We start from the raw sequence: 57,671 nt of genomic DNA, 5'->3' as shown, positions 1-57,671 counted from the left end.
TCAACCAAAGACATCCGAAATATGTAAAACCGACATTTTGGTTTCCGAGCTTATTTTTGTTGGGATATTTAGTAGGAATTATTCATTATTTCGTTTGGGGAAATGGTTTGTTACTTTTTCTATATGGATTTTATACTTTTTTAGTTTTCTGCCACGCCTTGATTTTGACAAAAAATATCAGCATCGCTTCAATGGCTGTGATTTCAACTTACATTCAAATGTTTTCTTACGGTTACGGTTTTCTGAAGTCTTGGTTCAAGCTCAATATTCTGAAACAAACGCCAAGAGAAGCTTTTCCGAAGCATTTTCATTGATTTAATTAACATTTAGTTATTAGTTTCAAATAGTTACTTGGAATATTTTTTGTAAATTTTGATTTAATCAAAATCATAAAACTATGGCAAAAAATATTGCAGATCAATTTGTTGAAATCCTTGTAAAAACAGGAGTTAAACGTATATACGCTGTCACTGGAGACAGCCTTAATTTTTTAAATGATGCTATAAAACGTGAAGGTTCTATCAAATGGATTCACGTAAGACACGAAGAAGTAGGAGCATTTGCAGCGGCGGCGGAAGCTGAATTAGAAGGATTAGCTGTTTGTGCCGGAAGCTCCGGACCAGGCCACGTCCACCTAATCAACGGTTTGTATGAAGCTAACAGAGGAAATGTTCCAGTTCTTGCAATAGCATCTACATGTGAAAGTTCGGAATTTGGAACATCTTATTTTCAAGAAACTAATACCATCAAATTATTTGACGATTGTTCTGTTTATAATCAAGTTGCCAATACACCAGAGCAAGCTCCAAGAATGTTACAAGCTGCTCTACAACACGCTATTTCTCAAAAAGGTGTTTCTGTTGTGGGCGTTCCTGGTGATCTCTTCGAAGCTAAATCAGAAAAAAATATAAGTTCCGATCTCGTATTCAAAACAAATCCAAGAATCATTCCTTCTGAAGAAGAAACCAATTGGATTGCAGATCATCTTAATTCAGGAAAAAAAGTAGCCATTTATTGTGGAATTGGAGCTTCTGAAGCTCATACAGAAGTTATTGCTATTGCAGAAAAGCTGAAAGCGCCGGTTGGATATTCTTTCCGTGGAAAAATGGGTATTCAGTACAATAATCCTTATGAAGTAGGAATGACAGGTCTTTTAGGTTTACCATCTGCTTTCAAAGCAATGCATGAAGCTGATGTAATTCTACTCCTTGGAACAGATTTCCCTTATGTGAAATTTATGCCTGTTAACAAAGTCATTATTCAGATTGATGACAAGCCAGAACGCTTGGGAAGACGAGCCCAATTGACAAGAGGATTTGCAGGAAAAATCAAAGATTCATTAATCAATCTTTTGCCATTAATTAAAATCAATGAGAACCGAGATTTCCTTGATAAGCAATTAGAATTTTATCAAAAAGTAAAAAATAACCTACGATCTTACGTTGAAGACAAAGGTAAAGAAAACCATATCTCTCCAGAATTTGTTGCAGAAACAATCAATCTAAAAGCTAATAAAGATACCATTTTTACAGTAGATACAGGGATGTGCTGTGTTTGGGGAGCAAGATATCTGGAAGCAACTGGTGAGAGAAAACTTTTAGGATCTTTCAGTCACGGTACTATGGCGAATGCAATGCCAATGGCAATTGGAGCACAATTATCCAATCCGGACAAACAAGTAATCGCACTCTGTGGCGATGGCGGACTTTCTATGCTATTAGGAGATATCGCAACAATCAAACAATACAATCTTCCCATCAAAATTATAGTTTTCAACAACCGCTCATTGGGTATGGTAAAATTGGAAATGGAAGTGAACGGAATTCCTGATAATGAAACCGATATGGTGAATCCTGATTTCGGGTTATTAGCTCAAGCTTTTGGTATCAAAGGAATCAATGTTACAGATCCTGAAAAAGTGGAAACAGCAATACAAGATGCTTTAAATATTGATGGTCCTGTTTTGGTTAATGTTTTCACGGATCCTAATGCTTTGGCAATGCCTCCAAAAGTTGGCTGGGAGCAGATGAAAGGAATGGGTGTCGCGATGACAAGGATGATGCTAGATGGTAATTTCAAAGAAGTAGCTGATACGATTAGTAGTAATTATAAACATATCAAAGAAGTTTTGTAATATCAAAACCCGCTTATAAAATAACAAAAAACGCTTCAGAAATCTGAAGCGTTTTTTGTTATTTTCTCTCTGCCAATTTGCTCCAAGTATGGAGAATGTAAACGACAATAATTCCTAAAATCGCTGACGAAATGGAGAATATGAATTTGGTATTTTCATCATCAAGAAATCCTGAACGCCAATCGATAGCGTAGAAATTGATTCCAATAAAGATGATGAATAGAACCAAAAATACTTTATAAAACGTCTTCATTTTTCATTTAATATTTAAAAGTGAATATAATTTTGAAACAGTTGTGCAAAGTTAGCGGTAAATAATTTAATAGAGATAGCTAAAAGAATAATTCCGAAAACTTTTTGCAAAACTTGTAAAGAACCTTCTCCCATTTTTCTTTCTATCCAAGGTGCAATCTTCAAAACAAGATATACAAACATTGTGTTGAGAATGATTCCGCAAATGATATTAATATCGTGATATTCTGCTCTTAGTGATAATGTAGTTGTCAAAGTTCCTGCTCCTGCAATTAGAGGAAACGCAATCGGAACAATAGAAGCTGCTTGTGGTTGATTGGTCTTATGAATCTCTATACCCAAAATCATTTCTATCGCAATAATAAAAATCACGAAAGCACCTGCAATCGCAAAAGAATTAACATCTACTCCAATAAACTTTAGGATTTTATCTCCAATAAAAAGAAAAGCAATCATCAATAGCCCAGCTACAATTGCAGCTTTCTCGGATTCGATTTTTCCGAATTTTTGACGAAGGGAAACAATTATGGGAACCGAACCCAAAATGTCGATTACAGCAAACAAAACCATAAAAGCCGTCATTGTTTCTTTGATTGAAAACTCTTCTAAAAATTCCATAAACTCGATTTTAAAGATTTCGCAAAAATATAAAATATTTTTGACAATTTCTTAAAGTATCTTATAAACATCTTCTATTTCGTTCAATATTTCAGTTTGTTTTTCTTTGGAAGAATATGGAGAGTACTTTTCGATATTGGTTTTTGCTATTAATTGATTATACTTCTCAAGTTCACTCAATCCAAAATTATTTCTTAGATAATCGGAAAAAGTAGAAGAATAATGAGCTAAACAATACTCATCGGCATCAGTTTTCAACTCTTCAAAAGCTTTGAAAAATTCGGAAGGTTGACTTTCGTTTATTTTTTTATTCAGATAATTGAAATAAGAATCCGCTTCAAATTTCTTTTTATTTCTCAAAAGAGCTTCAGTTTCTTCTATATTCACAATTGGTTGAGCAGAAGTAGTTTTCTTTTCAAGAAGAAGCTTCTTTTTGTCTTTGATTTTCTTGTTGAAATAAAGAAATAAAAATGCACCAATTCCTACAATGGAAAGGTTTCCAAAAATAACAAACCAGCGGATATCTTTATGTTCTTTTACTTTCAGTTTTTCTGTACTTATAACAGGAGAGTCTACTTTCTCCAAAACATTATTAGTATAATCATTTACTTTCTGCAAAGTCGTTTTTGCATTAGCAATATCTTGAGCATTAAGCGCTTTGAGTGTCAAAAATTTGGAACCTACTTCAACATATTTTTCTTCTTTTGGATCAAAGTAAGAAAAGCTTTTCGTAGCAATTTTCAAATCGCCTCGTTTTTTGGGAATAATAATGTATTGTGCTTCCACTTCTCCTTCAATGCCTTTGGTTGTCGGAACAGAATTGTTCAAAATTTTAGGCTCAAAGATTTCATAATCAGGAGAAGGTAAAATTTTCGGAACAATTGAAGGTGAAAGATTGCCACAACCTGATACTTTCACAGAAATATTAAAAGCTTTGTTAATTTCAAGATTTTCTTTGCTTTTATCAGTCATTTCAATTTTAACATTGTACTTCCCCACCGCATCTTTAAAATTGTCAGGAGCGCCTTCTGGTAATTTTTTAACATTAAGTTTTACCTTATTGGAAACCAAACTATTTTTATGGTTCGTAAAAGGCACTTCCACAGGAGGAACATCCATAACCCCAGCTACTTTTGGTACAATTACAAACATCCCGATAATCTGCGAAGAATAGTTATTCTCAGAATCCTCTATTGACTCATCAAAGTTAGCAATTGAACGAATCGTAAGGTTTCTTACAGGCTCAAATTTGGCAGGTTCTAGATTTCTGAAATTTGAAATATTTCTTGAAAAAGCTTTTAAAATAACTACTGCCGGTTCGTCCATATAAACCTCTTTTTCCTCCACCTGCATGCTCAAGTACATACTTTTCGCAGGATTATTAGCAACTGCAAGAGGTTTTTTCTCTGCTTCTTTTACAAAAATATCGAAAGGTTCTGTTTTGTATATCTTACCATTAACTCTTACCAGAGCAGAACCAATTTTAATATTTCCAGTTTGTTTTGGCACCAATGCAAATTGATAAGCCATTTGATTGATTCTAATCTTTTTTACAGGGTCAATCAACGTGTTCTGCTCAGATCCATAATCGGAATTGAATTTAGAGAGATCCGGCATTTTCACAGGAGTTTCCTGAACTAAGTCTTCACCAAAAATCTCCAAAACTACTGTAAACAAAATTGGAGTATTTACTTTGGCTTCTGTTGTATTAAGCTCAGAATAAAAATTAACCTGAGCAAGGGAAAACACCGATGCTAATGTGAATAATATGTATAAATTTTTTCTTATCATTTACCAATCTTTTTCGTTGCTTTGTGGCATCGAATTGGCTTTTTTGTTTAAAATTTTTCTTGCAGTTTCTTTTTCACGATTTTCTATATCTCGCAAAATCATTTTTTCTGCTTCTTCCGGGATTTTATTTTCCTTTTTCTTAGGCTGATTCGGTTTTCCTTGGTCATTTCCTTTTTGATTGTCACCTTTACCGTCCTGCTGTTCTTTTTTCTGGCTACCTTTCTCAGAATCATCTTTGTTTTTCTGATCTTGATCACCACCTTTTCCTTTGTTCTGTTTTTGTTTCTGCTTATCCTTTTTCTCTTTGTCTTTCAGCATAGCAATCTCATAATTTTTTCGGATTGCTTCGTTATAAGGATCTTGCTTCAAAGCTTTTTTATACAATTCAGCTGCTTTATCAGGATGATTAAATTGCATCTGCACATTACCTTGATTATAAATTGCTGCTGCTTTTTCGTATTTGCTTTTCGTCAACTTTGTAGCTTTTTCATATTCTGCAGTTGCCTCTTCGTACTTTTTGCTTTTGAACAAAGCATTTCCGAGATTATAATGCGCTGTGTAGTTTCCGTTTTTTTCAGCTATGGCTTCCAGATATTTACTAGAAGAAGCCTCATATTCTTTGGCATCAAATTTTTTATTACCTTCATAAACCAAAGCATTATAACTCTTCTGCGCCATTAAAATTTGCGAAGAGAAAAGCATACAGAATACAGTAATAATAAATCTAAAATCCATTAATACAAAATTATCCGTTTTATTGTTAAAATCAACAGTTTAAAAGTTAAAATTGGGTTAAAAAACCCTATAAAACAAGGAAATACTGTAGATAAAAATCTACAGTATGAATAACAAAAAACCACCAAAAATCATTTTGATGGCTAGATTCACAGACTAATCTTTGATATTATATAAATTACAAAAAACCTTAATTAAATTAACTTAAATCATTACTAACAAACAACTTGAACTACTTAATCAAAAGCAATTTCTACCAATCTTTTTTCTTTAGAATCCAATAACTCCCTGCTATAAAAATAATTGACCAAATAATACAAGCAATTACACTTCCCCAAGGATATTCAAATTTGAATTGCATTCCTAACAATTGCGCCATATTTGTTCTCACTAATGGATTTGGAATCAGATTCGACATACTTTCCAGAGGCAAATAATCTGTGTAATATGTTGTTGAATTAAGTGCTTGAGCTCTTTGCAACTCCGTAACATTATGTTGAATACTAAATGAGTCAATAAAAATCAAGATTTTCTCCGCAAACCAAAACATAAAGAATCCAAGAAATACAAAAATCGATTTTCTGAAAAGAATAGACAGAAACATCAAGAATGAAAAGAAACTAAACAACTTCAAAAAGTAATTGAATACAAAATAGATTTCTTTAAAAATCAAATCACTTTCTTGAGTCGAAGAATAACTTTTGCCTAGAATAAAAGCTAGAACAAAAACAATCAACGTAGAAAAACCAGTAAAAACCAAGATTGTCAAAAGTTTTGAAAAAATAAATTCTTCTCTACTCAGTCCATCAATTAGATTCTGCTTGAACATTCTATTGCTAAATTCCTGACATATAGAGAAAACAATAATACAACCAAGGAAAATTTTTAACAATCCCACAATATAAGTGGTGAAATTCCAAACTCCGGGAAAATTATACATTCCCTGCTCTTTCAAGTTTACTTTATTTCCGAAAATATCAAAATCTATCAGACCAATGAAAAGCAATGCAATCAAAACGATGAAATACAATCCGGCAAAAACCTTAAAAGGTCTGTAATTTAGATATTTAAGGTATTCTAATTTTAATAATCTTATCATGAGTTGGATTGTTTTACAAGTTCTAGGAATTGAGTTTCAAGGCTCTCTTTTTTCTTCTGAAGATGAGACAAAGAAATTCCTTTTTCGAATAGTTTTTTATTAAGTTCTGATGCAGAAATATCATTAGAAATTTGAGCAATAATAAGATTATCTCGTTCTTTTACAGAAGAGAAAATCCCGAAAGATTCTAAAGCAGAAACAAGCTCAGAAAGATTATCCGCTTTCAGTTCAAAGAATCCTTTTGTATTACTCATTGCATCCACAGAACCTGAATAAATTGCATTTCCCTGTTTCAAAACGATAACGTGGGAACAGATTTTCTCGATCTCGTCCAAAAGATGGCTCGCCACAATAATCGTAGTTCCTGATTTTGCAATCGAATTGATAATATCTCTGATTTGAATAATTCCTTCCGGGTCGAGTCCGTTTGTAGGCTCATCCAGAATCAAAACCTCAGGATTCGCAAGCAAAGCTGAAGCAATTGCCAAACGTTGCTTCATCCCCAAAGAATAAGTTCGGAAAGCATCTTTTTTCCTTGAAATCAGATTGACAACTTCTAGAACTTCATCAATTCTATTTTTAGAAACGCCTTTGATTTCAGCAACGATTTCAAGATTCTTTTCCGCACTCAGATAAGGATAGAAATTCGGTTGCTCGATAATTGCGCCGATTTTTTTGAGTGTATTTGTATCAGTTCCTTCTTTTCCAAACCACTTCCAGCTACCGGAAGTTGGATTGATTGTAGAAAGTAACATCCCGAAAGTGGTAGATTTTCCGCTTCCATTTGGTCCGAGAAGACCATAAACATTACCTTTTTCTACATCGAAGGAAATATTATTAACCGCAATGTGTTTAAACTTTTTGGTCAAATTTTTTACTTCCAGAATTTTTTCCATAAAAGATATTTATATACAAGTCTGATTCTTTACTTGATTGTTACTTTGATTTGTACAGTTTTTGTTTAAATTCATAAAAACATTTTAAAATGATTCAAAATATCACAGAATTTTCTAAAAAACTAGACGTTTCCGAAGAAAGCATCAAACAATTTATTCAGGATTTTAATTTGGAAATTTCTGATTGTCTTTCTCCGAATCTCAATATTACCCAAATTTTTGAAAAATTCGCTACAGAAAATCAAGAATTTTTGAAAAAATATGATGAAGATTTAAATAGTGAAAAAACAACTGATGATATTTCAAAAAAAATCAATCAACCCAAAGAAAAAGTTGAAGAAATCATTCAAAATCAATTTCCTAATATTTACGACAACGGAATTTATAAATCATCGATATCAACTTTTAATATAGATAATCAACTCGGTGGAAATTATCAGTTTGTTTATAATTATTTCGGAGATAAAACAGAACTCAAACAAAGGGATTTCATTGGTTATAGAGATTTGTTTTTCTACATTTCTGATATGTTGGAACCTTTTCTTAATCCGAAACAATCGGAGAATTGGGGAATACAGAAAGCTGTAGGAATTGTAGTTTATGGACCTCCGGGAAGTGGAAAAATATTCTGGGCAAAAAAAATTGCTGAAATGATTGATTTTGATTTTTTTGAAATTCGAAAATCTCAGTTGAAATCAATTTTAATTAATGATAAACAATCCAACTTCGAAGAATATCTTTCCCAAATGCTCAAAAAAGAAAAGACGATTCTGTTTCTTGAAAATTTTGATGAAATAATGATGCAAAGACAGGAAAATCAAATCATCAATACAGATTATGAAGACGTCAAAGAAAGTACGCTTCATAACATCGAAAAGTTTGAAAAAGAAAACATACTGATGATTGGTTCAGCAAAAGAACTGATTGGAATAGAATCCGAGATTTTGGCTCCGGGAAGATTTGATGTTTTGATTCCTGTTTTCCCTCCAAATAAGCAAGAACGAGCAGAAATGTAGCTTTTCAATATGAAAAAGAACCTCAATGAGAATGCAACTTTACTTAAAATATTAAAAAACAACAAAGCTGATGAAATCCCTTTTTGGAAAGAAACCGCTGAAAAAATGAAGGTATTTTCCAATACAATGCTTGTCGATTTCACACAAAGTCTCAAAAAGCGAATCCGAAGTCTTTATTTGAAAAACAAAACAGAAAACATCCAAATCAGCCACGGAATTTTGGAAGCCTGTTTAAGAGAATCCGCATCTAAATTAACCGAAGAATATCTCAATAATGTTCAGGAATTTTTATCTGAAGCTAAAGATAATTCTTATGATCGTTTTGCAGGAAGAATAGAAGATTTGAAGCAAGAACTCGAAGCTTACAAAGCGAAAGAAGAACCAGTAAGAACAATTGGATTCAATATTAACGATGAATAAAAAAAGCCTGAATAATTAGGCTTTCGTTTTATAAAAATTTTGGATTTTGTCGGTTCGGTTTTGGACTGTCAACGTTATCAATTTGTTTTGAAACCGCCATTGCTGCAACCAAATCATTCAACATAGAACTTGCTGCTGTTGGTGTATTAGGCAACAAAACAAGATTTGAACGATTGTTCGCACCAATGGATTGCAACGTATCATAATGCTGTGTCACAACAATAAGAGCTGATGCTTCGTGCGGTTCTATCTGAACACTGTTCAACATTTTCACAGATTCTTCCAGACCTTTCGCAATTTCTCGTCTTTGGTCTGCAATCCCTTGTCCTTGTAGTTTTTTGGATTCAGCTTCAGCTTTTGCAACCGCAACGATTCTGATTCTTTGTGCTTCAGATTCGTATTCTGCGGCTGTTTTTTCACGTTCAGCAGCATTGATTCTGTTCATTGCGTGTTTTACTTGTTCATCTGGATCAATATCAGTTACCAAAGCTTTGATTATATCATAACCATAACTATTCATCGCTTCCTGAAGTTCACCTTTTACAGCAACTGCAATGTCATCTTTTCTAACAAAAACATCATCCAGTTTCATTTTCGGGACTTCTGCTCTTACCACATCAAAAACAAATGATGTAATCTGTGCTTCCGGATTTTCCAATCTGTAATAAGCGTCTCCAACTTGAGTTCTGATGACCTGATACTGAACAGAAACTTTCATTTTGATAAAAACGTTATCCAAAGTTTTTGTATCAATCATTACATCCAACTGTTGGATTCTCAGATTCATTCTTTTGGAAATCTGATCAATAAAAGGAATTTTAAGATGTAATCCTGCGTGTCTCACGGAGTGGAATTTCCCCAAACGTTCAACAATCGCAGCAGTTTCCTGTTTGACAGTAAAGAAAGAAGCGAATAATGTAATCAGTCCAAAAAAGACGATAATCAATATAAATATCATAGTGTTCAATTTTTCTTAAAGATAGCTTTTTCTGAGGAGAAGTACAAGTTTAAATTTAACATTGAAGACTTGCAACTGATATTATTAAAACATCAACATAATCAATAAAAACAAAAATTAAACCCATAAAAATAATTAACCAAAAGCCATTATTGATAAAGATTTTCTAAATTTGTTATAATAATAATCTAATATGAAGAAAAAACTACTATTTGCTTTTGCAGGACTTGCGATAGCAACATTTTTTAAAGCTCAAAATGTATCAGTTTTCAATGATGTTCCTTTTTACAGTATGTATCATTATCTAGGAGAAGGGCAAACAATGCCACCAGAAGCCTATTCTCAAATTCCAGCAGGTGCAATACGTTTACATGCTTATGAACAAGATATCATTTCCAGAAAATTAACAGATACAGAAATTGCATCCATTGGAAGCAGCGTAAAAATGAATATTGTTTTGACAGCCGCCTGTGATAATTATGATAGACTTGCAGGTGTTAACTTAGTTTTAGTTCCAAAAGGAAGCACAACTTATACTTTTGACCAGGCTGATATTAAACGTATCGAGGTTGGACGTTTTATCACACCTTTCATGAATAAAAATGCTACAATAAAGCAAGTTCCTTATAGTTATCAGGTAGATAATATATCCAATATTTTACACGATACAGCCTTATCATCGATTTATGATTTTTGGATTGAGTTTCGCGCAGACGGTTATTCCGCAGCAGCTAACACCCAAGTTGCAGGTTGCGCAGATAGAACAGATGTTTTCCGTGGGAATTTAGAATTTGTTACAAGTGGAACTGTTAATCCAACACAAAACTTCTTATTACCTTTATCTTATCGTCAAAACTTAAACAATTACAATGCTACTGATGTTCCGGGAGAAACAACAAGATTGGTAACATTTACATTAGATCAAGCAGTTCCAAATGCTTCTTTACATTTAATCACTTCCAATCATGGTTCCAATTCTGGAGGCGAAGAGTATGTAAAAAGAATTCATAATGTTTATCTTGATGATCAATTAGTAAGTCAATATATGCCAGGCGGCAAAAACTGTGAAGATTACAGACAGTACAACACCCAAGGAAATGGAATCTACGGATCGACAGCAAAAACCTTAAGAGGTTGGATCTCTTGGAACAACTGGTGTCCTGGTGATGTAATCCCAAACCGCGAGGTTAATCTTGGAAACTTATCCGCTGGCACACACACTATCAAAATAGATGTTCCAGATGCCGTTTTTGCAGCACAACAAGGTTACTTTCCTATATCAATGTATATTCAGAATCAAAAGAACGGCGATGTAATATGTGCTGCTCCTTATGATTTTAAAATAGCAAGCCAAGTAAGTACAAAAGTTGACCTTGAATGGAAAGAATCTGGATCATCCAACCAATGGCAAACACTTTGGGGAAGGAAAAACATTTTCGCCGCATCGGGTCAAGAAACTTATCGCGATATTGAAAACGAACCCAAAGATTCTCGTAGCGATCTAAATTTGAACTGGTTTTATGAAACCTATGTAAAATCAAAATGTGCCGATGACAAAAGTAGTGTTTGGTATGGTCCCCTTTACACAAGTCAAATCAAATTGGGAACCGATGAAGTCAATACAAAAAAGTCTTCTGTCTATCCTAATCCAGTAAAAAATTTTATCAATATTAGCTCCACAGCGAAAGTGAATAAAGTTTCTGTTTATAATGTTGATGGTAAAATTTTGTTAGAAGACTCCTCTACCAAAATTAATCTTTCAAAGTTACAGTCAGGAGTTTACCTTGTAAAAATTGATTTCACTGACGGTAAATCAGAAACACAAAAGATTATCAAACAATAATCATTGTTTTAAAATATTGTATTCAAAATCCTGCAATCATGCAGGATTTTTTATGTCAAACCAAAATATTTAATTTTGATAAACGTTTATTAATAATGAAACATTTCGTTTTTCTATTTTTTATCTCTCTCATTTCTTGTAAGAGTTATACTTCGCAAGCAGATTTCTCCACTTATTCTAACAAAAATCAAGTTGAAATAAAAAAGATTAATAACTTCCGATATTTAGGGGGAATTAAAAATACTGAAGGAAAAATACTAAAAGACAGCTTAATTTACAGAAGCGGAAATCTTCATGAACTTAAAAAATCCTCTTTTGATGAATTTGAAAAACTGAAAATCAATAAAGTCATTGATCTGAGAACAAAAGAAGAAATCAATAAAGCACCAGATCAACTTCCAACTAACATCATTTATGAAAATCATCCTGCTTTTGAAGATGAAAATGGAGAGTTAAAGGATGCAAAAAACAAGTTCTGAAAGGACAATTCCATAAAGCGGATGCAGATAAGAGAATGACCGAATTCTACAAAGATTACGTTTCAGAAAATCCCGAAGTGATCAAGAAAATAATTACTGAAATTTTAGATTCGGAGCAACCGATTCTTTATCATTGTACTGCGGGTAAAGACAGAACAGGAATGATAACAGCATTGATTTTAAAAATTTTAAAGTTCGATAATGTTGTAATTTTTGAAGAATACCTTCAATCTAATAATCTCCGTCAATCTATCATTCAAAAAAGATTGAACCTTGCTAATAACTTACATTTTATTTATCCTAAATTAGATATTGGTGTTTTAGAAAAAACAGGTTGGATAGAACGGAATTATCTTCAATCTGCCTTTGACGAGATTGATGAAAAATATGGTTCCACGGACAATTACATTCATCAAGTTTTGGGAATTTCGGAAGAGAAAAGAGAGATTTACATTAAAAAATTTTTACAATAAAAAAAGCAATCCAATTGGACTGCTTATTTTTTATCTGTTGACTTGTTATCTGTTTTATTTTTTTTCCTCCCTGAATTGATTAGGCTTTGATTAATAATATATTCCAACTGCCCATTCACACTTCGGAATTCATCCGAAGCCCATTTCTCCAATAATTTATACATATCATCATCCAATCGTAAAACAAAACTCTTCTTCATCAATACTCAATTTTGATTAATTATAAAGTGTTCCCGCATTCAAGATTGGCTGAGCAGCTTTTTCACCACATAGAACCACCATTAGATTACTTACCATTGCTGCTTTTCTTTCGTCATCTAGCTCTACAATATTTTCCGCAGACAATTTCTTCAAAGCCATATCAACCATTCCCACGGCACCTTCAACAATTTTTGCTCTTGCTGCAACAATCGCTGTTGCTTGTTGTCTTTGCAACATTGCTCCGGCAATTTCCGATGCATAAGCCAAATGGCTGATTCTTGCTTCTTGAACAATAATTCCTGCTGTGGAAAGTCTATTTGTTAATTCTTTTTCTAGAATATGATTAACATTATCGCCACCATCACGCAATGTGATTTCCGCTTTTTCATCTTCCAAATTATCATAAGGAAAACTCACCGCCAAATGTCGAACAGCCGCTTCACTTTGTATTCTCACATATTCCATATATCGTTCTACATCAAATGCAGCTTTGTAAGTATCACCAACTTTCCAAACGATAACAGCCCCGATTTCTATAGGATTTCCCATTTTATCATTCACTTTCAATGTTTGTCCTTGAAGGTTTTCTGAACGAAGACTCATTCTCTGCGTTGAATATAAAGGATTAATAAAAAATAAACCATTAGCTTTTACAGTTCCAACATATTTACCAAAAAAGCTAAGAACTCTAGAATGATTTGGCTGAATAATCATCAAACCTTTCAAAAAGAAGATAAATGCAACAAAAGAAAGAACTCCAAAAATCACCGAAATAGGATTATTGTTACTAGCTCCGCTGATAACAAGATATATTCCCAATACAAAAAGAATAAGGCTAATTACTAATGCTAAGAAGCCAGACAAAGGTTTTACAATTTTTTCCATAGTATTTAATTTGATATTAATTTGATATCATAAATATACTATTTATTTTAATACAAAAAATAAAAAAACCGAACTTATTAAAAGTCCGGTTAATTAATTTTATCTAACCAAGTTTAAGGCTCTACTTGTGTTCTTTTCTCCTGTTTTTCGTTCAGTTTTTTATATTTAAACCAAGCGACTATAGACAATGCTAACATATAACCAATACTGATGTAAACCCAAAGTGGCAATGGAATTGGGTCTCCTTTTGCGTAAGAGTGCAATCCTGACAAATAGTAATTAACTCCAAAATAAGTCATTACCATTGAGCAGAACGCAAACATCGTCACCACGTGGAAAGTATATCTACCTCTCAATCCCGGAACTAATCTCATATGGATTACAAAAGCATAAATCATAATCGAGATAAAAGCCCAAGTTTCTTTCGGGTCCCAGCTCCAATAACGTCCCCAAGATTCATTCGCCCAGATTCCTCCTAAGAAGTTTCCGATGGTTAAGGCTAATAATCCGATATTAAGAGACATTTCACTTACAATGGCTAATTCCTTTAATGTTGTATCGTTATGTCTTTTGAAAGCCTCTTTGTTGGAAATTACATAGAAAATTAATGAAATCATTGCAATCAACATTGACAATGAGAAGAATCCATAACTCGAAGTAATAATCGCAACGTGAACAACCAACCAATAAGATTTAAGAACCGGAACTAATGGTGTAATCTGTGGATCCAACGCAGAACCACCGTGAGCAAATCCCATCATAATTACCGCAACCAAGAATCCGGCAGCGGGAATCAAAGTATTGGAGTTTCTGTACAAGGCATATCCAGCAGAAATCCCAACCCAAGAGATGAAAATAATTGCTTCATAACCATTACTCCACGGCGCGTGACCAGAGATATACCATCTTCCCACCAATCCTAAGAAATGGAAAATGTAACCAATCGCACCAATGTAAATCAATGTTTTGATAATGATGTTAATAATTTTATTAGGTTTAAACAATTGTACAAAACCTAAAATCAACAACAAACCTCCAATAATCGTATAGAAAATCAACAGTTTGAAGTTGATATCTAATTTATTCATCAAGACTTCAATTTTAACTTTGGTTTCAGAAGGTACTACATTCTTACCCCATTTTTGTTGATACTCCTCTACTTTTTTCAGTTCCGCATCCGCTTTCGCCCAACTTCCGCCTTGTGTTGCCAAAAGTACACTTGATAAATATGGTCCTAAAACAACCTGTGCATTTTCATCAGCTTCAAAATTTGGAGTCATTACAGAACTCCAAGTGTGATTCGGGTCATTTTTTACAGGAACAGTTCGGAAATATTGGTAAGACATAATCCCATTCAACACTTGAACTTTGTCATTTAATTTAATAACAGCTTCGTCATATCTTGTTCTTTCAGACGCTTTTTTACGGAAAGCATCATCATAATCATCTTCCAAAACAAAACGTAGATTTCCGTTTTTATCAGCCGGGAATAATTTAATCAAACTTGTATAACCTTCGTCCGTAGCTTTTGTTTTAGCTCTAAGGTCTTTTCCAACTTTACCAGCAGTTTCAATTTTAATGATATTCACCTGAGCCCAAAACATTGGGTCAATCGTAGCTGCCAAAAACCATTGGTTCGCATCCAAATCCTGGAATTTGGAACGTAAAGTCAATTTATGTAAAATATCAAGCGCCTGTGTGTTGGCAGGAACAATACGCCCTTCATAATTTTGAACCAATAAAGAACCGAATTTATCCGCGTGTTCTTTATTGATTGTAATATTCTTCACCATCTCGTCCGCATCCAAAACCATTGGATTTTTATTCGGAGAAGCTGGCTTTGCTTCGGTAGAATGAGAATGACCTTCGTGACTTCCGTCTGTTCCGTGCATATCAATTTCCTGAGCATTAAGCCCGAAACTTAATAAAATCAAAAGAACAGCTGTTGCTTTTTTCTTACTGATGGTTTTCAACATTTGATTCAAGCTCCAGAATCTAGAACCTTTCCAGAACATCGTCACAAACATTCCTAAAAACAAGAATGCATAACCAATATAACTAATCAAAGTTCCCCAGAAATCGTGATTCACAGAAAGAACTGTTCCTTTTCTGTCCGGGTCAAAACTCGCTTGGAAGAATCTATAACCTTTATAATTAAGAACGTGGTTCATATAAATATTGTAAGGCGTTTCTTTTCCTTCATCCACAATTCTAACGTGAGATTCGTAAGCTGACGGCGAAGAACTCCCCGGATAAGTTTCCATTACAAATTTTTCCAATTTAAGTGCAAAAGGCTGTGTGAAATAAATTTTCGGTCCAAAACCTAGCATTATATCAAGACCATCCACTTTGATTTGTTTATAATTATTCGGATTTCCTTTTTCTACTATAAGGTCAACAATTTGTTTTGATTTTGGTCCTGCCACTTCTACTTTCAGCATATCAGGAACATCTTTATCTTTTTGCTTGTCACCTTCGTAAGCCATCAATTTTCCACGTTTTGTTCCTTCCGGAATTACTAATTTCAATTGGTCAATTGTATAAAGACTTCTCAAAACCAAAGGCTGGAATTCATCTTTCTTAGTTGTTCCAGTTGCCTGAGTTGCCATCGTCATATAAGCTGCGTCAGTTGGAGTTTTGATGTAAAGTTGTCCGTCTTTTTTCTGGAATTCAACAGCGCCTTCGATAGCAGTTCTATTATAACTTACCAAAGTTCCATTGATATTCTGAACCTCGCCTTCGCCTAAATAAATATTCTGACGACCGCCCATATCGCTTGTAGAAACTAAATGAAGAAATTCTTTCCCATTATTATCAACAGTCAAACTATCTTTTTTTCTTTGAATATATTCCAAAGCTTTCACGACAATTTTCTCTTTTCCAAGGAAATCATAAGTAGCTTGAAAATCGTGATGAAGAGGCGACATCAAGTAAGGAACATCGTGATAATTCTGCTGTTCTCCTTTTTCTTCAATTTTGATTTTAAAGAAATGTTTGTCAGTTACAATCTCATTATTAGTTTCTCCTTCACGGATGTGCATTGTTCCTTCGAAACTAATATAACGAGTGATTGCTCCACCTATGAAAATCAGAATAAACGCCAAGTGAAAAACCAAAATCGGCCATTTTTCTCTTTTCCAAAGTCTATATCTTCCAATGTTTCCAATGAAGTTTAAAATCAATAAAAACATAATGGCTTCAAACCATTTAGCTTCATAAATCAATGCTTTTGCAGTAGGTGTTCCGTAATCGTTTTCGATAAAAGTTGCAACTGCCATAGAAATTGCGAAAGCCAGAAGCAAAACTGCCATCGTTCGCGTAGAAATGAGAATATCCTGAATCTTTTTCATAAGTTAGATATCTAATATTTTATTTGTCAGAGTCATCGCTCGGGCATTATTTACGGGCTTTGTAAATGGCGATTTTTATCTGAAAATTTAGAATCCACAAAAATAAGGATGATAAACCAGAAAGGCATCAAAAAAAACTGTTTTTTGTCATTGTTGAAAGGTGAAAACGTTATTTTGAAACGTTCTTAATAAGCCTTTTCAAACTGATAATTAGAGTGCTAAAAATTCATATAATTTTAAGAAAAATTAAAAATAACTCTCAACAATATATATGACTAATAAAAAACATTAAATTTGCATCTATTGACCTTTTTTTGAAAATGAACAACGAACAAAATACGACCTCAAACTCAAGCAAAATCATCTCAAAGCCAAGGATAATTTCGGGCGTTACGCTCATCATATTATCCATTGTTTTGACACTTTCTTTCGTCTCTTATCTGATGAACTGGAAAGCGGACCAAAGCCAAGCCGGAACAATGACTGACAAAACTGTACAATCTTCCAATCTTTTTGGGAAAATCGGTGATTGGCTGGGTAATCTTTTTATTTTTGAAAGTATTGGTGTAGCAGCGTTTGTTGTGGCATTTTTGTGTTTTGTTTTTGGAACCTTGGTTTTTAAGAAGAATTATTTCAAACCTTGGAAAACCATTTCGCACAGTTTGTTTTTCATTTGCTGGACTCCAATTTTCTTTGGTGCAGTTACTAATGGTGAAGGCGTTCTTGGCGGCGTTTATGGTTATCAGATTATGGATTATCTCAAATCTTACATCGGTTCTGTCGGACTTTGGCTGGTACTTTTAGTAAGTTTCACTTTATATTTTGTTTTGGAATTTAATCTAAGACCAAGTTCTATCAAAAATAAACTGAATGACATTAATGATAATACATTCGGGAAATTGAAAAGTCTAATGCCTGATTCTGAAGAAGAATTCGAAGCAGATGAGGAACTGGAAAAAGAAATTGTTCCAGAGAATATTTCTGTTAATACAAATCCTGTTAAAACTGACAATGATTTCAGTAATATTAAGGTCACTCAGGATTTTGAGCCCATCAAAACTCCAAATCAAACAAGCTTTAAAGAAGATATCAAAGAAACGATTAAAGAATCTGTTCCAGAACCAATTGTTTTGTCTTCTACTCCATCGGAACCTCAAAAACCGATTTTATCAACTCCACTTCCAAAAGTTGAAGATGATTTTTCCTTCAATGTGGAAATCAAAAAAGATGAAGATTTTGAAGTTGCGACACCTGAAAATAAATCTGACGATTTAGTTAGCAAACACGGTTTATATGACCACAAATTGGATTTAGCAAAATTCCAGATGCCTTCTGTTGAATTACTGAAAGATTATGGAAACGAGGAAATCACTATTAATAAAGACGAACTTGAAGAAAATAAAAACAGAATTGTTGGTTTATTAAAAACTTTCAACGTAGGAATTTCTGAAATTAAAGCTACGATTGGTCCAACAGTTACACTTTACGAAATTGTACCCGAAGCAGGAATCCGAGTTGCGGCGATTAAAAAATTACAAGACGATATTGCGTTAAATCTTTCCGCACTTGGAATCAGAATCATTGCACCAATGCCAGGAAAAGGAACAATTGGAATCGAGGTTCCAAGAAAAAATCCGACAATGGTTTCGATGCGTTCGGTTGTTGCTTCTCCAAAATTTCAATCTGCTGATATGGATTTACCAATCGTTTTTGGTAGAACAATTTCTAATGAAGTTTTCGTAGCAGATTTAGCCAAAATGCCTCACTTATTAATGGCCGGAGCAACTGGACAAGGTAAATCGGTTGGTATTAATGCAATTCTGACTTCATTAATTTACAAAAAGCATCCAAGCGAATTGAAATTCGTAATGGTTGACCCGAAGAAAGTAGAATTGTCACTTTATTCAAAAATTGAAAGACATTATTTGGCAAAACTACCTGATACGGAAGATGCAATCATTACAGATAATGCAAAAGTAATCAACACACTGAATTCGCTTTGTATAGAGATGGATGACCGTTACGAATTGCTAAAAAATGCGTTCTGTAAAAACATCAAAGAATACAATGCGAAGTTTGCTCAAAGAAAACTGAATCCAGAAAATGGACACAGATATTTGCCTTACATTGTTCTAGTTGTGGACGAATTTGCAGACCTTATTATGACTGCAGGAAAAGAAGTGGAACATCCGATTGCACGTTTAGCGCAGTTAGCGAGAGCCATTGGAATCCATTTAATCGTTGCAACTCAAAGACCTTCCGTTAACGTAATTACCGGTATGATTAAAGCCAACTTCCCTGCGAGAGTTGCTTTCCGTGTAATTTCCGGAGTAGATTCCAAAACTATTTTGGATTCGCCTGGAGCGGAACAATTGGTTGGAAAGGGAGATATGCTTTATTTCAACGGAAATGATTTGACTCGTTTACAATGTGCATTTGTAGATACGCCGGAAGTGGAAAGAATTGCAGAATTTGTCGGTGAGCAAAAAGGTTATTCTGACGCTTATCTTCTACCAGAATATTCCGGAGAAGATGCAACTTCAACAGTTGGTGCTTTTGACCCGAATGAGAAGGATGCTTTGTTTGAAGAAGGCGCAAGAATCGTGGTTTCTACACAACAGGGTTCAACATCAATGTTACAAAGACAACTGAAATTAGGATACAACAGAGCCGGAAGGATTATGGATCAATTAGAAGCTGCTGGTGTTGTTGGAGGTTTCAATGGTGCGAAAGCGAGAGAAGTTTTGATTTCTGATTTGAATTCGCTTGAGAGATTGTTGGATGAGTTGAAAGGAAGGTAATTTTAAGAATTTAATATAACTAAAGCGCTAAATATTTTTTTAGTGCTTTTTTATTTGATATTGTTTTATTTCGGATATTTGATTTCATTCTAATCAATAAAAAGTATGATATTAAAAAAAATATATGTATTAATCTTTTCAACATATTTATTTTTGTTATCGCACAAGATAAAAGCTTTAGACCAACTTATGTTTTTAAAGGAAATTTAAAGAACCAATCAAAAGAATATTCTATTAAAATGAATTTTTTAGTTCTTATAGATTCTTCAATTGTTGGATCTTACTATTACAAAGCCCAAAATGGAAGTTTAAACTTAGCTGGAAAATTAAATAGTGACAATTCCTTTATTTTATCAGAATGGTTTGAAAATAAAAACACAGGAACATTCAAAGGAAATTTTTCTAAAAATAAAATGAAAATATATGGAGTTTGGAAATCAGAAAAAGGCGAATCCTATACCTTTAAGTTAAATCAAATCAAAGATGAATCTTATTGGAATATTATTAAAAAGAATAGAAGTTTATTTGAATATACAGATTTAGCTTCAATAGAAACTATAAATAAAAAAAAGGTTTTAAGCGTTGATTTAGCCAATCAAAAACTAACAAAATTACCAAGCTATTTTAATTACCTTTCTAAGATTGAATCAATAAATTTACTAGGAAATAAATTTGAAAAATTTCCAATTATTTTGACCGAATTAACTACTCTAGATGAGATTTCTTTGAGTACTAACCAATTAAAAGAAATCCCCTCAAATATCAAAAATCTTAAAAATTTAAAAATATTAATATTAAACAATAACAGATTAACAAAATTACCAAAAGAAATTGGTCAATTAAGAGAGTTAAAATATTTAGAGTTAGGAAATAATTATTTAACAGAACTTCCTATTGAAATAAAATCATTAACAAGACTTGAAGAAATTCATTTAGAAAAAAATGATTTCTCGGAAATTGAAAAAAAGAAAATTAAAAATTTAATTCCCAATTGTGTAATTCATTTCTAATACAAAATGATTAAATACTATTTTAAATCTTCATTTCTTTTCATAATTTCGTTCTAAATTTTTTAGAAATCAATGTCCACACACGAATTATTATACAAAGCCATAAAAATCGCTACCAAAGCCCACAAAAAACAAACCGACAAATACGATGCACCCTACCTTGGGCACGTTTTCCGAGTGATGAATGCCGGAAAAACAATCGATGAAAAGATTGTCGGAATCCTTCATGATGTTGTGGAAGACAATCCAGATTACCCTATAGAATATCTGAGAGAAAAAGGTTTTCCAGAACACATCCTTGAAGCTATCGAATGTCTTACAAAAAGAGAAGAAGAACATCTGGATTATGATGCCTTCATTGCAAGAATTGAAAAAAGTCCACTGGCAATTGCTGTAAAGCTGAATGACCTCAGAGATAATATGGATTTAACAAGATGTACAGAACTTTTACACGAAAGAGACCTAAAACGTTTCAACAAATATCTTAAAGCTTATCTTTATCTTTCTGAGAAATATTAGTATAAAAATTTTCTCTTGCAGATTTAGCAGATAACGCAAATTTACAATCTGCACAATTAGCTAAATCTGCAAGAGTTTTTTTAATCCACCATTGGAATCACAAAATCCTTCTCATCATCCGAAGAATCCAACGTGAAATTCAATGAGAAATAAAGGAAGTGGAAATTATCATTCCCTTTTGCAGAAAACTCCCTTTGGAACATATAACCAGTTGTGGCGGAAACGGTATTATTGAACTGATAACCAAATCCCGCAAAACTTCTGTTTCTTTTTAAATTCGGAACTTTTGAACCAAAAAACAACTCCTCAAAAGCATTCACAAAGAAGGTTTTCTCCTGCACTTTATCATTATTAATAGGAATTGTGGTACTCAATCTATATCGGAAACGGTTTGCTTCGGTATGTTCTCCGGTTTGGCTGGCGTAGAAAAATCGGTGTTCCGCTCGTCCTCTGTGGTCAAACTTCACCCTACCCCATTTCTGCGTAAACGTATATTGCAACCACATCCTGAATTCTTCCTGAGAAATCTTCATTTTCTCATATGTTCCATATCTTCCAATACCTACAAAAATCTGATGATTCTTGATATAGTTATAACCAATTCCACCCTTGGTTTCGTAGTAATCAATTACCGTATAATCTCGTCTAGCTCTGGTTTGTAGCTCTACATAAGCCATCCATTTGGGGTCCATCTTATACGTAAAAGACATCATATTAAAACCAGAAAGATGGTCTTGCGCCAATGCAAAAACACCTAAAAACAGAAATACAAAACCGAACTTTTTCACGTTGCAAAGATAATCAAATACAACATTCGCAATGATAATTTTTTGGGCGAAACCCTTTGTTTTTGCTCACGAGCTTTAATTACTAAATTCCCATTTCCAATTCAGCAAAAACAAGCGGGTCGGGCTGTCCGTTTATATCTTTTTGTCTTAGAAAGTTTCTCCATTTGAAACACGTCTTCAGAAAAGACAAAAAGGATAACCACTACCATCCCTTACGCAACAATTGTACAATCCAAACAAACTTTAAACACAGAATCTTATGCAGTCCGACTTATCTCAATTTTTTATTTATTTTTATTTGAATCGAAGAACCACATCGTTAGGTTTGGGAGCCCTTCGACAAGCTCAGGATAAACTACAGACGGATTAAGCAGCCCAAATTAAATTACAAAAAAAACCTTTCAACAGAATTGAAAGGTTTTATAAATATTTCGAATATATTATTCTATCCTAATAAAAGCGTCAAAGGACTTTCTAGATAAGTTCTCAACGTTTGCAAGAACTGAGCTCCTGTTGCACCATCGATTACTCTGTGGTCACAAGCAAGAGACAATTTCATAGTATTTCCAACCACGATTTGTCCGTTCTTAACGATTGGTTTCTCGATGATTGCTCCTACAGATAAGATTGCAGAATTCGGCTGATTGATAATTGATGTAAATGTTTCAATTCCGAACATTCCAAGATTAGAAACAGAGAAAGTAGAACCTTCCATTTCGTTAGCTTTAAGAGCCTTAGTTTTTGCTCTTCCAGCCATATCTTTAACTGCAGCAGAGATTTCGTTATAGTTCATATAATCTGTATTTTTCAATACAGGAACTACCAATCCATCTGGAACTGCCACTGCTACACCAACGTTGATGTTACCGTGGTGAACGATTTTATCGCCAGCCCAAGAAGAATTAACTTGTGGATGCTTTCTTAGCGCTACAGCAACCGCTTTGATTACCATATCGTTGAAAGAAACTTTCGTATCTGGAACAGAGTTCATCTCTTTTCTAGCTTCGATCGCTTTATCCATATTGATTTCTACTGTCAAGTAGTAATGTGGTGCAGTGAATTTGCTTTCTGCCAATCTCTTCGCAATGATATTTCTCATTTGAGAGTTTGGAGTCTCGCTGTCCTCACCTGGTGTAAATGCTACACTTGGTTGAGCAGGAGCAGCTTTTGAAGCAGACGTAGCAGCAGGTTGTGCAGATGGCTGATAGTTTTCAACATCTTTTTTCACAATTCTACCATTCTCGCCAGAACCTTTGATGGTTGAGAAATCAACACCTTTATCTTCAGCAATTTTTTTAGCCAAAGGCGAAATTGCAATTCTTCCACCGGTAGAAGATGCAGCAACTGGTGCAGCTTCTTTTTTATCTTCAGTTTTAGCCTCAGCTTTTGCTTCAGTTTTTGGAGCAGCAGCTTTTTTGCCACCTCCAGAAACTACTGCAGAAACATCAGTTCCAGCAGGGCCAATGATTGCTAAAATCTTATCAACTTCAGCAGCTTCTGTTTCAGCAACACCTTGGTACAGCAATGTTCCATCAAATTCTGATTCAAAATCCTGAACCGCTTTATCTGTTTCGATTTCTGCAAGGATGTCGCCTTCTTTTACAGCATCGCCAACATTTTTGTGCCATTTAGCCACTTTTCCTTCCGTCATTGTATCAGAAAGACGAGGCATTGTAATTACCTCGACACCTTCTGGTAACTCAGCAGAAGATGAATTATCGCTAGGAGTTTCTACATCTGTAGATTCTCCTTGAGTTTTAGATTCTTCTTCGGATTTGCTTTCTGCATCAGCTTCTGGTTTTGCAGTTCCACCGCTAGTTAAAGAAGAAATATCCTCACCTTCTTCTCCAATGATTGCTAAAACCGAATCTACTGGAGCAGCAGAGCCTTCTTCAACTCCTACGTATAACAATGTTCCATTAAGCTCCGATTCAAAATCCTGGACTGCTTTATCTGTTTCGATTTCTGCAAGGATGTCGCCTTCTTTTACAGCGTCGCCCACTTTTTTGTGCCATTTTGAAACTTTACCTTCCGTCATCGTATCCGATAAACGGGGCATTGTAATTACTTCTGCCATAATTTTTTTATTGTTTTGAAATTTGAGACTTGAGATTTGAGATATTATATTCTCAAACTAAAATATCAAAAAGTATAATTATTAATTATTTTCTAATTTGTTGATGAATGGATAATCTGGAGTAGAATATACATAATCATAAAGTTTAGAAGAATCTGGATATGGAGAGTTTTCCATAAACTCGATGCATTCTTCTACAAACTCTCTAGATTTCTCATCGATAGCTTCCAACTCTTGCTCTGTAGCCCAGTTATTTTCTAAAAGTCTGCTTTTCACAATCTCGATTGGATCTTCCAATTTGTATTGCGCTACTTCTTCTTTCGTTCTATAAGGCTCAGCATCTGACATAGAGTGACCTCTGTAACGGTAAGTTCTAGCCTCGATGAAAGTTGGTCCATCGCCTCTTCTTGCTCTTTCGATAGCTTCGTAAGCAACTTCGGCAACTTTTTCTGGGTCCATTGCATCTACAGGAAGACAAGGCATCTCATATCCTAATCCTAGTTTATAAATATCTTCGTGATTGGCAGTTCTTTTAACCGAAGTTCCCATTGCATAACCGTTGTTCTCACAAACGAAAACTACAGGAAGTTTCCAGTTCATTGCCATATTGAAAGTCTCATGAAGTGAACCTTGACGTACTGCACCATCTCCCATAAAACAGATGTTAACAGCTTTTCTGTCAAAATATTTGTCTGCAAAAGCGATACCTGCTCCCAAAGGAATTTGTCCACCTACAATACCATGTCCACCATAAAAACGATGCTCTTTGCTGAAAATATGCATAGATCCTCCCATACCTTGAGAAGTTCCAGTAGCTTTTCCACAAAGTTCCGCCATAATTCTTTTTGGATCTACTCCCATTGCCATTGGATGGATGTGGCATCTGTATGCCGTAATCATACTGTCTTTTGACAGATCCATTGCATGGGCAAAACCAGCCGGAATTGCTTCCTGACCGTTATATAGATGTAAAAAACCTCTGATTTTTTGTTTTAGATAAAGAGAACGGCATTTGTCTTCAAACCTTCTCCACATTGTCATTTCTTCATACCATTTAAGGTAAACTTCTTTAGAAAATTCTTTCATTGTAATTTCGAAATATGTAGCAAAAATAAGAAAAAAAATCGTTCTCTATTGTATGCATATTATCATATTTTTTAATGAATAAAATCATTTAAAAAAAACGTCTAAATTTAAATACAATCGATTGCGTGAAAATCAAATACCAGAAACCAAAAATTAATCTGATATTTTGTATATTGACCTCAGAAATTTTTCTGAATGGAAATCAAAAACCCTATTCTTACCAATCTATCGAAAGTTATTTCGAATTTTTTCAATCCATTGGTTTCGCTTGTCATTTACTTTTTTTATTATAGTTATAAAAATTATACGTGGGAAGAAGCATCCAAGAAGTTTTTACCTATTCTCCTTTTATTGATTATTCCTATTGCAATTTGGATATATAGAAACGTAAAAAAAGGAAATTACACGAATATGGATGTCTCCAATAGAAAACAAAGACATTCTCTTTACATCTTCATCATTATTGCAACAATTATCTTTTTAACGGTTGATTATTTCCTCCATAAAGAAATCGATTGGACTGTTTTGATGCTTTGTATCTTATTAATATTAATGCAGATAAGTAATTTTTTCATCAAAAGCTCGATGCATACAAGTCTTAACATCTATGTTTCGGCTTTATTCTTTACCATTGAGCCAATCATTGGTATTTTTTGGTTTTTATTATCAATATTAATAGGAATTACTCGGGTTATCTTGAAAAGACATACACCAAAAGAAGTTTTAAGCGGTGGTACCATTGCAATTTTTGTATCTTTAATCTATCTCATAATGGTAAAGTCCATTATATTTTAAAAAAAATAACTTTTATGATTCTACAAACTTTAACATCTTCTGAGGAAGAAATAATGCAGTTGATCTGGAGCAGAGAAAAAATCTATTTCCGAGAACTGATGGACGTTTTTCCAGAACCCAAACCACATCAAAACACGGTCTCTACGTTCCTCAAAATATTAGTTGAAAAACATTATTTAACTACAGAAAAGCAAGGTAGAATCTATCTTTACTCCCCTAATATAAGCTCTGATGAGTATAAAAAATTTGTACTGAAAAGATTTGTTGAAAATTACTTTAACAATTCTGGAAGCGACTTATTACAACTCCTGATTGATGAAAAATTTCTTACTCCCAAAGATTTGAATCTATATCTTGATGGAAAAACTAATGAAACCTCTTTGAAAGAAAACAAAGAAACAAATCACATTCAGGATTTCATAGAAGAATTGACTAGCAACAAAAAGACTAAGAAAAAAGACAAAGACAAAAAGAAGAAAAAGAAGAAATAAAAAAAGCGATCTAAAATTAGATCGCTTCATTATTTTGTTTGGGATATTACCAACGGTTTCCACCGCCTCCACGGTTTTCTCCACCTCCGTAACCGCCTCCACGATTACCTCCTCCGTAACCACCTCCACGGTTGTTATCGAAAGATCTTCTTGGTTTTTCCTCTCTTGGTCTAGCTTCAGTTACGTTAAGAGTTTTACCGTTAAAATCTTTTTGGTTCAATGCTTCAACAGCTTGTTTCCCTTCAGCATCTCCCATTTCTACGAAACCAAATCCTTTTGATCTACCAGTTTCTCTGTCTGTGATGATCTTTGCAGAAGATACTTCTCCAAATTCTTCGAATAATTCTTGCAACTGATAATCCTTAGTTGCGTAATTGATGTTTGAAACAAAAATGTTCATTTTAAAAAAAATTAAGTTAAAAATGTTGTTTTAAAATTATAGATAAGGAAAAACAACAAAATGAAGATTATTGATTTCAAATATAATTTGCTGCAAGATACAATTATTTTTGACTAATCGGTATTTTAATTTTAAAATTATTAAAATATTAATCTACCTCTTTTCCTTTGATTGCTTCAAGGATTTTGAACCAATCTATTGCTTCCAAATTAATCATTAAAGATTTGTTTAATTTTCGGATTGTTTCTTCCTTGGAACTTCCAATGACAGGAATAATTCTTGATGGATGTTTTAAAATAAAAGCCAACAAAATCTGATTTTCTTCTGCATTATATTTCTTGCAAAGATTATCGATTATGGATTTGATTCTGATATTCTGTTCAGATTCTTCAGAGAAATAAGTTCCCATTACCGACCATGCAGTTGGTCTTAGGTTTTTCATCATCAGTTGGTCCAAAGTTCCATTATCAAAAGCTGAAGTTTCATTCACAGAAACCTCAATTTGATTTGTAATCAATGGAAAATATTGATCCATCAATTCAAATTGTGAAACAGAAAAATTACTCACTCCAAAATTCTTTACTTTTCCATGATCTTTTAAACTTTGGAATGTATTAGCGATTTCTTCAGGATTCATCAACGGTGATGGACGATGTAACAGCAGAACATCCAGATAATCGGTTTTGAGGTTTTTCAGACTTTCATCAACACAATTCAAAATATAATTAGAATCATAATTGTAATATTTGAGACCCGAAGGTTTCTTTTCAGAATTCATTACAATTCCGCATTTGGAAATGAACTGTACTTTTTCTCTATCAATGTTCATCTCTTTCCAAGCATTACCGAAAAGTTGTTCTGTTGTGTGACCTCCGTAGATATCTGCGTGATCAAACGTGGTGATGCTTTCTTCGAGACAAACTTCTATTAATTTTTGTACTTTTTTAGGAGAATGATTCGCGCCCCAAACTCCCCAACGCATTGTTCCCGCAATGATTTCTGAAAACATAATTAAAATTTTTAACAAAGATATTATGTTAAAAATAAAAATACATTAATACATTTGATATTAGAAAAATTTTATGCTTATGAAAAAAATGACACTTTTTTTTGTGGCTTGTAGTGCTTTTTTAAGTGCTCAATTCACAACTCCAAACAATGGAACAACCTATACTTTGGCAAGTTTATCTGCAGCTGCACCAACTGTTTTGCAGGATAAAGGCACATTTTATATGATGATGGATGACATTACCATTTCTGCTACAGATAAACTTATCATTGATCAAAACACGACTTTAAGTGTTTATTCTGACAAAACACTATATATATATGGCGAATACAAAACAACAGCGACTAACTTTTTAATTAATGCAGTGGATTCTGGATTCCCATTTAAAGGAATCCGTTTTGAGGATGGTTCAATCGGCGAGATGAGAAACACTAGAATAGATTATGGTGGTGGAATCAGAGTTTTAACTGCCAATTTTTTAATGGATAACTGCATTGTTTACAAAAATTATGGTGGCGTATCTACAAGTGGCGCCCTTGGTTTTTCAAAAGGGAGTCCTATTGTAACTAACTCTCAGTTTTTAGAAAATTCAAAAGCTGCTTTTGGCTCTGCTGCTAATGCCACTGTTTCTGCAACTTTTTCTAATAATTATCTCTTCGGCAACGTAACAGACAATAGCAATACACCTCAAATTAATATGGGACCAGGAGGAACGGATTCTCTGAAAATAATTAATAATACAATCATTGGTGATCGCACTAAAATTATGGTTGGAGGAATTTCTGCTTCTGCACTGGCAGGTGGAACCAATAGATTCCGAATCGAAGGCAATACAATCAGAGATAATCGTTACGGAATCACTTCCTACGCTTCAACCTCAACAGGTATTATCAAAAATAATATTATAGAGAATAACAACACCCAAAACAATCCTGATCAAGGAGGAAGCGGAATTTCTATCTATGGTGCAAAAGATGTTGTGATTACGGGTAATCAAATCAGGGGTAACCTTTGGGGAATTACAATTCTAAGTAATGGAACTGCAATCCTAGGAACAGAAGAAAATCATGGAAACAACATCTTCAAAAACAATGGAAATAGAGGCACTACAACTGCTTTATTCAACAATACTACTTTGCCTGTTTCAGCTCTCTATAACTGTTGGAGAGAAGATGAACTCTCTACAGATGCAATAGTAGAAGCAGTTTTGGGAAGTTTGAATCCAAATACAATCTCTTATAAGCCTTACAATTGTGCTTTACCATTATCGGTTTCTGATGTTTCTAAATCTAAACTAAATATTTATCCAAATCCAAGCAAAAACCATTTCTTCCTAGAAGCTGAAAATGCTGGAAACATTGTAATTCAAGATCTTAGTGGAAAAGTTGTTTTCTCTTCTATCGTAAGTAAAGGGAAAAACGAAATCAATACTAATTTACAATCAGGTGTTTATATCATCACGCAACAATCTGAAGGTAAAAAATCTAATACAAAATTGATTATTAAATAATTAATCAAAAATAATTCTTAGAAAGCATCACAAATCATGTTTTTTTATCAATAAGATTATAAATATTATTTAAATCTAAACTCAAAAAGAATCCTCTCAAGCAATTGAAAGGATTCTTTTTGTTTTATAAAGTTTAAGCAGAGTTTCTACTCGCATTGATATTTCCAAAGAGAGATCGCATCACTAGTTTCTCATAAGTATCTCTGTCACCTTCATTCTTCTGAAGTTTGATTAACGCATATTGCTGAATACTCAACAATGGTAGTACAATCTTTTCACGGATTCTGATAGACTTTCTATTGATTGGTTCTTCTTGCATCAGGATGTTGTATCCGGCTAGCTCAAGCATCATTTCTTTAGACAACTCAAATTCTGCAAAAAGCACATTCCAAAACTCCCCGAATTTTTTATTATTTCTCATATAATAAGTCAGTGGGAAATAAGTCTTATTCATACTCATCATAGAGTTCAACGCCAATGTTCTGAAGAAATCCGAACCTTTGTAAAGTTGCTTAACCTCATCAAATCGTCCCGCAGCTTTCAAAGCTTTCAAAGCAGAACCAAAACCAAAGAATCCTGGAACATTCTGTCTCAACTGTGCCCAAGATCCTACAAAAGGAATCGCTCTCAAGTCTTCAAACTTCAATTCAGAACCGGCTCCACGTTTACTTGGTCGACTTCCAATATTGGTTCTTCCATAATATTCCAACGTACTCATCTCTTGCAGATAAGGAACAAACATTGGATTAGCTTTCAAGTCAGAATATTTTTTATAACTGATTTCTGCCAATTCAGAAATCAAATTTCTATCTTTCTCAGTAAGGTCTTTTTTATCACTTTTGAAAACATCATTTTCCAATCCGGCTGTCAACAACTGTTCAAAGTTGAATTTTGCCTGATCCTTGTTCCCAAATACACTAGTAATCGTCTGTCCTTGAATTGTTAATTCAATTTGATTATTGGCGATTGTATTACCTTGAGATGCATAGAAATCGTGGGTCTTTCCACCACCTCTTGCTGGAGGTCCTCCTCTACCATCAAAGAACACAACCTTGATATCATTCTCTTCAGAAACTTTTGTCAAGTTTTCTTTCGAAGTATAGATTTGCCAGTTGGCTTTCAGATAACCACCATCTTTGGTTCCGTCGGAGAAACCAAGCATAATGTATTGTTTGTTATTTCTTTTTACTAAATGCTTTTGATAAACAGAATCCGAATAAAGTTTTCTCATCACTTCTTCAGACTTGTCAAGACCTTCCATTGTTTCAAAAAGCGGAACGATATCGATGTTCATTTCCTCTTCTTTGTATCCGCAAAGCTTCATCATGACAAAGACATTCATTACATCTTTCACTTCATCAGAGTTAGAAATGATATAACGATGCATTCCTCTCTCCCCATTATTTTTCTGAATAATTCTAATGTTAAAGATACTTTTTAAAGTCTCTTTTGTTATTTCATCTTCAAAATCATTAGGATCAAGAATCGCATCAGATTTTAATAGATACTGGATCTTCTCGTCCGGTGTTTTGGAATCAGCATCTTCTCCTGAGATTTTTAAATAAATATCATCCATCACTTTTTGATGAATCCTACTATCCTGACGAATATCAAGCGTAGCAAAGTGAGTTCCGAAGATTTTCACACGATCTCTAAAGTCATCGAGAACTTCACGGAAAAGTCCATTATGTTCTTCAACCAAGATCTTTTCTGCACGATTGATTTCTGTAATAATTTCTTCAGCAGAAATCTTCACATCAGTTTGGAAAATCGCATCATAGATATGTTTGCTCACATCTCTCAGAACATCAGACACGCCACGGAAACTTAATCTTCTTCGTACGTTTTTAAGATGTCCGTAATAATCTTTCAAGATTGAGATCCTAAGTTCCTCAGCTACTTTCATTGTAATATCAGCTGTCACAAACGGATTTCCATCTCTATCTCCACCTGGCCAAAATCCTAATTGAATGATGTCCGGATTCGGTGTAAAATTCGAGTTACCGAAAGTGTTCTTTATCTTTTTATAAAGTTCACCGATACTTTGATAATAAACATATCTCAGATAATAGATAATGCTCATCGCTTCGTCTAGAGGTGTTGGTCTTTCTTTGTTAACGAAAGGCGTTTTCCCCAATTGTTGAAGCAACATATCAATCTGCGTTACCGAATCATTTATAATGGCATCTCTCAAATCGTGAATAATTCTTTGAACAGAATTCGGGTAAAACTGAGTCGGGTGCGCAGTGAAAACAATCTTAATCGCAAAATCATCTATCTTCTTACGAATGGCAGTCAAGTGATGTTCCTGAGTTGCTCTCTCATAAAGATTAAGAACCGTCCCGGGATCACTCTCCGAATGCAATTGCTGGAATGCCGCATCTTCTATACTGTCAAACAAAACGACTTGTCTTTCTATATATTGGATGATTTTGAAAAGCAATTCGGTTTTTTGCTCTTCGGTCTCAAGCTCTGTGTGTTTCTGAAAAAACTCTTCTACAATCTCTTCCGGCGATTTGCCTTCCTGATAACCATCTTTACTTTCTTCGTAAAGAAAAGGAAGCAACATTCCGATGTTTGTCATTTTATCGTAAGGCAAACTCATGAAGAGTGAATTGTATATTTGAAACTTATTCTCTACAATTTGCCTGAATTTTTCAATTTTCTGATCGTTTAGCATTTAACAAATGTAAGAGATAAACTTAGAATTTCAATGTCTGTAAATGTTATTTTATCTTAAAATTTCAACTTTAGGCATTTTCCAAAACTTCTATTATTTCAATTCCATATCTTTTGATTTTGGATTCTCCCAAACCACTTATTTGTTCGAGGTCTTGCAAATTGCATGGTTTGAATTTCGCAATTGACATCAAGTGTGTATTATGAAAAATAATATAAGGAGGATGATTAAGTTCTTTAGACTTTTCATATCTCCAATCTTTCAGTTTATTGTAAATGATTTTCTCTTCATCAGAAAGGTCTTCTTCCGAGCTTATATTCATCTTGCTAGAACCTGACTGTTTGGATTTTTCTTGATAATAGATCAAAACTGACCAATAATTAATCTCATCTTGAACCAATTTTGAATTCATGTTCACGATTTCAAATCTGGAGAGAAAATCATTAACTACGGCTTCATCCATATTCTGAAATTTATCCGAAACTCTTATTTTCAAAACTTTAACTTTCATAATCATAATTTTAAAATGAAAAACCTTGACAAACTTTTGAAGCTTGCCAAGATTTATTAAAAATTATTTTGAACCAAGAAGAATTAATTCTTCAATTCTAATCTCTGTGACAAATCGTTTTGTTCCGTCTTTATCATCATAAGATCGGTAAGTCAACTTTCCTTCGATCGCGATTTCTTTTCCTTTAGAAACGTATTTTTCCATAATCTCTGCAGTTTTACCATATGCGACCAAATTGTGCCATTGCGTTTCTTCCACTTTTTCGCCATTGGCTTTGGTGTAATAATCATTAGTTGCAATAGAAACTGTTGCTTGTTTGTTTCCATTTTCGAAGTTGAAAATTTCTACTTCTTTTCCTGTGTGCCCAATAAGAGTCACTTTGTTTCTTAACGACATAGTTATAATATTTAAAAATTAGACATTTGAAATCGGGTCGTGTTGTCGTATTTCCCGATTTCCTTGATGCAAATTTTCAACAAAACGGAAACTCGATTCGGTTAAAAAGTATTTATATCCGTTTGTAATCGTTTGTAAATGGAAAGGTTTTTATAATTTTGATTGATATCATTTATAAATGAGAATTCAATTAAAACTATTAATCATTTTTATTACAATGGGATTTTTAAATAATCTATTCGGTCAAAAAAAATATCCTGAAGAATGGAATTTCTACTTGACATCTATCGAAGATAAACCCGCATCGATTTATCTGAATTTAGCTCTTCAACAATTAGCACCCATCAAAGAAAAATCTAATTTATGCTGGGTTTCTTTAAAGCTTAAATCTCCAACCGAAAATGGACTTACAACAAATGAAGAAAGTGAAATATTGTTTAAAATTGAAGATAAAATCTTAGAAACAATTAATCCTAAAAATTCATTATATATAGGAAGATTGACTAATAACGGCTATAGAGATTTTTATTTTTATTCTAAAGATTCAAAGGTTTTTAAATCTGAGACCGAAAAAACTTTAAAACAATATTCCAATTATGAAATCTCTGTATTCTCAAAAGAAGATAAAAATTGGGATAGTTATTTCGAACTTTATCCCAACGAAATGGATTTACAAAGTATTTCGAATCGAAGTGTTTTGGAAAACCTTGAGAAAAACGGAGACAACTTGACAAAACCAAGAGAAGTTTTTCATTGGATATATTTCAAAAATGAAAATGACCTAAAAAATTACATTCAAATTGTTACTAAAGAAAATTTTGAAATAGTAAATAATGATTTAATTAAAGAAAATAAATTACCATATAGTCTTCAAATCAAAAGAATCGATAAAGTTGGATATGATGATATTGACGATTACACTTTATACTTATGGAGATTGGCAAAAGAAAACAATGGAGATTATGATGGCTGGGAAACTTCTGTAGAAAGAGATTAAAAACCAATAAAAAAACACAAATGGAAACCCTAACCTGCCCAGAATGTGGCGACAAAATCATTGGACGTTCCGATAAGAAATTCTGTTCCGATGCTTGTCGTAATGCCTATAACAACAAGCAAAACAAAACTTCGACAAACTATATGCGGAACGTCAACAACAAGCTTCGCAAAAACTACCGCATACTTTCTGAACATAATTTTGAAGGAAAAACAAAAATCAATCGTCTTAAGTTACTAAATGCCGGTTTCGATTTTGAATATATCACACAAATCGTAACGTACAAAAACGGCTCTCAGTACTTCTTCGTTTATGAACAAGGCTACAAAATCCTTGATAACGAATGGTTATTATTAGTAAAAAAAATGACTGAATAAATTATGATTATTATTTTTCTGATACTATTTTTAGCTTTAGCTTTTTATATTTACAACCTTCCTGTTTTCGGAGGAAAAGCAGAAGGAAAACGTCTTATAAGAATGAAACAATCGCCCAATTACAAAGAAGGCGTTTTCCAAAACCTGAGTTTTACGCCATCTTTAGCAGAAGGTTTCACGATGAGAAAAGTTCTTTGGGAGTTTTTAACCGATAAAACCGAAAACAAAAAACCAAATTTTCTTCTACCAACAAAAAAACTCAATCTGAAAGAACAACCAATCTCAGATAATTTCTTGGTTTGGATGGGACATTCTTCTTATTATTTTCAGTTGGATAGAAAGCGATTTTTGGTAGATCCTGTTTTCAGTGGAAATGCGTCGCCGATTCCTGGAACTACAAAAGCTTTCGCTGGAACAGATATCTATTCCGCAGAAGATTTCCCAGAGATTGATTTTCTGATTATTTCCCACGACCATTACGACCATCTGGATTATAAAACCATCAAAAGTTTGCAAACGAAAATTGATAAAGTGATTTGTGGTTTGGGTGTGGGTTCTCATTTTGAACGATGGAATTTTGATGAAGATCAAATCATAGAACTAGATTGGTATGAAGATGAAGAATTGGCCAAAGGTTTTAAAATTACTTCTACGCCGGCACGCCATTTTTCCGGAAGATTGTTTAAACGTAATACAACGCTTTGGTCATCTTATGTTTTGGAAACTCCAACTCAAAAAATCTTTGTTGGTGGTGATAGCGGTTATGATTTTCATTTTAAAGAAATCGGAGAAAAATTTGGACCTTTCGATTGGGCTGTTTTGGAAAATGGTCAATACAACGAAAAATGGCGTTATATCCACACTTTGCCGGATGAATTTGTGAAAGTTGCAGAAGAACTTAATGTAAAAAATGTCTTGCCTGTTCACTCGGGGAAATTCGCTTTGGCTCAACATTCTTGGAATGAGCCTTTACAAAAAGTCTTTGAAAATTCTAAAGGCAAAAATTTCAAAATATACACACCTTTGATTGGTGAAAAATTGTATTTGAATGATGATTCTCAAGGTTTTTCTGAATGGTGGAAGTCTTAAAATTTTGTTAAAATAAATCTTATATTTGAGAAAAATTTTTAACCGCAAATGAAGAAGATTTATTCTTTAGTTTTATTCTTAATTTTCGTAAGCTTCTCTGCTCAGAAAAAAAATCAAGATTACTCTTTTTATGAAAACAAAGGTCAAATTGTTGACCAAAATGGAAATCCTAATTCTGAAGTAAAATATCTTCTTAATTCCCCTGGTCTTAATGTTCAAATCAAAGAAAATGGTTTTTCTTATGATGTTTATGAAGTAGAGAGAAAAGCCCAAGAAAGAAAAGCCAACAATGAAAGCTTAAAAAAAGCCTTTGAATAGGAGATTTTTAAAAAGCGATTCTAAATTCAAATACCATAGAGTTGATATTGATTTTTTAGATTCAAAATCTAATCCTGAAATCATTGCTGAAGAAAAGTCTAAAGATTACGAAAACTACTATAACCTTGATTACAAAAAGGAAGGAGTAAGCTTTGTTCATCGATACAGAAAAATCACTTACAAGAATCTTTATGATAAAATTGATTTAGTTTTTTTTAAACCTGCGGATTCTACAAAACCTGTGGAATATAATTTCCTAGTTCATCCTGGCGGAAGAATTTCTGATATCAAAATGAAATTCAACGGAGCAAAAACCCAATTAAAAAATGGTAAGTTGTCTATGAAGTTGAGATTCGGAGAAATGCAGGAAAACATTCCTAATTCTTGGATTGAGAATGATAGTAAACAAAATATTACTGTTAATTACAAAAACCTAGAAAATCAGACTTTTGGTTTTGAATCATCAATCAATACATCTGATCAAACGATTGTGATAGATCCTGTTCCAATTAGGATATGGGAACCCATCATGTTAATGGAACTCATGCATTTCCCGCAACGTTAAAAGTACTTACTAACGAATATGGTTTTCTATATACAATGGATAATAGGCTCGCAATATATGTTGCTTCTAGTGGCCAGTATCTTAATGAATCAATGAATGCTCAAGTGTACGGTTATTTAGCAAAATTTGATCAAGAAGGAAATAAATTAATGGGAATTTATATGGGAAATCATCAATATGCTAATGATAATTCTAATTCTTTTGAAGATTTTACTATTGACAAAAACAACAATTTATACATTGTTGGAAAAGCCAAAGACAATTTATCAAAGAGAAATACCATTACTACACCGGGAGCTCATAAAACCAATAGTGGACATTATGATTCTAGTGGTTACTATTGGAATTACCATGATGGATTTATTATGAAATTTGATGGTGATGGAAATAAAGTTTGGGGAACTTATTATGGAGGTGATATGTACGAAACAATACAAGCTGTAATTACAGACTCAAACAATGATATCATCATATCAGGATATACTGGTAGCTCTAATGGTATCATATCAAGTAATGCAATCTTTAAAACTGAGACAACATCATTCATCTCAAAATTTTCGAAGGATGGAAAAATGCTATATGGATCATATTACAATTTGAATTCAACTTACGAAACAAGAGGTATAGAAGCATTAGCAATCGACAGTAATGATAATCTTTATGTAGCAGGCAATGGTTCTTCAGTAACGAATTTTAACTCACCTCACCAAAATAGTATTATTGGAGGAACAAATGTATTTTTTGGAAAACTTGATAAAAATTTCAACAATTTATGGATGTCTTATTTTGGAGGTAGAAATTATTGGGGAACACAATATAATTCAAATCAAGGTTTTACATTGATTAAAGCAATGAAAATAGATAACGATGACAATCTCATTCTAGCAGGAGATACTGAAGCTATTGAAAATATTGCAACTCCATCCTCATTCCAACCAACATATAATCATAATATTGGCAATAATATATTTCTAACAAAATTCTCTCCAAATGGTACTCAAATTTGGGGAACATATTTTGGAGCTAACTCTAAAGCGGCTGTAAATGATGATCTTGTCTTTGGATTGGATGTCAACAAAAAAAATGATATTATTTTCGGCGGTTTTACTGCTAACGATAATAATATAGCAACTCCGGATGGACTCTATCCTACACAAATGTCTGGTGGCTACAATTCCGGATTTATTACAAAATTTAATACTAATGGAAATAGAATTTGGGGAACATATGTCAAGTCTCCCCCCTTTTCTTTACATCTAAAAGAAAATGATATTTTTACTTATGACTCCACTTATCTTTCTAAATATTATGATTGTAAGAGTGCACTTCAAGTACAATCCAATTCTCCAATTTGTATTGGAGCCAATATAGAGTTAAGTGCGTCGGGAGGCACATCATATACTTGGTCTGGCCCAAATGGATTTACGTCTAAAGATCAAAATCCTAAAATACTGAATGCAACCATCGCAAATAATGGAGTTTACACTTGTATAATAACTGGATCTGGAGGGTGTGATGGAACCTTAACGGTGAATGTTTTAGTTGGTGACAAAACAAAACCAATCCCAGACCTTGCAACACTCCCAAAAATAACAGGCGATTGCAAAACCATCATTTCCACAATTCCAACTGCAACAGATAATTGTAAAGGTCAAATCACAGCAACAACCTCCGATCTTTTATCGTACTCACTTCCCGGAAACTATACCATCACTTGGAAATATGATGATGGAAACGGCAATGTAGAAACGCAAACTCAACAAGTTGAAATAACATCACAGCCTTTGCCTGTTGCAAATCCAAATCAAACTTTCTGCAAAATCAACCAACCAAGAATATCAGATATTACAGTTACAGCAACAAACCCAAAATGGTATGATGCAAATGGAAATATTATAACTAATCTCTCTACTCTATTAGTAGACAATACAAAATATTATGTCACTCAAAACGCCAGCGGTTGCGAAAGTGCAAAGAAAGAAATCCTCGTAACAATATCTGACCCAAGTGCTCCAACAGGTAATGCTATTCAGGATTTTTGTTCCGCTTCTAATCCAACTTTGAAAAATATCATAGTTACAGGAACTGATATAAAATGGTATAACAATCTAGGAAATTCTATTTCTGATACAACGCCGTTGGTAGATGGAGCTACTTACTACGCTTCACAAATCGTTAATAGTTGCGAAAGCACACAAAAATTGGCCATAAAAGTAAATATTATTACTAATTATCTATCGGCTAATGATTTCGCTGATTCTTTCTGTAACGACATAACAGCAAACTTTAAAACCATCAATCTTGATGATTACAAAAAAGAATTAATCACAAATCCTCAAGATTATATTTTCGAATTTAAAAATTCTGCGGGACAATTAGTTTCAGGAAATGTAGATTTGACGATTGGAAACAATGTTTTTGATGTGAAAATAACATCATCTCTCGGATGTTATCAAGATGTGAAATTAGGTCTGACATTGAATCCAAAACCAGAAATCAATCTCCCAAAAGAAGCTGAATATTGTGATGATACCTTTGGAGTTATACTAGATGCAGGATATAACCCGAATTTCACTTATAGTTGGGATTCTGGAGAAACTACTCAAACCATCAATGCAAATCAAGAAAAGACTTATACAGTAACTGTTACGAATCAATTCGGTTGTGACAATACTGCAAGTGTTGTCGTTAAAAAAGCTAAATTGGCTACAATTCAAAATATTATTATCACAAATAATAATGCTCTAGTTGTGATGTCTTCTGCTGGTAATTATTTGTATTCTTTGAATCAAATTAATTGGCAGAGTTCTAATAAATTTGAAAATCTTCCGAATGGAAACTATACCGTTTATGTAAAAACAAATCTTAACTGTAATCTTGGTTCGAAAACGTTTACTATTTTTTCTTTAAGCAATATCTTTTCACCAAATGGTGACGGAATCAATGATACCTGGAAAATCTCTGGAATCGAAAATTATCCCAATTCTGAAATCAAAATAATTGACAAAAATGGAATAATGGTTGTAAACGAAATCACGAAAGGAGAACCTTTTGAATGGAATGGAGAATCAAACGGACGCAAACTCCCAACTGACAGCTATTGGTACCAAATCAAATTATCTGATGGAAGAATCCTACAAGGTTATGTTGTTATTAAAAATAGAAATTAAAAAACTCAAAATATGAAAGACTTAAACGAAATAGAAATTTTGCTATTAGAAGGTTTAACTGTAAAATATCCTCAATTCAAATCTCATATTGCTTATCTGAAAGTTACTAATAGGAAGCTGTCAAATCTTGGGTTGGATGTCCAATTGGATTATGAAAATTATTCTGGTGAATTTGATGAAACCAATGCCCTATTCAGTAATGGTGAAAATATAGAAATAAAGGGTTTGAAAGAAGGCTTGAGCTATGTTATCGACATTACAGCTGGACAAATCACGTCTATAGAATTCTCAACCTACAATGAAAAATGGGACGGAAAAATAACCGATTTCAAAATAATAGAACCTGATTAAAAAATCAATTTTAAACATAAAAAAAGGATGAGCAAACCACTCATCCTTTTTTAGTTTTATAATTCTAATATTAATTAGTTGTAACAACTGTACCTTTCAGCCAATTGCTATGGAATTTACAATCCTTATACTTGTTATCTATTGAGATAAAAACAGAAGGTATTTTAGCATTCACCCATTTTTCAACAATCTCATTTTTCTTTTTGTTAAGTGCCATATCTTTGACTCTTTCATAATCCGTAGAAAGTTCCAATTGATGCGCATCGATAATATCATTAATCTGAACAATGCTAATCATTTTTCTTTTTTGCTGATCCTCTTGTTGGAAAGGCTCTGTAATATCATTCTTCTTAAGACCTGCAATCTGGTAAGAAATAGTTGGATCCAGACTTAATTTTTCCAATTTATCAGAACCGTCTTGATTATTGGTCATAATACCAGCACTGTACTTATTGCTCTTGTCATCAGAGAATTTGTAAGCTGCATCTTTGAAACTAATTTTATTAGTAGTAATCAAAGTTCTGATACTATCCAATTCTTTTTTTGCAGATGCAATTTCTTCAGCATTAGGCGTACTTTTTATCAAGATATGTCTAGCATCATATTTTTTTCCGTTTCTTTTGATCAACTGAATCAGGTGATAACCATATTCGGATTCTACAGGATCGGACATTTCGCCTTCTTGCAAATTAAGTGCTGCCGCTTCAAAAGGTTTTACCATTTGTCCTACATTGATGTTCTTGTACAATCCTCCAAGTGCAGCAGAACCTTCATCTTCAGAATAGATTCTTGCTTGGCTTTCAAAACTTTCTCCTTTTTTGATATCTTCTTTGATTTTATTGAGTTTATCAATAATTTCTTTTTTGTGAGCCGGAGAAATCTTCGGAAAAATACTTATTTTAGAAAGCAAGACTTCATCTTTTACGTTAGGCAATTGGTATTTGAACTGGTTATAAAAATCCGTTACCTCGTTTGGGGTTACATCTGCCTTTTCTGTGATTCTACCATATTTTGCTTGCCCATAATAGTTATCGGCATCAATTTTTTCAATGGCAGTTTTCATTTCATAAGATGTACGAAATTTGTAAGCAGCCAACATGGCTTTTTCATCTGGAAATTGCGAAAGAATCTGGGAATATTTTGTTCCCGCCATTTCTTTGATAGCTGCAGATCTGTTTTCTATCAAGGTATCCTTTTTTGCTTCAAAAATCAGCAACTTGTTGTTCAGGATACTTTCCATAAAATCACATTTATCTCCTACATTAGCGCCTTGCTGTTTCGCATAGTTCGCTTGATCCTCTATGTCAGACTCCAATATGATCTCATTTCCAATTACGGCTGCAATCCCATCTATGAGCTGACCTTTTTTTACCTGAGCAGAAAAATTGGAGCTAAAGAAGCACAACATTACTGACAATAAAAAAAGACATTTCGTGTATTTTAACATTATTTTTATTTATTAAGGTGCAAAATTAAGATTATCAACCAATTCTGCTATATTTTTTGTTATAATTATTTCTTAAAATTTTTCTTCAGTTCCGCCATAAAAGCAGGCTGAATTTCCACTTTAGTTTTTGCTCTTTGCTCTGCGATAGTTTTTTGGAGTACTTTTTCGGTTACTGCATCTTCCATTTCTGGCTCAGCTTCTGCTTGCGTCATTTGCTGTTCTGGCAAAAGCTCATCTATGGCAACTACAACATCTCTTTCTCCAATTTTAGTAACAAAAGTTCCTTTTTTATAAGGCACATTATATTTTTTGAAGATGTCCGCTGACTCTTGGATTTTACCTTGTTCAAAATGCACCAAAACCTGATTCTTATCGTTAACCATGTTTTTATACTTTTCCTTCAAAGCTTCCCATTTCTTAGGATCTTTTGTCTCTTTCTCAATCTCTTTTAATAATTTCGGATCAGAAATGACAGCAGCTCTAGATTCTGCCCTTTTTTCCCAAACAAACTTAGCTTTATTTTCGTTATAATAATCTGTAAAAAGTTTTGGATTATTTTTAACTTCATTCTTCAAATATTCGGAAAAGATATACTCGGAGAAAAGGTTTTTTCTAAGCTCATCCACTTCTGGTTTTACATCTGGCAGATTTTCAAAATTGCTAGCATAAACCCCAATTATGTATTGCTGAGCCTGATAATCTACAAGACCCGACCATTGATTGGTTGGCATTTGCTCTAGATTTTTGTATTGAGAATCGATCGCTTTTTTCAAATCCTCATAAGTCACTTTATTCTTCCCGTATGAGAAAAGAACAGCTTTGGGATTTTTTGGATTAAGGTAATTTTGATAAGACTTTTTAATTTCTGCAAACTCAGGAGTTTCAACAAATTTATCTTGCGTTTTAAGCCAATCTACAAGCTTTGACGTCACTTCTTCCCCATAACCATTTGCTAACATTTCTTTTTGAAAAAACTGTCTGTTAGTATCTGTAAGGGTGTATGGTTCAATATTATAAATATTAAAAATAAAATATTTGTCTCCGAAAAGAATTGGCGTTTTTGTATAAAAGTCTTTTGTTTGCCCTTTGAATGCGTTATAAACTTCATCTGGTAAAATAGGAGACCCCATTACTGCACCGCCAGATTTTTTTTCATCCTCTGTTGCACCAAACTCTTTTACAACGGTCTGAAACTTCTTACCAGATTCTAATTCTTTATAGATTTTAGCCTTAGTTGTTTCATAATTTGCATCATTAGGGATTGTTAAAACTCCAAAAATCATGTAGCCTAAACTTGGTCTTGTAGCAACTACTTTTCCAAACGCAACAACATTGGGTTTGTCTATAAAAGTTGTATAAGAGTTGATTGGAGCATTTTTTACCTGCTGATACAATTCATAATCCAACATTCCTGGTTTTACGTAGAAAGGTTTTGAAGCGTCTGGGTTTCCATTTTTCGCCAAGAAATCTTCCATCGTCATTTTCCCAGCTTTCACTTGATTATAAAGCGCTTTATAATCGGTTTTATCTTCAGCTTTTTTCTCCTTGATGAAAAGTAAAATCTGAGTTTCTGTCTTACTAGAATTGACATAATCCTGAAGAATTGGCTCTACAATAGATTTTGGATAGAATTTTTGTTCTCTTAAATCTGACAATCTCTGATTCATAGAGTTGGTAAAAAAGGTGAGTGTATCTGCTTTTTTTTCTTTTGCCAATTGCTGCAACAGTAAGAATTCTACGGTTGAGTTGACAGATTTATCTGGACCGTTTGTTTCTAGTCCATATTTATTTTCTTTGATATAATCCTTTACAGAGATGCTGTCTTTACCAACAATCAGATATTGTGCAGAAGTCACTTGGGAAACAAATGCTAAAACAGCTGGAAAAAAAATCTTCTTCATTTATTATATTTTGTGACACTCTTTTGAGCGTTAAATTTGTGTTAGGTTATAAATTTAGATTGCAGATTCGAAAGCTGTCAATTCTTTGAACTGATTAATTCTTTCTGTCAATTCTTCTTTTGTAACAGTTTCGATTCTTTCTGTCCCAAATTTTTCTACTGTGAAAGATGCCATTGCACTTCCCACAAGAATCGCCGTTTTCATACTTTCAAAACTGAAATCACCTTTCTTTGTAAGGTAAGACGCAAAACCTCCTGCAAAAGTATCTCCTGCTCCTGTTGGATCAAATACTTCTTCCAAAGGCAAAGCTGGAATAGCAAAGATTTTTCCATCGTGGAAAAGTAATGCGCCGTGTTCTCCTTTCTTAATAATTACATATTTTGGTCCTAATTCGTGGATTTTTTTAGCAGCTTTTACCAAAGAGTATTCTCCAGAAAGTTGTCTAGCTTCCTCGTCATTGATGGTGATAACATCAGTTTTAGTAATTACTTTCATCAAGTTATCCCAAGCAATATCCATCCAGAAATTCATTGTATCAAGGATTACTAATTTTGGCTGCGTTTTCATTCTTTCTAAAACAGAAAGCTGAACAACAGGATCAAGATTTCCCAACAAAAGAACTTCAGCCTCAGCAGAATGCTCCGGCACTTTTGGGTCAAAATCTGCTAAAACATTAAGTTCTGTAACCAAAGTATCTCTAGAGTTAAGATCATTGTGATATTTTCCGCTCCAGAAAAAAGTTTTACCATCTTTTACTACCTCTACCCCATCAACATTGATGTTTTTTGAAGTCATCATGTCTAGATATTCCTGTGGAAAATCTCCACCAATTACAGAAACCAAACTGACATCTGTATCCAAAGCAGAAGCTGCTAATCCAATATATGTAGCTGCACCACCAAGAATTTTATCTGTTTTTCCAAAAGGCGTTTCGATGGCATCAAATGCTACAGTTCCAACTGCTAGTAATTTCATATTTATTTGTTTTTTTCCGAAATCAAATCGGATATTTTAATTTATAATTTAATTCTGAGCCATTTTTCTTGACTCTTTTATTTTGTTTCTTATTTGCTTTTCCACTCAAAAGAGTCTATCAAATGGAGAAGATCTTTTTTGATATAATCTACAGCTGGTGCTAATGAATCTGGGCGCGGACGAGAATTGAAATACAAATTCCCAGTTACAAAATGTCTTGTACTATCCGTCACATAAAACTGAATATTAGAAGCCGTCTGACCTTTCAGTTCATAAAAATTACCATAAACTTTTTTCTCCGGATAAGCGAAAGACTTAGTATCGATAGAACTTGCTTTTATTGTGTGCTCATAAACCATTTTTTCTGCTTCTTTTATATGAAGTAAAAAATCATTCTTAATCGGAAAATACGTGATGAAAACATTAGCTTTCATCTTGGGATAAGACAAATTGTACCAGCAGACTTCCTTAGCATCTTTGACTTTCGCAAAATCCGAATAATCAAAAGAATAACTGCAGGGCGTAGAAAAATTCAGATATTTTGGAGTTGGATATTCCAAGCGCAATTCTCCTTTCGGTTTTGGAACCGGTTCTTTACCACAAGAGAAAAGAGATAAGCCAACAAAAATACTGATTAGATTTTTAAACATTCGGCAAAAATAACAATTAGAATCGATACAGAAAATTTTGAAAACCTAATTTTTGTTAAGAATAATTGATTCACAGAGAAATGAGGAGATAATAATTAGGAATAATATTAATTCTCTCGCAGATTTTGTGGATTTATTCTAAAAGTATTTTTGTCATTCCTTGGGAATCTAGACAGCTGAGATTCCTACGGAATGACAAAATCGCGTTTCTATATTGACTTTTAATTTGATGTACAATCTTGCAGCCCGACTTGAACGGAGCTCATTTTTTGTGGCTGGAAAAGCTAGGGCAAAATAGCGGGAGTGGAAGGCGGATTAAGCTGCCCAAATTATATTAATCTTTTTTAAAATTAGTTAAAATTGATTCATAATCTGTAAATAATAAAATTTTTGTAACCTTTTCCAAGTTATGAACGTATAATATAATGCAACCTAATAGAATGAGGTTTTTATAATGAGACAATTAAAAATTACAAAACAGGTTACCAACAGGGAAACCGCATCACTAGACAAGTATCTGCAAGAGATTGGAAAAGTTGAATTGATTACCGCTGACGAGGAGGTAGATTTGGCTCAGAGAATCCGTGCCGGCGATAGAGCTGCTCTTGAAAAATTGATCAAAGCTAACTTACGTTTCGTGGTTTCGGTTTCTAAGCAATATCAAAATCAAGGACTTTCTCTTCCCGATCTAATCAACGAAGGAAACCTTGGTCTTATGAAAGCGGCTAAAAGATATGATGAGACGAGAGGTTTCAAATTTATCTCTTATGCAGTTTGGTGGATTCGTCAATCGATTCTTCAGGCTTTGGCTGAGCAATCGAGAATTGTAAGATTACCTTTGAACAAAATTGGTTCTATCAACAAAATCAACAAAGCTTACGCTCACCTTGAGCAAGAGAACGAAAGACCACCTTCTCCGGAAGAATTGGCAGAAGTTCTTGACATGAGCGAGGAAGACATCAAGGAATCTATGAAAAACAGTGGTCGTCACCTATCAATGGATGCGCCGCTTGTGGAAGGTGAAGATTCTAACCTATATGACGTTTTACGTTCTGGTGAGTCTCCAAGTCCTGATAAAGACTTGATGCTTGAATCTCTACAAATTGAGATTGAAAGAGCGCTTCAGACTTTGACGCCGAGAGAAGCTGATCTTGTAAGATTATATTTCGGATTGAACGGAAAACACCCAATGACTTTGGAAGAAATCGGAGAAACTTTTGACCTTACGAGAGAGAGAGTTCGTCAAATCAAAGAAAAAGCAATTAAGAGATTGAAACATAACACAAGAAGTAAGATCTTGAAATCTTACCTTGGTAAATAAGATTTTGAATATAAAACTAGAAGCAGGCTTTTCAGCCTGCTTTTTTTTTGATTTTCTCTAAATCCAACTAGTAGTAATAACGATTTATTACATTTTATAAGTTTTTTTTTGATAACTAGTTTTAATGATGTCTATTTCCCGATACAAAACTTAGAAAAAATATTCCCCAAAACTTCATCATTACTGAACTCTCCAGATATCTCACCAAGATATTCCAAAGCATTTCTAAGTTCATAAGCCAAAAGTTCTGTTGTAATCTGAGAACTAACCGCTTCATCGACTCTTTTAACCGAATTAAGAGATTTTTGTAAAGCTTCATAATGACGTTGATTGGTAATAACAACATTTCCTTCTTCAGATTTCAAATGTTCTACGTAAGATGATAATTCATTTTTAAGGTCCTGAATATTCTGATTTTCAACAGCTGAGATTTTAATAAAATCAAACTCTGTAAAAATCTCTTTTCTGAAAATTTGTTCTAGTTTTTCATATTGAGTTGGAATTACTTCATCAATTTTTGTAGCACAGATAATCAATTTCAAATCATCTCTTAGCAAAGATTTAATCATTTCGATATCTTCAGAAAAATCTTCTGTCCCAGCATCTGCGAGATAAACCAAAATCTCTGCATTTTCAACTTTTTCTTTAGCTTTTTTTACACCAATTGCTTCAATTTCATCAACAGTTTCGCGTAAACCCGCTGTATCAATCAATCGAAAAGCGTGACCTTTGATATGGAGAATTTCTTCAATCGTATCACGAGTTGTTCCTGCGATATTACTTACAATCGCTCTTTCTTCTTTTAATAGAGCATTCAGGAGTGTAGATTTCCCTGCGTTTGGTTTTCCGATAATGGCAACAGCCGTTCCATTTTTAATCGCGTTCCCATATTGGAAACTATCGATTAGAGAAATCAATTTATCTTCAATTTTTTGAAGCAGAGATTTAAGAGCTGTTCTGTCTGCGAACTCTACATCTTCTTCTGCAAAATCAAGTTCAAGTTCGATTAATGAAGTGAAATTCAATAAATCATTTCTTAGGAATGAAATTTCATTAGAAATCCCACCTTTCAATTGATTAAGAGCGACTTTTCGAGAAGCTTCGTTTTCTGAAGTAATCAGGTCAGCAATAGATTCGGCTTGAGAAAGATCAATTCTGCCATTCATAAAAGCGCGCATCGTAAATTCTCCAGCTTTTGCCATTCTTGCGCCGTTTTTAATCAGAACTTCAAGAATTTTTTTCCCAATGTAAGGCGAACCGTGGAAAGAAATCTCAACGGAATTTTCCGTCGTAAAGGTCTTCGGAGCATGAAAAACCGAAATCATGACTTCATCAATCGTTTCATTTTTATCTTTAATAAAACCATAATGAACAGTGTGAGATTCTACCTTTTCCAGATTTTTCCCATCAAAGATTTTATTGACAATTTCAAAAGATTCATTACCGGAAACTCTAATAATTCCGATGGCTCCGATTCCGTTGGCTGTTGCTAATGCACAGATTGTATCCTGATTCATTTTGCAAAGTTACGGGTTTATAAATTCAAAAAAAACTTATGACTAATTTTCAATCATTTCCAAAACTCCATTGATTATCTAAAAAAAAAAATAACATAAGATTTTAGCATATTAATTTCAGAAACTACAAATCAATTACAAGTTGTAATCCTTATCTTTGCACCTAAATTTTTTAAGACAATGAATGCATTTATCGAAGAGCTACAATGGCGTGGACTTTTTTCTGACATGACGCCGGGAACGGAAGATCAACTGAATAAAGAAATGACAAAAGCTTACATCGGGTTTGACCCAACTGCGGATTCTTTGCATATCGGAAGCCTTATCCAGATCAAAATCCTGGCCCACTTCCAGCAACACGGTCACCAGCCGATTGCTCTAGTTGGTGGTGCAACAGGAATGATTGGAGATCCTTCCGGCAAATCAGCAGAACGTAATCTTTTGAGCGAAGAAACGCTTCTCTATTACGTTGATTGTCTGAAAAACCAATTATCCAGATTCTTAGAATTTGATGGAGATGGTAATAACAAAGCCATTCTTGTCAATAATTATGACTGGATGAAAAACTTTACTTTCCTAGATTTTGCTAAAAATATCGGAAAGCACATCACTGTGAATTATATGATGGCGAAAGATTCTGTAAAGAAACGTTTCTCCGGAGAATCTGGCGTTGATGGAATGAGTTTTACAGAATTTACTTACCAGCTTTTACAAGGTTACGATTACCTTCACCTTTACCAAAATGAAGGTGTGAAACTCCAAATGGGAGGTTCTGACCAATGGGGAAATATCACAACTGGAACAGAACTCATCAGAAGAAAAGCACAAGGTGAAGCTTATGCTCTTACAGTTCCTTTGATTACAAAAGCTGATGGTTCCAAGTTCGGGAAGTCTGAAAGTGGTGAAAACTATTGGTTGGATGCTAAGAAAACTTCACCTTACAAATTCTACCAATTCTGGTTAAATGCAACTGATAAAGATGCAGAACGTTTTATCAAGTTCTATACTTTCCTTCCAAAAGAAGAAATTGAAGCTTTAATAGAAGAACATAAAACTGCAGCTCACGAACGTAAACTTCAGAAAAAACTAGCTGAAGAAGTAACCGTTTGGGTTCACGGACAAGCAGAATATGAAAAAGCTTTGAAAGCAACACAAATTCTTTTCGGACAATCAACCGCTGAGGATCTTGTAAGTCTTGATGAAGAATTGTTCCTTCAGGTTTTTGATGGTGTTCCTCAAAAAGAGATTTCAAAATCAGAAGTTGTTGGAAGTAATGTTGTGGATTTGATTTCAGAAAAATCTGGTTTCCTAAAATCTAAAGGTGAAGCTAAAAGAGAATTGGCTGGAAATGCAATTTCTATCAACAAAACCAAAATTGGAGAAGATTATTCGGTTTCTGAAAGTGACTTGATTGATGGGAAGTTTCTTCTTCTTCAAAAAGGAAAGAAAAATTATTTCATCGTAAAAGGAATTTAAATTCTTAAAATCATTAATTATAATTTAATTACATTTTTATAAATGGCGATTATTATTTTTATCATTGTACTTTGGTACTCTGGTTTATTTTTTCAAACATTTTTCCTGCATCGTTATGCGGCTCATCAGACATTCAAAATGTCAAAATTTGGTGAAAAATTATGTTATGTTTTGACTTGGATTACACAAGGTTCTAATTATCTTTCTGCTTATGGTTACGGAGTAATGCATAGATTGCATCACGCTTATGCCGATACAGAAAAAGACCCACATTCTCCAAAATATGATGCGAATCTTTTTGCAATGATGTGGAGAACGAAAAAAATCTATCAGCAAATCAATGAGCAAAAAGCCAAAATAGAAGATAAATTCACCAAGAACGTTCCGCAATGGAAAAGCTTTGACAGATTTGCAAGTTCCTGGGCTTCCAGAATTGGCTGGGCCGTTTTGTACACTTTGTTTTTCTATTTTTTCGCAACCGCTTGGTGGCAATGGCTTTTGTTGCCAGTTGCTTATATGATGGCACCAATCCACGGTGTGATTATCAATTGGTTTGGCCACATCTACGGTTACGTGAACTTCAAAGTGTCTGATACCTCCAAAAATCTTCTAAGATTTGATTGGCTAATGATGGGAGAAGCTTATCACAACAATCATCACAAACACGGTGGAAGAGCCAATTTTGGAGGCGTAAGATGGCACGAGATCGACGTCACTTATTGCATTATGATTCTTTTGGACAAGATGAAATTAATCAAACTGAATCCTGTCGCAGTTGTAAAAAGAGAAGTTTAAAAAGCGTAACAATCTTTATGAATGATCATTTTAGATTGTCTTCCAAAATAAATCATCAGAATAAAAAAATACCGTTGATTATCTCAACGGTATTTTTGTTTTAATTATAATCTTTATTAGATTTTTATCAAACCTAATTCAATTAATCTTTCTCTCAAGAATTCTCCAGCTGTTGCGTCTGGATATAATTTTGGATTGTTTTCATCCACGCAATTTTCTAATGCATCAAGAGGCATATTGCTCACAGGATGCATAAAAAATGGAATCGAATATCTGGAAGTTCCCCACAACTCTCTTGGAGGATTGACTACTCTGTGAATTGTTGATTTTAGTTTATTGTTGGTGTGCCTAGACAACATATCACCAACGTTAATCATCAATTCGTCTGGCTCCGCAATGGCATCAATCCAATCGCCATTGTGATTCTGAACCTGAAGCCCTTTTCCCTGAGAACCCATTAATAAAGTAATCAAATTGATGTCTCCGTGAGCTGCTGCTCTTACCGCATCATCAGGCTCTTGAGTAATTGGTGGATAATGGATTGGTCTAAGGATAGAATTACCTTCCGCGATTTTATCATCAAAATAAAACTCATCCAAACCAAGATACAACGCCAAAGCTCTCAAAACACATTTCCCAGTTTTCTCAAGCATTTGGTAAGTTTCCTTCCCAACTTCGTTGAATTTTGGAAGTTCTTCTACGATGACATTGTCAGGATATTCGCTTTTGTATTTGGAATCATCAGACACGTATTGTCCGAAATGCCAAAACTCTTTCAAATCTCCTTTTTTAAATCCTTTTGCAGTTTCTTTACCGAAACCTACATAGCCACGTTGTCCGCCAATTCCGGGGATTTCATACTTTTGTTTGGTTTCTGTGGGAAGCTGAAAGAAGTTTTTCACTTCTCCATAAAGATCGTCTACGAGTTGGTCGTCTAGGAAATGGCCTTTTAAGGCAACAAAACCAATTTCTTCGTAAGCTTTTCCGATTTCATTTACAAATTTCTGTTTGCGTTCCGGGTTGTCCGAAAGGAAATCACGCAGGTCTACACTAGGTATTTTGTCCATTTTAGAAATTTTAGTACCGCAAAAATACAGTTTTTATATCAACACAAAAGGTATTGATAAAAAGTATTCAAGATTCTGAAATCTGTTATTTATCTTTGCAGAATGGAATTACAATACCTCGTAAGAGAACCTCAAAATATTACACCGGAAACACCTATTCTTTTTATGCTTCACGGATACGGAAGTAACGAAGAAGATCTTTTCAGTTTTGTTCCGACTTTGCCAGAAGATTGGTTGGTTGTGAGTTTCCGTGCACCTAAAGATTCTAGCTATGGCGGTTTTGCTTGGTTTGAAATCAACTTCAATGATCCTCACCAATTCATCGATGAAAATGAAGTTAATGAAGCTGTGAAACTGGTGATGGAAAACATTATGTCCGTCACAAACCGATACGGCTTAACAAAAAATCCCACGCATCTTTGCGGCTTTAGCCAAGGCGGCATGATTGTGTATGCTTTGGCTTTGCAATATCCAGAGCTGTTCAACAAAATTGCTATTCTAAGTTCTTATCCGGAAGAAAAAATGTTGAAAAACATTGTAAAAGACAAAAAGAAATATGAGAAATTACGCTTCTTCGTTTCGCACGGCACAGATGATGCAATGATTCCTTTGGAATGGGCAAAAAAAGGTGCAGAATTGTTGTATGACCTGAGTGCTTATTTCTCTTTCCGAGAGTATATGAACGGACATGGTGTGAATCAGAAAAATTATCTTGACTTGATGGATTTTTTCAAAAAATAGATTTTGGCATTGATTTTGAAAATATCCTATCAACACAAAGAAAAAAGGTTGATAAATAGAATCCCGACTATCAAAAAGATAATCGGGATTCTTTATGTTTTGAATTAAATTTAAAATTAAGAATTCATCAAGTCTTCGATTTCATCTACTGTAATTGGAATATTCGCCATTAGATTGAACGGTTTTCCAGAAGATTGAATCACGTAATCGTCCTCAATCCTTACTCCAAAACCTTCTGCCGGAATGTAGAAACCAGGTTCATTGGTAAACACCATATTTTCTACAAAATCATCAGTTAAGATTCCATAATCGTGCGTATCCAATCCCATGTGGTGAGAAGTCCCGTGCATCATATACTTTTTGTAAGCTGGCCATTTTGGGTCTTCATTCTGAACATCAGCTTTGTCAATTAAGCCTAATTGCAACAATTCTGAAGTGTAAACCTCTCCCATTTCTTTATGGAATCTATACCAGTTATTCCCAGCAACCAATCTGTCTTCAGCCTCAACTTTACATCTTAAAACTGAGTTGTAAATTTCTTTTTGTCTATCAGAATATTTTCCGCTGACAGGGATTGTTCTTGTTAAATCAGAAGAATAATTCGCATATTCCGCACCTACATCCAGAAGAATCACGTCGCCATCTTTACACTGCATATTGTTGGAGATGTAATGAAGAACATTCGCATTGTTTCCGCTTGCGATGATTGGTGTATAAGCAAAACCTTTGCTTCTGTTTCTTACAAATTCGTGGATCAGTTCAGCTTCAATCTCGTATTCCCAAACGCCTGGTTTTACGAAATTGAGTAATCTTCTGATTCCTTTTTCTGTGATGTTACAAGCATTTTGAATCAATGCTAATTCTTCTGGTTCTTTGATACTTCTCAAACGCTGAAGAATTGGGTTGCTTCTTTTGTAATTGTGCATTGGGAAATCTGCCTGCACTTTTTTGATAAAACGATCTTCTCTCAATTCAGTCTCAACAGAGTTTCTGTAATGTTCGTTTTTGTTCAGATAAACATTTTCTGCTTCGTACATTAGATTTTTGAAGACTTTATCAAAATCTGTCAACCAATAAACGGTTTTGATTCCGGAAACTTCGTAAGCATTTTCTTTTGTTAATTTTTCTCCTTCCCAAACTGCAATATGATCGTTGGTTTCTCTTAAAAACAAAATCTCTCTGTTTTCTTCAAGATAAGCATCCGGAAAAATCACCAAGATACTTTCTTCCTGATCTACTCCACTGAGATAAAAAATATCACGATGCTGTTGAAAAGGCATTGTAGAATCGGCACTGATGGGATATATATCATTGGAATTGAAAATTGCTATAGATTTTGGTAATAAAGAATCTGCAAACTTTTTTCTGTTTTTTACGAAAAGTGAACTTGGGATTTGCTCGTATTTTGTTGTCATTTAAAATAGATATTATGATTTAAACTTTTAAAAATTAATTTAAAGCGTTCCAAATTTACAAAACCTAAAAAAATTAAAATTAAATTAAGGCTTAATTTTTTCATAAATTATCAAACCACAATTGAATTAAGATTTAAATTAATTTCTAATTTTACTTTTATGAAAAACCTGATTTTACTTTTCACTTTTGTATTTACATTGACGCAATCGCAAATCACTTTTCGAATCATCAAACTACCACAAAACACAGAAGAAAATACAAAACTATATCTGGCTTCCAATCTTAATGGCTGGAAAGCTGATGATTCTCAATTTGAATTTAAGAAAGACGATAATGGTTTTTATACTTTGATTCTTCCAAATCCAACTCAAAAAATTGAATATAAAATCGTCAAAGGAAGCTGGGATTTTGCGGAAGCCGATGAAAATGGGAAGTCTGCATCTAATCGAATTTTTGATATTAATGAAAAACAAAAAATTATTGAATTAGAAATAAAAAACTGGAGTTCTCCGAAAGAAAAGAAACATACTACAAATTCTAACGTCAAAATTCTGAGTGAGAAATTCAACATTCCGCAACTTAAAACAACTCGGAAAATCTGGATCTATCTACCACCCGATTACGAAACTTCTAAGAAAAAATATCCCGTAATCTATATGCAAGACGGGCAAAATCTGTTTGATAACCTTACCAGTTTTTCCGGAGAATGGAGCGTGGATGAAACACTGGATGAAATCTATAAAGAGACAGGAAAATCTGCAATTGTTATAGGAATAGATAACGGTGGAGAAAAAAGATTAGCAGAATATTCGCCTTGGAATAATGAAAAATATAAAACCGAAGGTGAAGGTGATTTGTATACCGATTTTTTGGCAAAAACTCTTAAACCTTATATCGATAAAACATATAGAACAGAGAGACAAGCTTCTAAAACTATCATTATAGGAAGCTCTATGGGTGGATTGATTTCGTTTTATGCAACTGTAAAATATCCGAATATTTTTGGAAAAGCTGGAATCTTCAGTCCGGCATTTTGGTTTGTTTCTAAAGATCTTAATCAATATCTTAATCTTAATAAGAACAATCTCAAAAATTCTAAATTCTATTTTGTAGCAGGAAAAAATGAAGATGAAACAATGGTTCCAGAAATTGAAAACGTCGATAAATTATTATTAAAAAAAGCTGTTCCTCAAAAGAATATTCTTGTGAAAATAGATGAAGATGGAACACACTCCGAAAGTTATTGGAAGAGAGAACTGAAGCAATCTTTGATTTGGCTTTTGAAATAAAGTTTTAATTGCAAAACAAAAACACTAAATTTGCAACATTTATGGAAAGTAACAGACAACGCAAAGTAGCGCAGATTATTCAAGAAGATATGGCAGAACTCTTCCGCAAACAGGCATCGGAAAGCAAACAGAGCTTTTTGGTTTCGGTTTCTGATGTGAAAGTGACAGCCGATCTTAGTATCGCAAAAATATACCTTAGCATTTTCCCTGCGGAGTTGCGCCAACCAATTTTGAAGGAAATCAATACCAATAATTCTTTTTATCGTAATTATATTGGACAAAAGATGGGGAAACAAGTACGTATCATTCCTCAATTGTCTTTCTTTATAGATACAAGTCTTGATGATGTAGAACGCATCGAAAGAGAACTGAAAGGTGAAGGCGACAATCCTATTCTTTAATTTTTTGCGAGATTGAAAAATGCTTTTTACATAGCATCCCGATACCTGATTTCTAAAAAAGGAAGTACAGCGGTTACGTTTATCACGTGGTTAGCAGCTTTTGCAATGGTAGCGGCTGTAGCAGCAATGTTTATCATCATTTCGGTTTTTTCTGGTTTAGAAGAGCTGAACAAAGATATGATTGCCAATCTACACGCAGATCTTACTATAAAAAGTAAAACCGGGAAAGTTCTTCCGGACATTAATAAAATCAATCAATCTCTGAAAAACAATCCAGACATTGCTCATTTCTCAAAACTGATTGAAGAAAAAGTTTATCTAGGATACAAAGACAACGGTGAAATTGCTTATTTGCGAGGTGTAGATTCAGCGTACACCCACGTGAATCCTATTGATGAAAATATCTATTACGGAAAATATCCTGACTTCAAATATAATAATGAAGTCATCATGGAAAATGGTCTGGACAACAGACTTTCTCTTCCGGTAAACTCTACTCAAGATTTCGCAACGATTCTAATGCCTAAACCAGGAAAAGGAATCATCCAACAGGAAAACGATATTTTTAACAAAAAAGATATCTACGTAACTGGTGTGTTTCCCGGAAATGACCAACTAGATAATTACATCATTGCGCCGATAGAACTAGCTCAGGAATTATTAAGTCTTCCAAAATCTGCTTGTTATCAAATAGTTATCAAACTTAAAACACCTTCAAATTCTGAATTGGTAAAATCAAAACTAATGAAAGAGCTTGGAGATCAAATTATTGTTAATACAAAGTCTGAGGAAAATGCAGCATTCTGGAAAATGATTAATACAGAAAAGTTGATGATCTATTTAATTTTCGGATTGGTGATTTTCATTACGACATTCAACTTAGCTGGCGCAATTACGATTCTTCAGTTAGATAAAAAAGAACAAGCAAAATCTCTTGTAGCACTTGGTTTTAATAAAACTAATCTTAGATTAATCTATTTTTTCACAGGACTACTTATTGTATTTTTCGGAGTTATTTGCGGACTTCTGATAGGCACGGTCATTTGTTTTACGCAGATCCAGACAGGATTTTTCAAAGCAAGTGAGAGTCTGGCTTTCCCAGTTAAAATTGAATTAATTAATTATTTCATTGTATCGGGAATCGCCTTATTCTTTGGGTTGAGTATTTCTAGAATTTTCTCGAAGGTTAATAAAAGATATCTTTCTGATAAATAAAACTAAATAATTGGTTTCAAACTTCATCAATTTGTTATTAAACAATAAATAATTTTGTAAGAATTTGAAAACAGATATTTTCATCTGTTATTTTCACTTTCATAAAAATATAACTATGATTATAACAATTATTTAAAAATTATATCTAAACAAAACAAACAACACTCTATTGTTGATAATTCAATGTAATATTAATAAAATTATTCAATATCTTTACCGCCCTTAATTTTTTGAAATGAAAAAAACTTTCCTTATTTTATTTGCTGGGATTTTTGGATTTGCAAACGCCCAGGAACCGGCAAACTATTACAGTACTGCAACCGGGCTTACTGGATTCTCATTGAAAACCAAACTTGGAGAAATCATCTCTGCAGGTTACAAAACCAAAAGTTATGACAATCTATACACCGGTTATCCATCATCGGATACAGACAAGTTTTATGAAAACGACGGTAGTGTTTTGGATATTTATTCTGAAAATCCAACAGGTACAGACCCCTACAATTATCAACATGGCGTAAAGAAATGTGGAAACTATGCCAACGAAGGAGATTGTTATAATAGAGAACACTCTATTCCTCAAAGTTTGTTCAAGCAAGCTAGCCCAATGGTTTCTGACATCCACCATATTTTACCAACTGATGGTAAGGTGAATGGAATGAGAAGTAATTATCCTTACGGAAAAGTAAATAACCCAACTTGGACTTCTAAAAACGGTTCAAAAGTAGGCCCTAATGCATCTAGTGGCTACTCAGGTACAGTTTTCGAACCAATCAACGAGTTCAAAGGGGACGTCGCAAGGGTCCTATTATATTTCGTCACAAGATATCAAACAAGATTATCTAGTTTTACAAGCGGAAATATTCTTAACACAAGTAATGTTAGCCAAGGACTTACGACTTGGGAGCTAAATCTTATGTTGCAATGGCATCAGCAAGATCCAGTTTCTGAAAGAGAAATCGTAAGAAACAACGCAGCTTATGTTTATCAAAACAACAGAAATCCATTCATAGATCACCCAGAATGGGTAACTTCAATCTGGGGACCAGCTCTAGCTGTAGATGATGCATCTTTTTCTAAAAATCTTACTATCGTCCCAAACCCTGTAAAAGGAAATATTATCAATATATCTAGTGATAAGGATCTGAAAAAATTCAACAAAGCAATGATTTACAATATGATTGGACAAAATGTTCAAACTATTGAAAATCCTTTCCAAAATGGAAATACGATTACTTTGAAAAATCTTCCAAAAGGAGTTTACATCTTAAAAACCGGAGAGCTAAACACGAAGTTTATTATAGAATAATTAACTTAACCCGTAGTGCATTATAAAAAAGGCTACTCATAATACGAAAATTTCGTATATT

The 57,671-nt window shown here is 33.6% G+C and carries 53 protein-coding genes (1 of these 53 running past the window's edge); 28 read left to right on the top strand and 25 right to left on the bottom strand.

Annotated features, from left to right (window positions below; genetic code table 11):
* Nucleotides 1-314: the final stretch of a glycosyltransferase gene (locus tag RTY06_RS13610; RefSeq protein ID WP_312825528.1), read on the top strand. It extends 685 nt beyond the left edge of the window; only the last 314 of its 999 coding nucleotides appear in the window; the start codon falls outside the window, past its left edge; its stop codon occupies nucleotides 312-314.
* Nucleotides 315-397: 83 nt separating this feature from the next.
* On the top strand, nucleotides 398-2,134 hold the full coding sequence (locus RTY06_RS13605; RefSeq protein WP_312825527.1) for a thiamine pyrophosphate-dependent enzyme: 1,737 nt from the start codon (nucleotides 398-400) through the stop codon (nucleotides 2,132-2,134).
* A 58-nt stretch (nucleotides 2,135-2,192) separates the two neighbouring features.
* Here the strand turns inward: RTY06_RS13605 and RTY06_RS13600 are convergent, their stop codons facing one another.
* The 6 genes from RTY06_RS13600 to RTY06_RS13575 form a co-directional block, all read right to left on the bottom strand.
* Nucleotides 2,193-2,387 carry a hypothetical protein gene (locus tag RTY06_RS13600; protein WP_116036299.1) on the bottom strand — a complete coding sequence of 65 codons (195 nt, stop codon included), beginning with the start codon at nucleotides 2,385-2,387 and terminating at the stop codon, nucleotides 2,193-2,195.
* Nucleotides 2,388-2,401: 14 nt separating this feature from the next.
* Nucleotides 2,402-3,004, bottom strand: a complete 603-nt coding sequence (locus RTY06_RS13595) for a MarC family protein (protein ID WP_116036298.1) — start codon at nucleotides 3,002-3,004, stop codon at nucleotides 2,402-2,404.
* 51 nt (nucleotides 3,005-3,055) lie between these two features.
* Entirely contained in the window at nucleotides 3,056-4,795 is a 1,740-nt protein-coding gene (locus tag RTY06_RS13590; RefSeq protein WP_312825526.1) for a BatD family protein, read from the bottom strand.
* Nucleotides 4,796-5,530, bottom strand: a complete 735-nt coding sequence (locus RTY06_RS13585) for a tetratricopeptide repeat protein (RefSeq protein WP_312825525.1) — start codon at nucleotides 5,528-5,530, stop codon at nucleotides 4,796-4,798.
* A 253-nt stretch (nucleotides 5,531-5,783) separates the two neighbouring features.
* Nucleotides 5,784-6,629 carry an ABC transporter permease gene (locus RTY06_RS13580; protein WP_312825524.1) on the bottom strand — a complete coding sequence of 282 codons (846 nt, stop codon included), beginning with the start codon at nucleotides 6,627-6,629 and terminating at the stop codon, nucleotides 5,784-5,786.
* Nucleotides 6,626-7,525, bottom strand: coding sequence for an ABC transporter ATP-binding protein (locus RTY06_RS13575; protein ID WP_312825523.1), 900 nt, complete (start codon nucleotides 7,523-7,525; stop codon nucleotides 6,626-6,628). The genes RTY06_RS13580 and RTY06_RS13575 overlap by 4 nt, the downstream gene beginning before the upstream one ends.
* A gap of 89 nt (nucleotides 7,526-7,614) precedes the next feature.
* Between RTY06_RS13575 and RTY06_RS13570 the strand changes: the two genes are divergently transcribed.
* Entirely contained in the window at nucleotides 7,615-8,541 is a 927-nt protein-coding gene (locus RTY06_RS13570; protein WP_312825522.1) for an AAA family ATPase, read from the top strand.
* A gap of 9 nt (nucleotides 8,542-8,550) precedes the next feature.
* The gene (locus RTY06_RS13565; RefSeq protein WP_312825521.1) at nucleotides 8,551-8,961 is read left to right on the top strand and encodes a hypothetical protein; all 411 of its coding nucleotides are present in this window, start codon (nucleotides 8,551-8,553) and stop codon (nucleotides 8,959-8,961) included.
* Nucleotides 8,962-8,989: 28 nt separating this feature from the next.
* On the opposite strand, the gene RTY06_RS13560 is transcribed toward RTY06_RS13565, so the two are convergent.
* Nucleotides 8,990-9,919: an SPFH domain-containing protein gene (locus tag RTY06_RS13560; protein WP_312825520.1), complete on the bottom strand. Its 930-nt coding sequence runs from the start codon at nucleotides 9,917-9,919 to the stop codon at nucleotides 8,990-8,992.
* A 193-nt stretch (nucleotides 9,920-10,112) separates the two neighbouring features.
* Here RTY06_RS13560 and RTY06_RS13555 point away from each other — a divergent pair, with 193 nt between their 5' ends.
* The 3 genes from RTY06_RS13555 to RTY06_RS13545 all read left to right on the top strand — a co-directional run bounded on the left by RTY06_RS13555 (nucleotide 10,113) and on the right by RTY06_RS13545 (nucleotide 12,714).
* On the top strand, nucleotides 10,113-11,762 hold the full coding sequence (locus tag RTY06_RS13555; protein ID WP_312825519.1) for a peptide-N-glycosidase F-related protein: 1,650 nt from the start codon (nucleotides 10,113-10,115) through the stop codon (nucleotides 11,760-11,762).
* Between the two features lie 95 nt (nucleotides 11,763-11,857).
* Nucleotides 11,858-12,241 (top strand): tyrosine-protein phosphatase, encoded by a 384-nt coding sequence (locus tag RTY06_RS13550; RefSeq protein ID WP_312825518.1) that lies wholly within the window; start codon nucleotides 11,858-11,860, stop codon nucleotides 12,239-12,241.
* 35 nt (nucleotides 12,242-12,276) lie between these two features.
* Nucleotides 12,277-12,714 carry a tyrosine-protein phosphatase gene (locus tag RTY06_RS13545; protein WP_312825517.1) on the top strand — a complete coding sequence of 146 codons (438 nt, stop codon included), beginning with the start codon at nucleotides 12,277-12,279 and terminating at the stop codon, nucleotides 12,712-12,714.
* A gap of 23 nt (nucleotides 12,715-12,737) precedes the next feature.
* Here RTY06_RS13545 and RTY06_RS13540 read toward each other — a convergent pair whose 3' ends face one another.
* The 3 genes from RTY06_RS13540 to ccsA form a co-directional block, all read right to left on the bottom strand.
* On the bottom strand, nucleotides 12,738-12,914 hold the full coding sequence (locus RTY06_RS13540; protein ID WP_116036283.1) for an Arc family DNA-binding protein: 177 nt from the start codon (nucleotides 12,912-12,914) through the stop codon (nucleotides 12,738-12,740).
* Nucleotides 12,915-12,930: 16 nt separating this feature from the next.
* Complete coding sequence (locus RTY06_RS13535) at nucleotides 12,931-13,800, bottom strand: SPFH domain-containing protein (protein WP_312825516.1); 870 nt, start codon at nucleotides 13,798-13,800, stop codon at nucleotides 12,931-12,933.
* Between the two features lie 113 nt (nucleotides 13,801-13,913).
* Complete coding sequence (gene ccsA / locus RTY06_RS13530; protein WP_312825515.1) at nucleotides 13,914-17,150, bottom strand: cytochrome c biogenesis protein CcsA; 3,237 nt, start codon at nucleotides 17,148-17,150, stop codon at nucleotides 13,914-13,916.
* A gap of 320 nt (nucleotides 17,151-17,470) precedes the next feature.
* On the opposite strand from ccsA, the gene RTY06_RS13525 reads away from it, so the two are divergent.
* The 3 genes from RTY06_RS13525 (at nucleotide 17,471) to RTY06_RS13515 (ending at nucleotide 21,480) form a co-directional block, all read left to right on the top strand.
* Entirely contained in the window at nucleotides 17,471-19,951 is a 2,481-nt protein-coding gene (locus RTY06_RS13525) for a DNA translocase FtsK 4TM domain-containing protein (RefSeq protein ID WP_312825514.1), read from the top strand.
* A 239-nt stretch (nucleotides 19,952-20,190) separates the two neighbouring features.
* Entirely contained in the window at nucleotides 20,191-20,961 is a 771-nt protein-coding gene (locus tag RTY06_RS13520) for a leucine-rich repeat domain-containing protein (protein ID WP_312825513.1), read from the top strand.
* Nucleotides 20,962-21,033: 72 nt separating this feature from the next.
* On the top strand, nucleotides 21,034-21,480 hold the full coding sequence (locus RTY06_RS13515; protein WP_312825512.1) for a phosphohydrolase: 447 nt from the start codon (nucleotides 21,034-21,036) through the stop codon (nucleotides 21,478-21,480).
* 80 nt (nucleotides 21,481-21,560) lie between these two features.
* Here RTY06_RS13515 and RTY06_RS13510 read toward each other — a convergent pair whose 3' ends face one another.
* The 3 genes from RTY06_RS13510 to pdhA all read right to left on the bottom strand — a co-directional run bounded on the left by RTY06_RS13510 (nucleotide 21,561) and on the right by pdhA (nucleotide 25,431).
* A complete protein-coding gene (locus RTY06_RS13510) occupies nucleotides 21,561-22,268 on the bottom strand; it encodes a DUF2490 domain-containing protein (RefSeq protein ID WP_312825511.1) in 708 nt (235 codons plus the stop codon).
* Nucleotides 22,269-22,713: 445 nt separating this feature from the next.
* Complete coding sequence (locus RTY06_RS13505; RefSeq protein ID WP_312825510.1) at nucleotides 22,714-24,345, bottom strand: 2-oxo acid dehydrogenase subunit E2; 1,632 nt, start codon at nucleotides 24,343-24,345, stop codon at nucleotides 22,714-22,716.
* An 81-nt stretch (nucleotides 24,346-24,426) separates the two neighbouring features.
* Nucleotides 24,427-25,431: a pyruvate dehydrogenase (acetyl-transferring) E1 component subunit alpha gene (gene pdhA / locus RTY06_RS13500; RefSeq protein ID WP_116036271.1), complete on the bottom strand. Its 1,005-nt coding sequence runs from the start codon at nucleotides 25,429-25,431 to the stop codon at nucleotides 24,427-24,429.
* 195 nt (nucleotides 25,432-25,626) lie between these two features.
* On the opposite strand from pdhA, the gene RTY06_RS13495 reads away from it, so the two are divergent.
* Both RTY06_RS13495 and RTY06_RS13490 read left to right on the top strand, forming a co-directional pair.
* Nucleotides 25,627-26,226, top strand: a complete 600-nt coding sequence (locus tag RTY06_RS13495; protein WP_312825509.1) for a phosphatase PAP2 family protein — start codon at nucleotides 25,627-25,629, stop codon at nucleotides 26,224-26,226.
* A 14-nt stretch (nucleotides 26,227-26,240) separates the two neighbouring features.
* Entirely contained in the window at nucleotides 26,241-26,717 is a 477-nt protein-coding gene (locus RTY06_RS13490) for a BlaI/MecI/CopY family transcriptional regulator (RefSeq protein ID WP_312825508.1), read from the top strand.
* Nucleotides 26,718-26,763: 46 nt separating this feature from the next.
* Here the strand turns inward: RTY06_RS13490 and RTY06_RS13485 are convergent, their stop codons facing one another.
* Together RTY06_RS13485 and RTY06_RS13480 are read right to left on the bottom strand one after the other, a co-directional pair.
* Nucleotides 26,764-27,117 carry an RNA-binding protein gene (locus RTY06_RS13485; protein WP_116036267.1) on the bottom strand — a complete coding sequence of 118 codons (354 nt, stop codon included), beginning with the start codon at nucleotides 27,115-27,117 and terminating at the stop codon, nucleotides 26,764-26,766.
* Between the two features lie 148 nt (nucleotides 27,118-27,265).
* On the bottom strand, nucleotides 27,266-28,126 hold the full coding sequence (locus tag RTY06_RS13480; RefSeq protein WP_312825507.1) for an aldo/keto reductase: 861 nt from the start codon (nucleotides 28,124-28,126) through the stop codon (nucleotides 27,266-27,268).
* 88 nt (nucleotides 28,127-28,214) lie between these two features.
* Between RTY06_RS13480 and RTY06_RS13475 the strand changes: the two genes are divergently transcribed.
* The gene (locus RTY06_RS13475; protein ID WP_312825506.1) at nucleotides 28,215-29,636 is read left to right on the top strand and encodes a T9SS type A sorting domain-containing protein; all 1,422 of its coding nucleotides are present in this window, start codon (nucleotides 28,215-28,217) and stop codon (nucleotides 29,634-29,636) included.
* A gap of 133 nt (nucleotides 29,637-29,769) precedes the next feature.
* On the opposite strand, the gene RTY06_RS13470 is transcribed toward RTY06_RS13475, so the two are convergent.
* The 3 genes from RTY06_RS13470 to RTY06_RS13460 all read right to left on the bottom strand — a co-directional run bounded on the left by RTY06_RS13470 (nucleotide 29,770) and on the right by RTY06_RS13460 (nucleotide 33,223).
* Entirely contained in the window at nucleotides 29,770-32,316 is a 2,547-nt protein-coding gene (locus RTY06_RS13470) for a phosphoenolpyruvate carboxylase (RefSeq protein WP_312825505.1), read from the bottom strand.
* Nucleotides 32,317-32,386: 70 nt separating this feature from the next.
* Entirely contained in the window at nucleotides 32,387-32,827 is a 441-nt protein-coding gene (locus RTY06_RS13465; RefSeq protein ID WP_312825504.1) for an HRDC domain-containing protein, read from the bottom strand.
* Between the two features lie 63 nt (nucleotides 32,828-32,890).
* Complete coding sequence (locus RTY06_RS13460; RefSeq protein ID WP_312825503.1) at nucleotides 32,891-33,223, bottom strand: single-stranded DNA-binding protein; 333 nt, start codon at nucleotides 33,221-33,223, stop codon at nucleotides 32,891-32,893.
* 178 nt (nucleotides 33,224-33,401) lie between these two features.
* On the opposite strand from RTY06_RS13460, the gene RTY06_RS13455 reads away from it, so the two are divergent.
* From RTY06_RS13455 to RTY06_RS13425, 7 genes are read left to right on the top strand one after another with little or no spacing between them, the layout of a single operon-like run.
* Nucleotides 33,402-34,220, top strand: a complete 819-nt coding sequence (locus RTY06_RS13455) for a DUF695 domain-containing protein (RefSeq protein WP_312825502.1) — start codon at nucleotides 33,402-33,404, stop codon at nucleotides 34,218-34,220.
* A gap of 20 nt (nucleotides 34,221-34,240) precedes the next feature.
* Nucleotides 34,241-34,597 carry a DUF2116 family Zn-ribbon domain-containing protein gene (locus RTY06_RS13450; protein ID WP_312825501.1) on the top strand — a complete coding sequence of 119 codons (357 nt, stop codon included), beginning with the start codon at nucleotides 34,241-34,243 and terminating at the stop codon, nucleotides 34,595-34,597.
* 3 nt (nucleotides 34,598-34,600) lie between these two features.
* The gene (locus RTY06_RS13445; protein ID WP_312825500.1) at nucleotides 34,601-35,686 is read left to right on the top strand and encodes an MBL fold metallo-hydrolase; all 1,086 of its coding nucleotides are present in this window, start codon (nucleotides 34,601-34,603) and stop codon (nucleotides 35,684-35,686) included.
* A gap of 48 nt (nucleotides 35,687-35,734) precedes the next feature.
* Nucleotides 35,735-36,004: a hypothetical protein gene (locus tag RTY06_RS13440; RefSeq protein ID WP_312825499.1), complete on the top strand. Its 270-nt coding sequence runs from the start codon at nucleotides 35,735-35,737 to the stop codon at nucleotides 36,002-36,004.
* Nucleotides 35,997-36,569, top strand: a complete 573-nt coding sequence (locus RTY06_RS13435; protein ID WP_312825498.1) for a hypothetical protein — start codon at nucleotides 35,997-35,999, stop codon at nucleotides 36,567-36,569. The genes RTY06_RS13440 and RTY06_RS13435 overlap by 8 nt, the downstream gene beginning before the upstream one ends.
* Nucleotides 36,521-39,739, top strand: coding sequence for a T9SS type B sorting domain-containing protein (locus RTY06_RS13430; RefSeq protein ID WP_312825497.1), 3,219 nt, complete (start codon nucleotides 36,521-36,523; stop codon nucleotides 39,737-39,739). Before RTY06_RS13435 ends, RTY06_RS13430 begins: the two co-directional genes overlap by 49 nt.
* A gap of 12 nt (nucleotides 39,740-39,751) precedes the next feature.
* Nucleotides 39,752-40,090: a hypothetical protein gene (locus tag RTY06_RS13425; RefSeq protein WP_312825496.1), complete on the top strand. Its 339-nt coding sequence runs from the start codon at nucleotides 39,752-39,754 to the stop codon at nucleotides 40,088-40,090.
* Between the two features lie 70 nt (nucleotides 40,091-40,160).
* On the opposite strand, the gene RTY06_RS13420 is transcribed toward RTY06_RS13425, so the two are convergent.
* From RTY06_RS13420 to gldD, 4 genes are all read right to left on the bottom strand, one after another.
* Nucleotides 40,161-41,537 carry a peptidylprolyl isomerase gene (locus RTY06_RS13420; protein WP_409450856.1) on the bottom strand — a complete coding sequence of 459 codons (1,377 nt, stop codon included), beginning with the start codon at nucleotides 41,535-41,537 and terminating at the stop codon, nucleotides 40,161-40,163.
* 65 nt (nucleotides 41,538-41,602) lie between these two features.
* Nucleotides 41,603-43,438, bottom strand: coding sequence for a hypothetical protein (locus tag RTY06_RS13415; RefSeq protein WP_312825495.1), 1,836 nt, complete (start codon nucleotides 43,436-43,438; stop codon nucleotides 41,603-41,605).
* Nucleotides 43,439-43,492: 54 nt separating this feature from the next.
* Nucleotides 43,493-44,413, bottom strand: a complete 921-nt coding sequence (locus tag RTY06_RS13410; RefSeq protein WP_312825494.1) for a PfkB family carbohydrate kinase — start codon at nucleotides 44,411-44,413, stop codon at nucleotides 43,493-43,495.
* 89 nt (nucleotides 44,414-44,502) lie between these two features.
* Nucleotides 44,503-45,063 carry a gliding motility lipoprotein GldD gene (gldD, locus tag RTY06_RS13405; protein ID WP_312825493.1) on the bottom strand — a complete coding sequence of 187 codons (561 nt, stop codon included), beginning with the start codon at nucleotides 45,061-45,063 and terminating at the stop codon, nucleotides 44,503-44,505.
* Nucleotides 45,064-45,517: 454 nt separating this feature from the next.
* Here gldD and RTY06_RS13400 point away from each other — a divergent pair, with 454 nt between their 5' ends.
* The gene (locus tag RTY06_RS13400) at nucleotides 45,518-46,384 is read left to right on the top strand and encodes an RNA polymerase sigma factor RpoD/SigA (RefSeq protein WP_027383822.1); all 867 of its coding nucleotides are present in this window, start codon (nucleotides 45,518-45,520) and stop codon (nucleotides 46,382-46,384) included.
* Between the two features lie 131 nt (nucleotides 46,385-46,515).
* Here RTY06_RS13400 and mnmE read toward each other — a convergent pair whose 3' ends face one another.
* Nucleotides 46,516-47,901, bottom strand: coding sequence for a tRNA uridine-5-carboxymethylaminomethyl(34) synthesis GTPase MnmE (mnmE, locus tag RTY06_RS13395; RefSeq protein WP_312825492.1), 1,386 nt, complete (start codon nucleotides 47,899-47,901; stop codon nucleotides 46,516-46,518).
* A 180-nt stretch (nucleotides 47,902-48,081) separates the two neighbouring features.
* On the opposite strand from mnmE, the gene tyrS reads away from it, so the two are divergent.
* Both tyrS and RTY06_RS13385 read left to right on the top strand, forming a co-directional pair.
* Entirely contained in the window at nucleotides 48,082-49,377 is a 1,296-nt protein-coding gene (tyrS, locus tag RTY06_RS13390; protein ID WP_312825491.1) for a tyrosine--tRNA ligase, read from the top strand.
* Between the two features lie 42 nt (nucleotides 49,378-49,419).
* Nucleotides 49,420-50,172, top strand: a complete 753-nt coding sequence (locus tag RTY06_RS13385) for an acyl-CoA desaturase (RefSeq protein ID WP_312825490.1) — start codon at nucleotides 49,420-49,422, stop codon at nucleotides 50,170-50,172.
* A gap of 116 nt (nucleotides 50,173-50,288) precedes the next feature.
* Here RTY06_RS13385 and RTY06_RS13380 read toward each other — a convergent pair whose 3' ends face one another.
* Nucleotides 50,289-51,239 (bottom strand): isopenicillin N synthase family dioxygenase, encoded by a 951-nt coding sequence (locus tag RTY06_RS13380; RefSeq protein ID WP_312825489.1) that lies wholly within the window; start codon nucleotides 51,237-51,239, stop codon nucleotides 50,289-50,291.
* 102 nt (nucleotides 51,240-51,341) lie between these two features.
* Between RTY06_RS13380 and RTY06_RS13375 the strand changes: the two genes are divergently transcribed.
* Nucleotides 51,342-51,980, top strand: coding sequence for an alpha/beta hydrolase (locus RTY06_RS13375; RefSeq protein ID WP_312825488.1), 639 nt, complete (start codon nucleotides 51,342-51,344; stop codon nucleotides 51,978-51,980).
* Nucleotides 51,981-52,096: 116 nt separating this feature from the next.
* On the opposite strand, the gene RTY06_RS13370 is transcribed toward RTY06_RS13375, so the two are convergent.
* The gene (locus tag RTY06_RS13370; RefSeq protein WP_312825487.1) at nucleotides 52,097-53,395 is read right to left on the bottom strand and encodes a Xaa-Pro aminopeptidase; all 1,299 of its coding nucleotides are present in this window, start codon (nucleotides 53,393-53,395) and stop codon (nucleotides 52,097-52,099) included.
* 159 nt (nucleotides 53,396-53,554) lie between these two features.
* On the opposite strand from RTY06_RS13370, the gene RTY06_RS13365 reads away from it, so the two are divergent.
* The 4 genes from RTY06_RS13365 to RTY06_RS13350 all read left to right on the top strand — a co-directional run bounded on the left by RTY06_RS13365 (nucleotide 53,555) and on the right by RTY06_RS13350 (nucleotide 57,610).
* A complete protein-coding gene (locus RTY06_RS13365; protein ID WP_312825486.1) occupies nucleotides 53,555-54,685 on the top strand; it encodes an alpha/beta hydrolase-fold protein in 1,131 nt (376 codons plus the stop codon).
* 41 nt (nucleotides 54,686-54,726) lie between these two features.
* Nucleotides 54,727-55,086, top strand: a complete 360-nt coding sequence (gene rbfA / locus RTY06_RS13360) for a 30S ribosome-binding factor RbfA (RefSeq protein WP_116035567.1) — start codon at nucleotides 54,727-54,729, stop codon at nucleotides 55,084-55,086.
* Between the two features lie 12 nt (nucleotides 55,087-55,098).
* Nucleotides 55,099-56,301: an ABC transporter permease gene (locus RTY06_RS13355; protein ID WP_312825485.1), complete on the top strand. Its 1,203-nt coding sequence runs from the start codon at nucleotides 55,099-55,101 to the stop codon at nucleotides 56,299-56,301.
* A 235-nt stretch (nucleotides 56,302-56,536) separates the two neighbouring features.
* Entirely contained in the window at nucleotides 56,537-57,610 is a 1,074-nt protein-coding gene (locus tag RTY06_RS13350; RefSeq protein WP_312825484.1) for an endonuclease, read from the top strand.
* The last annotated feature ends 61 nt before the right edge of the window (nucleotides 57,611-57,671 follow it).

Source organism: Epilithonimonas sp., assembly GCF_032055105.1.
Lineage (GTDB): Bacteria > Bacteroidota > Bacteroidia > Flavobacteriales > Weeksellaceae > Epilithonimonas.
The sequence above is the reverse complement of the archived record's forward strand: the minus strand, read 5'-3'. Positions and strand labels throughout refer to the sequence as shown.

Excerpts from the sequence above, each read along its gene's own strand:
- RTY06_RS13535 (WP_312825516.1), bottom strand. The coding sequence starts at position 13,800 with ATGGAAAAAATTGTAAAACCTTTGTCTGGCTTCTTAGCATTAGTAATT.
- RTY06_RS13600 (WP_116036299.1), bottom strand. The coding sequence starts at position 2,387 with ATGAAGACGTTTTATAAAGTATTTTTGGTTCTATTCATCATCTTTATT.
- RTY06_RS13440 (WP_312825499.1), top strand. The coding sequence starts at position 35,735 with ATGAAGAAGATTTATTCTTTAGTTTTATTCTTAATTTTCGTAAGCTTC.
- RTY06_RS13585 (WP_312825525.1), bottom strand. The coding sequence starts at position 5,530 with ATGGATTTTAGATTTATTATTACTGTATTCTGTATGCTTTTCTCTTCG.
- RTY06_RS13570 (WP_312825522.1), top strand. The coding sequence starts at position 7,615 with ATGATTCAAAATATCACAGAATTTTCTAAAAAACTAGACGTTTCCGAA.
- RTY06_RS13350 (WP_312825484.1), top strand. The coding sequence starts at position 56,537 with ATGAAAAAAACTTTCCTTATTTTATTTGCTGGGATTTTTGGATTTGCA.
- tyrS (WP_312825491.1), top strand. The coding sequence starts at position 48,082 with ATGAATGCATTTATCGAAGAGCTACAATGGCGTGGACTTTTTTCTGAC.
- RTY06_RS13515 (WP_312825512.1), top strand. The coding sequence starts at position 21,034 with ATGTCCACACACGAATTATTATACAAAGCCATAAAAATCGCTACCAAA.
- RTY06_RS13415 (WP_312825495.1), bottom strand. The coding sequence starts at position 43,438 with ATGAAGAAGATTTTTTTTCCAGCTGTTTTAGCATTTGTTTCCCAAGTG.
- RTY06_RS13560 (WP_312825520.1), bottom strand. The coding sequence starts at position 9,919 with ATGATATTTATATTGATTATCGTCTTTTTTGGACTGATTACATTATTC.
- RTY06_RS13550 (WP_312825518.1), top strand. The coding sequence starts at position 11,858 with ATGAAACATTTCGTTTTTCTATTTTTTATCTCTCTCATTTCTTGTAAG.
- RTY06_RS13525 (WP_312825514.1), top strand. The coding sequence starts at position 17,471 with ATGAACAACGAACAAAATACGACCTCAAACTCAAGCAAAATCATCTCA.
- RTY06_RS13385 (WP_312825490.1), top strand. The coding sequence starts at position 49,420 with ATGGCGATTATTATTTTTATCATTGTACTTTGGTACTCTGGTTTATTT.
- RTY06_RS13480 (WP_312825507.1), bottom strand. The coding sequence starts at position 28,126 with ATGTTTTCAGAAATCATTGCGGGAACAATGCGTTGGGGAGTTTGGGGC.
- RTY06_RS13495 (WP_312825509.1), top strand. The coding sequence starts at position 25,627 with ATGGAAATCAAAAACCCTATTCTTACCAATCTATCGAAAGTTATTTCG.
- gldD (WP_312825493.1), bottom strand. The coding sequence starts at position 45,063 with ATGTTTAAAAATCTAATCAGTATTTTTGTTGGCTTATCTCTTTTCTCT.
- RTY06_RS13380 (WP_312825489.1), bottom strand. The coding sequence starts at position 51,239 with ATGGACAAAATACCTAGTGTAGACCTGCGTGATTTCCTTTCGGACAAC.
- RTY06_RS13420 (WP_409450856.1), bottom strand. The coding sequence starts at position 41,537 with ATGTTAAAATACACGAAATGTCTTTTTTTATTGTCAGTAATGTTGTGC.
- RTY06_RS13370 (WP_312825487.1), bottom strand. The coding sequence starts at position 53,395 with ATGACAACAAAATACGAGCAAATCCCAAGTTCACTTTTCGTAAAAAAC.
- RTY06_RS13555 (WP_312825519.1), top strand. The coding sequence starts at position 10,113 with ATGAAGAAAAAACTACTATTTGCTTTTGCAGGACTTGCGATAGCAACA.
- RTY06_RS13375 (WP_312825488.1), top strand. The coding sequence starts at position 51,342 with ATGGAATTACAATACCTCGTAAGAGAACCTCAAAATATTACACCGGAA.
- RTY06_RS13365 (WP_312825486.1), top strand. The coding sequence starts at position 53,555 with ATGAAAAACCTGATTTTACTTTTCACTTTTGTATTTACATTGACGCAA.
- mnmE (WP_312825492.1), bottom strand. The coding sequence starts at position 47,901 with ATGAATCAGGATACAATCTGTGCATTAGCAACAGCCAACGGAATCGGA.
- RTY06_RS13595 (WP_116036298.1), bottom strand. The coding sequence starts at position 3,004 with ATGGAATTTTTAGAAGAGTTTTCAATCAAAGAAACAATGACGGCTTTT.
- rbfA (WP_116035567.1), top strand. The coding sequence starts at position 54,727 with ATGGAAAGTAACAGACAACGCAAAGTAGCGCAGATTATTCAAGAAGAT.
- RTY06_RS13490 (WP_312825508.1), top strand. The coding sequence starts at position 26,241 with ATGATTCTACAAACTTTAACATCTTCTGAGGAAGAAATAATGCAGTTG.
- RTY06_RS13400 (WP_027383822.1), top strand. The coding sequence starts at position 45,518 with ATGAGACAATTAAAAATTACAAAACAGGTTACCAACAGGGAAACCGCA.
- RTY06_RS13565 (WP_312825521.1), top strand. The coding sequence starts at position 8,551 with ATGAAAAAGAACCTCAATGAGAATGCAACTTTACTTAAAATATTAAAA.
- pdhA (WP_116036271.1), bottom strand. The coding sequence starts at position 25,431 with ATGAAAGAATTTTCTAAAGAAGTTTACCTTAAATGGTATGAAGAAATG.
- RTY06_RS13450 (WP_312825501.1), top strand. The coding sequence starts at position 34,241 with ATGGAAACCCTAACCTGCCCAGAATGTGGCGACAAAATCATTGGACGT.
- RTY06_RS13455 (WP_312825502.1), top strand. The coding sequence starts at position 33,402 with ATGAGAATTCAATTAAAACTATTAATCATTTTTATTACAATGGGATTT.
- RTY06_RS13430 (WP_312825497.1), top strand. The coding sequence starts at position 36,521 with ATGGGAACCCATCATGTTAATGGAACTCATGCATTTCCCGCAACGTTA.
- RTY06_RS13590 (WP_312825526.1), bottom strand. The coding sequence starts at position 4,795 with ATGATAAGAAAAAATTTATACATATTATTCACATTAGCATCGGTGTTT.
- RTY06_RS13605 (WP_312825527.1), top strand. The coding sequence starts at position 398 with ATGGCAAAAAATATTGCAGATCAATTTGTTGAAATCCTTGTAAAAACA.
- RTY06_RS13445 (WP_312825500.1), top strand. The coding sequence starts at position 34,601 with ATGATTATTATTTTTCTGATACTATTTTTAGCTTTAGCTTTTTATATT.
- ccsA (WP_312825515.1), bottom strand. The coding sequence starts at position 17,150 with ATGAAAAAGATTCAGGATATTCTCATTTCTACGCGAACGATGGCAGTT.
- RTY06_RS13410 (WP_312825494.1), bottom strand. The coding sequence starts at position 44,413 with ATGAAATTACTAGCAGTTGGAACTGTAGCATTTGATGCCATCGAAACG.
- RTY06_RS13470 (WP_312825505.1), bottom strand. The coding sequence starts at position 32,316 with ATGCTAAACGATCAGAAAATTGAAAAATTCAGGCAAATTGTAGAGAAT.
- RTY06_RS13575 (WP_312825523.1), bottom strand. The coding sequence starts at position 7,525 with ATGGAAAAAATTCTGGAAGTAAAAAATTTGACCAAAAAGTTTAAACAC.
- RTY06_RS13485 (WP_116036267.1), bottom strand. The coding sequence starts at position 27,117 with ATGAACATTTTTGTTTCAAACATCAATTACGCAACTAAGGATTATCAG.
- RTY06_RS13425 (WP_312825496.1), top strand. The coding sequence starts at position 39,752 with ATGAAAGACTTAAACGAAATAGAAATTTTGCTATTAGAAGGTTTAACT.
- RTY06_RS13460 (WP_312825503.1), bottom strand. The coding sequence starts at position 33,223 with ATGTCGTTAAGAAACAAAGTGACTCTTATTGGGCACACAGGAAAAGAA.
- RTY06_RS13580 (WP_312825524.1), bottom strand. The coding sequence starts at position 6,629 with ATGATAAGATTATTAAAATTAGAATACCTTAAATATCTAAATTACAGA.
- RTY06_RS13540 (WP_116036283.1), bottom strand. The coding sequence starts at position 12,914 with ATGAAGAAGAGTTTTGTTTTACGATTGGATGATGATATGTATAAATTA.
- RTY06_RS13475 (WP_312825506.1), top strand. The coding sequence starts at position 28,215 with ATGACACTTTTTTTTGTGGCTTGTAGTGCTTTTTTAAGTGCTCAATTC.
- RTY06_RS13545 (WP_312825517.1), top strand. The coding sequence starts at position 12,277 with ATGACCGAATTCTACAAAGATTACGTTTCAGAAAATCCCGAAGTGATC.
- RTY06_RS13505 (WP_312825510.1), bottom strand. The coding sequence starts at position 24,345 with ATGGCAGAAGTAATTACAATGCCCCGTTTATCGGATACGATGACGGAA.
- RTY06_RS13465 (WP_312825504.1), bottom strand. The coding sequence starts at position 32,827 with ATGAAAGTTAAAGTTTTGAAAATAAGAGTTTCGGATAAATTTCAGAAT.
- RTY06_RS13520 (WP_312825513.1), top strand. The coding sequence starts at position 20,191 with ATGAATTTTTTAGTTCTTATAGATTCTTCAATTGTTGGATCTTACTAT.